General features: G+C 69.3%; 32 protein-coding genes. 17 read left to right on the top strand and 15 right to left on the bottom strand.

Annotated elements, in window-relative coordinates; translation table 11 throughout:
- Nucleotides 1–494 precede the first annotated feature (494 nt).
- Nucleotides 495–1,103, bottom strand: coding sequence for a hypothetical protein (locus tag ACIP94_RS37440; protein ID WP_402436310.1), 609 nt, complete (start codon nt 1,101–1,103; stop codon nt 495–497).
- A 32-nt stretch (nt 1,104–1,135) separates the two neighbouring features.
- Nucleotides 1,136–1,672, bottom strand: a complete 537-nt coding sequence (locus tag ACIP94_RS37435) for a hypothetical protein (protein WP_402436307.1) — start codon at nt 1,670–1,672, stop codon at nt 1,136–1,138.
- Between the two features lie 187 nt (nt 1,673–1,859).
- On the opposite strand from ACIP94_RS37435, the gene ACIP94_RS37430 reads away from it, so the two are divergent.
- The 3 genes from ACIP94_RS37430 (at nt 1,860) to ACIP94_RS37420 (ending at nt 3,893) form a co-directional block, all read left to right on the top strand.
- Nucleotides 1,860–2,183, top strand: coding sequence for a hypothetical protein (locus ACIP94_RS37430; protein WP_402436304.1), 324 nt, complete (start codon nt 1,860–1,862; stop codon nt 2,181–2,183).
- A 20-nt stretch (nt 2,184–2,203) separates the two neighbouring features.
- On the top strand, nt 2,204–3,346 hold the full coding sequence (locus ACIP94_RS37425) for a PE-PGRS family protein (RefSeq protein ID WP_402436301.1): 1,143 nt from the start codon (nt 2,204–2,206) through the stop codon (nt 3,344–3,346).
- Between the two features lie 154 nt (nt 3,347–3,500).
- Nucleotides 3,501–3,893: a hypothetical protein gene (locus tag ACIP94_RS37420; protein WP_402436298.1), complete on the top strand. Its 393-nt coding sequence runs from the start codon at nt 3,501–3,503 to the stop codon at nt 3,891–3,893.
- A 130-nt stretch (nt 3,894–4,023) separates the two neighbouring features.
- On the opposite strand, the gene ACIP94_RS37415 is transcribed toward ACIP94_RS37420, so the two are convergent.
- The 4 genes from ACIP94_RS37415 to ACIP94_RS37400 form a co-directional block, all read right to left on the bottom strand.
- Nucleotides 4,024–5,004, bottom strand: coding sequence for an alpha/beta fold hydrolase (locus ACIP94_RS37415; protein WP_402436295.1), 981 nt, complete (start codon nt 5,002–5,004; stop codon nt 4,024–4,026).
- Between the two features lie 166 nt (nt 5,005–5,170).
- A complete protein-coding gene (locus ACIP94_RS37410) occupies nt 5,171–5,827 on the bottom strand; it encodes a hypothetical protein (RefSeq protein ID WP_402436292.1) in 657 nt (218 codons plus the stop codon).
- A 376-nt stretch (nt 5,828–6,203) separates the two neighbouring features.
- Nucleotides 6,204–6,545, bottom strand: coding sequence for a hypothetical protein (locus ACIP94_RS37405; protein ID WP_402436289.1), 342 nt, complete (start codon nt 6,543–6,545; stop codon nt 6,204–6,206).
- A 311-nt stretch (nt 6,546–6,856) separates the two neighbouring features.
- Nucleotides 6,857–7,519: a hypothetical protein gene (locus ACIP94_RS37400; RefSeq protein ID WP_402436286.1), complete on the bottom strand. Its 663-nt coding sequence runs from the start codon at nt 7,517–7,519 to the stop codon at nt 6,857–6,859.
- 109 nt (nt 7,520–7,628) lie between these two features.
- On the opposite strand from ACIP94_RS37400, the gene ACIP94_RS37395 reads away from it, so the two are divergent.
- A complete protein-coding gene (locus tag ACIP94_RS37395; protein WP_402436283.1) occupies nt 7,629–8,057 on the top strand; it encodes a hypothetical protein in 429 nt (142 codons plus the stop codon).
- Between the two features lie 176 nt (nt 8,058–8,233).
- Here ACIP94_RS37395 and ACIP94_RS37390 read toward each other — a convergent pair whose 3' ends face one another.
- The 7 genes from ACIP94_RS37390 to eccCa all read right to left on the bottom strand — a co-directional run bounded on the left by ACIP94_RS37390 (nt 8,234) and on the right by eccCa (nt 25,041).
- Complete coding sequence (locus tag ACIP94_RS37390; RefSeq protein ID WP_402436280.1) at nt 8,234–9,562, bottom strand: SUKH-4 family immunity protein; 1,329 nt, start codon at nt 9,560–9,562, stop codon at nt 8,234–8,236.
- 88 nt (nt 9,563–9,650) lie between these two features.
- Nucleotides 9,651–11,627, bottom strand: a complete 1,977-nt coding sequence (locus ACIP94_RS37385) for an ATP-binding protein (RefSeq protein ID WP_402436277.1) — start codon at nt 11,625–11,627, stop codon at nt 9,651–9,653.
- Between the two features lie 192 nt (nt 11,628–11,819).
- Nucleotides 11,820–12,140, bottom strand: coding sequence for a hypothetical protein (locus ACIP94_RS37380; protein WP_402436274.1), 321 nt, complete (start codon nt 12,138–12,140; stop codon nt 11,820–11,822).
- Between the two features lie 256 nt (nt 12,141–12,396).
- On the bottom strand, nt 12,397–14,595 hold the full coding sequence (locus ACIP94_RS37375; RefSeq protein WP_402436271.1) for an SUKH-4 family immunity protein: 2,199 nt from the start codon (nt 14,593–14,595) through the stop codon (nt 12,397–12,399).
- A gap of 7 nt (nt 14,596–14,602) precedes the next feature.
- Complete coding sequence (locus ACIP94_RS37370) at nt 14,603–20,287, bottom strand: toxin glutamine deamidase domain-containing protein (protein WP_402436268.1); 5,685 nt, start codon at nt 20,285–20,287, stop codon at nt 14,603–14,605.
- Nucleotides 20,288–20,525: 238 nt separating this feature from the next.
- Nucleotides 20,526–20,924 carry a hypothetical protein gene (locus ACIP94_RS37365; protein ID WP_402436265.1) on the bottom strand — a complete coding sequence of 133 codons (399 nt, stop codon included), beginning with the start codon at nt 20,922–20,924 and terminating at the stop codon, nt 20,526–20,528.
- A 172-nt stretch (nt 20,925–21,096) separates the two neighbouring features.
- Nucleotides 21,097–25,041, bottom strand: coding sequence for a type VII secretion protein EccCa (gene eccCa, locus ACIP94_RS37360; RefSeq protein WP_402436262.1), 3,945 nt, complete (start codon nt 25,039–25,041; stop codon nt 21,097–21,099).
- A gap of 289 nt (nt 25,042–25,330) precedes the next feature.
- On the opposite strand from eccCa, the gene eccD reads away from it, so the two are divergent.
- From eccD to ACIP94_RS37310, 10 genes are all read left to right on the top strand, one after another.
- Nucleotides 25,331–26,788: a type VII secretion integral membrane protein EccD gene (eccD, locus tag ACIP94_RS37355; RefSeq protein WP_402436259.1), complete on the top strand. Its 1,458-nt coding sequence runs from the start codon at nt 25,331–25,333 to the stop codon at nt 26,786–26,788.
- A 422-nt stretch (nt 26,789–27,210) separates the two neighbouring features.
- A complete protein-coding gene (locus tag ACIP94_RS37350; RefSeq protein ID WP_402436256.1) occupies nt 27,211–27,543 on the top strand; it encodes a type VII secretion target in 333 nt (110 codons plus the stop codon).
- On the top strand, nt 27,540–28,673 hold the full coding sequence (locus ACIP94_RS37345) for a WXG100 family type VII secretion target (protein WP_402436253.1): 1,134 nt from the start codon (nt 27,540–27,542) through the stop codon (nt 28,671–28,673). The genes ACIP94_RS37350 and ACIP94_RS37345 overlap by 4 nt, the downstream gene beginning before the upstream one ends.
- Nucleotides 28,674–28,687: 14 nt before the next feature.
- A complete protein-coding gene (locus ACIP94_RS37340) occupies nt 28,688–28,918 on the top strand; it encodes a hypothetical protein (protein WP_402436251.1) in 231 nt (76 codons plus the stop codon).
- Nucleotides 28,919–29,019: 101 nt separating this feature from the next.
- Complete coding sequence (locus ACIP94_RS37335) at nt 29,020–29,382, top strand: hypothetical protein (protein WP_402436249.1); 363 nt, start codon at nt 29,020–29,022, stop codon at nt 29,380–29,382.
- 232 nt (nt 29,383–29,614) lie between these two features.
- Nucleotides 29,615–29,902, top strand: a complete 288-nt coding sequence (rpsO, locus tag ACIP94_RS37330; protein ID WP_031484852.1) for a 30S ribosomal protein S15 — start codon at nt 29,615–29,617, stop codon at nt 29,900–29,902.
- A 324-nt stretch (nt 29,903–30,226) separates the two neighbouring features.
- Nucleotides 30,227–32,452, top strand: coding sequence for a polyribonucleotide nucleotidyltransferase (locus ACIP94_RS37325; protein ID WP_402436244.1), 2,226 nt, complete (start codon nt 30,227–30,229; stop codon nt 32,450–32,452).
- Entirely contained in the window at nt 32,449–33,828 is a 1,380-nt protein-coding gene (locus tag ACIP94_RS37320) for a M16 family metallopeptidase (RefSeq protein ID WP_402436241.1), read from the top strand. The genes ACIP94_RS37325 and ACIP94_RS37320 overlap by 4 nt, the downstream gene beginning before the upstream one ends.
- A 26-nt stretch (nt 33,829–33,854) precedes the next feature.
- The gene (gene dapB, locus ACIP94_RS37315) at nt 33,855–34,607 is read left to right on the top strand and encodes a 4-hydroxy-tetrahydrodipicolinate reductase (protein ID WP_402436238.1); all 753 of its coding nucleotides are present in this window, start codon (nt 33,855–33,857) and stop codon (nt 34,605–34,607) included.
- A 12-nt stretch (nt 34,608–34,619) separates the two neighbouring features.
- The gene (locus ACIP94_RS37310; RefSeq protein WP_402436234.1) at nt 34,620–35,072 is read left to right on the top strand and encodes a hypothetical protein; all 453 of its coding nucleotides are present in this window, start codon (nt 34,620–34,622) and stop codon (nt 35,070–35,072) included.
- Nucleotides 35,073–35,254: 182 nt separating this feature from the next.
- On the opposite strand, the gene ACIP94_RS37305 is transcribed toward ACIP94_RS37310, so the two are convergent.
- Together ACIP94_RS37305 and ACIP94_RS37300 are read right to left on the bottom strand one after the other, a co-directional pair.
- A complete protein-coding gene (locus ACIP94_RS37305) occupies nt 35,255–35,812 on the bottom strand; it encodes a hypothetical protein (protein WP_402436231.1) in 558 nt (185 codons plus the stop codon).
- Between the two features lie 120 nt (nt 35,813–35,932).
- The gene (locus ACIP94_RS37300; RefSeq protein WP_402436228.1) at nt 35,933–36,169 is read right to left on the bottom strand and encodes a hypothetical protein; all 237 of its coding nucleotides are present in this window, start codon (nt 36,167–36,169) and stop codon (nt 35,933–35,935) included.
- A 246-nt stretch (nt 36,170–36,415) separates the two neighbouring features.
- On the opposite strand from ACIP94_RS37300, the gene thyX reads away from it, so the two are divergent.
- The 3 genes from thyX (at nt 36,416) to ACIP94_RS37285 (ending at nt 40,080) form a co-directional block, all read left to right on the top strand.
- On the top strand, nt 36,416–37,156 hold the full coding sequence (gene thyX, locus ACIP94_RS37295; RefSeq protein ID WP_402436225.1) for an FAD-dependent thymidylate synthase: 741 nt from the start codon (nt 36,416–36,418) through the stop codon (nt 37,154–37,156).
- 211 nt (nt 37,157–37,367) lie between these two features.
- A complete protein-coding gene (dapA, locus tag ACIP94_RS37290; protein WP_402436222.1) occupies nt 37,368–38,267 on the top strand; it encodes a 4-hydroxy-tetrahydrodipicolinate synthase in 900 nt (299 codons plus the stop codon).
- 127 nt (nt 38,268–38,394) lie between these two features.
- Nucleotides 38,395–40,080 carry a ribonuclease J gene (locus ACIP94_RS37285; protein ID WP_402436219.1) on the top strand — a complete coding sequence of 562 codons (1,686 nt, stop codon included), beginning with the start codon at nt 38,395–38,397 and terminating at the stop codon, nt 40,078–40,080.
- Nucleotides 40,081–40,449: the final 369 nt, after the last annotated feature.

Raw genomic sequence — 40,449 nt, 5'->3', positions numbered from 1 at the left:
TCCGAGTAGTCCTTCATCGCCATCGGCGGTGTTCTCGCTTCCTCCGGATCAAGCAGATCCAGTATCAGCGTGTCCACCACTCAGGGGGAGGTCCCCACCGTTCGACGATGGAGTCGGATCCAGGAGGCATCCACGACTGCGCTCTGCCCGCCCGCTGCGCCATAGTCGTTGACGTCGGGATTACGCGATCTACGTTGAAGCAGCAGGCACTCGTTCGTGACGTTGCGGCCAGAGCGGGCGAGTGTGGCGGGTATCTGATCGACGAAGATCAACTCGACCGGGCTTTCCCCTTCCACCGCTCGCTAGCGCTGACGTTCTGAGAGCTGCTGACGGCGCTAGGATGTCCATAATCGATTGGTCTCGGCTGGTCATGCAGGGAACCGCAGGTGCTGTTACTTGAGGCCGCCAACCTTGAACAAGGTCGACGGGAAACGAGCTGGCGAGCACGGCGGCCCCGGCGTCCCTCGTTTCCCGAGGGCGCGCTGGGGTGTCCGTCATGTGAAGACCACCACCAGCATGCTGACGGCGAAGCCGATCACGCCTACCGCGCCGAGTACGTAGACGGTGCGGAGCAGGCCCTGGCTCGCTGTCTGCCCGGCGCGGTGGACGTCGGAGGGGCCGCCGAAGGCGAAGCCGGTGGCGGTGAAGAAGAGGCCGAGGGCGAGGGGGATCAGGGCGGCGAACCACCACGCGCAGCCTTCGGCGATGGCGCCGACCCAGCCGTGGTCCGGTTCGTAGGAGGTGTCACCGGTCTTGCGGGCCTCGATGACGTGGCCGCGCTGGTACAGGGCATCACTCTTGAGGTCGGCGTTGAGGTCCTTGACGGTGCCGTCCTCGGAGGTGAAGGTGCCGTAGCACCATCTGGTCTTGATGCGCTTCCGGGAACTGCTCGTTGTGCCCCGGTACTTGTAGTCGACGCTGCAGGTCTGGACGGTGAGCTTGCCCGGTGTGGATGTGGCGTAGGTGTAGGGGCCGAGGTAGGCGCCGAGGGCCAGGAGGACGAGGCCTACGAGGCACAGGCCTGCGCCGATGAGGCGGCCGGGGCCCGTCCGCTCTCCGGGGGCGGCGGCGTTCGTCGCGACGTTCCCGTGTGCGTGCGTCATGGGGGTGACTCCTCAGAGTGCGGATGCGGGCATCACAGGGCGAGGGAACAGACGAGCGCTGCCAGCACGCCCACGGCGAAAATGCCGCCCAGGAGGGGGCCGGTGACGGTCGGGGCCGGCAGGCGCTGCCAGGAGGCCGCGAAACCGGGGCCGTTGCGGGTGCCGAAACCGGTGAAAAGGCAGTAGATGCCGAATGCCACCAGGGAGAGGCAGAGCGCGAGAATGGCGGCATCCTTCCCGGGGGCCCGGTCCTGCGGCTGCTCGAAGGTGTGGTCCGCCTGTACGACGGGGATTTCGGCCCCGGTTTCGAAACGCGATGAAGTCGCCACCGTCACGCCTTGGTAGGTGGCCCCACCGTGTTGCGCGGTCCAGGTTCCGGTGCAGCTGAACTTGAGTTCCGTGGTACGCCGGTGCGTGCCGTAATGGGTCTTCGTGTGCGTTTCGCATGAAGAAACAGTGAGGGTACCGTCGGTGCCCTCGTCGGCGAGTTCGCTGCGCAGTTCCGGAATGGTCGCGGCGGCGACGACCGCGGCCACGACAAGCAGCCCCAAACCGAGGAGCCTTCCCACCCACAGGCTCCCCGTGCTGCCGTAACGCGGCTGTACTGTCACCACTGTTGGTGCCCCCCTGAGTGACTTGACGATCTCTTGACCAGCGGGCTGGCTGGGTCGTGCGCGAGGAGTCTAAGGTATCGCTCTGTCGTTCAATATGACCTGCCAGCAGGCCTGCAGCAGGGGAGTACGGGGGAGATCGAGAGTGTCCGACGGCTTTAGCGTGGAGACGGCTGTACTCCGTCAGCAGGGGCTGAACTTCGTCGATCTCGGGGGTGATTTCGTGAATGCCTCCAAGCGGCTTCATGACACCCTCGAAGGGCTTGGAGAGCCATGGGCGGATGCGGATTTCGGGGAAGCCTTCGGGCAGATCTACACGCCGATTCGCGACGGAATCCTCACATCGGTGGGCAGCCTTGCGAAACGGGTCCAGCAGATCGGGAACAACCTGCAGGACATGGCGCGTAGCTACGACGGATCGGACGCATCGAACAGCGGCCTGATGAACGGGATGTCCGGCCGACTCTAATCAAATACGGGGCTATTGGCATGTCGCTCACACTGCCCGGCGAGCTTGTCTGGGTACTCGATCTCCTCGGCTACTCCTGGCCGGAGGTCGATGAAGAAGCACTGCACCAGGTCGCCGAGACCTGGCGGAGTTTCGGCGCGGAACTCGAAGAGATCCAGGCTCAGGGCGAAGGCTTCGCCCGCACCGTCGTCTCCAGCAACGTCGGCGAGGCCGTCGACGGCTTCAGCAAGGCCTGGGGCGCCTACACCGGCGCGAACGGCGAGGACAGGTACCTCCCGGACGCGACGACCGCGTGCGAGGTGATCGCTCTCGCCTTCGACGGGGCCGCGGTGGCGGTCCTGACGGCGAAGCTGGCCGTGATCGCGCAACTCGTCGCCTTGGCCGTGGAGATCATCGCGGCACAGGCGTCGGCTCCCTTCACCTTCGGACTGTCCGAGATCGGCGCGCTGGGCGCGACACAGGCCGCGCGGGTGATCGTCCGGGAGCTGCTGGAGAAACTCAAGAGGGAAGTCATGGAGGCGATCACCAAGGCCATGGAACACGCTTCCATGGACGCCCTCAAGAAGATCGCCAAGGAGCAGCTCGAGAAGATCACCAAGGAGAAGGTCAAGCAGTACGCCAGGGAGCAGATCAAGGAGCAGGCCAGGCAGTTCGTCCAGGAGAAGGTGGCTGACGCCGCCAAGGACAAGGCCAAAGAGGCCGCCATCGGAATGGCGCAGAACATCGGTCAGCAGAGCATCGAGACCTACTTCGACGCACGGTCCGGCATCGACCTCGGAGAGACGGCGGACGTGGCGAGGACGGCGGCCGGCGAGTACGTGGACGGCCTCAAGAACGAGGTCACCGGGGGCGAGGGATCGACCTTCGCCGACTACACGGACCTGAACTCGCATATGGACAACGCCGTGGACACCGCGACGGAGAAGGTCACCGGGGCGGTCGGGGGCCGCGTACAGCACGGTGTCGACACGCTGGCCGGACACGGTACCCGTACCACGCAGGCGTCCGATGCGGCTGAGGCCGACGCATCCCCGGAGGACTCCGGCTCCTCGGGGTCCACACAGGTGTCCAATCGAACCGCGGCCACCGCCTCCGCCGCACGCTCCGGGTCCTCCCGTGCCACGGGGAGCACGCACGCGTGGGCTCGAAGCGAGTTCGGATGACGCCGCCGCTGCTTCTCACCGCCTACACCTGCTTCACCGCCTTGGGCTCCTGCGCCGCCTTGGGCTCCTGCGCCGCCTTGGGCTCCTGCGCCGCCTTCGGCCCCTTCAGATTTGTTGCTGCCTTCGCCTCCGACAGGAAAGGACGTGCCGGCTTGTGAGCGCTGGCCGCGAGATCCAGGGCGGGGAACTCATGAGGATCGCTCAGGACCAAGAGCAGGCCCTGCGGCTGCACCGCTCCCTGCGCACCATCCGCGACACCGCATCGCTCGACCCGGACCTGCGCGACATGGCGCATGCGGTGCTGAGTGGGCGTGTCGACGTCAAGGACGCCTTCCAGGACCCGCGTTACACAGAGGCCGTCTACCAGCGCATCCATGAGATCCGCCGGGCGGCCGACGACCAGACGTACGCGGAAGGCCGGCAGACCAGGGCCCGGTTCGCGGACTGGGACGCGCGACGGCAGGCGGACCTGGACCGCGAACGCGCCGAGCGGGACGCGCCGGTGCACGGCTCTGGCCGGGGAGGGCAGCCGGCTGCTCGGCGCTGAGGCTCGGGGGTGACTGCGTGTTGCCTGCGTGCCGTCGGGGCGTCAGCGGTGAGGATGACTGCGGCGGGCTCTTGGGCGGCCCCGGCCTCGAAGGCGTGTTCGGCGGCCCTGGGCGGCGCGCGCGAGTGCGTCAGGTGGGCAGGGCGGCGAGCCAGCCGGTCAGGAGCCGGTTGACCTCGGCGGGGCGTTCTTGCTGGATCCAGTGGCCGCAGCCGTCGAGGAGGTGGGAGGAGACCAAGCCCGGCAGCGTGACCGGATACGCCTTGATCGCGTCGGCCAGCCAGGTCGTGGAAGCGTCCAGGCCGCCTCCGATGAACAGGGACGGCTGGGTGATGGGGGCACCGTCGGTCGCGGCGAGGTCCTCCCAGTCGCGGTCCATGTTCCGGTAGCGGTTGAGCGCGCCGGTCACGCCGGTCCGCTCGAACTCTCCGGCGTAGACGTCGAGGTCCCTCTCGCTGAGCCAGGCGGGCAGCCGGCCGATGGGCAACCGGTCACGCAGCCTCCCGCCCCTGCTGACGAAGTGCGGATCCGGAGCGCCGGGTGCGGGCATGGTGTCGGCGGACAAGGCCGCGTAGAAACCCGCGAGCCAGCCGCGTACATCGGGCTCGATCTCGGCCTCGGCGCGGCCCGGCTCCTGGAAGTAGGAGACGTAGAACTCCTCGTCTCCGGCCATCCGAGCGAAGACGTCGCTGGGGCGGGGCCCGCCGCGCGGGGTGTAGGGAACGCTCAGCAGTCCCACTGCTCGGAAGACCTCGGGCCTGAGGAGGGCGGAGTTCGCGGCGATGGGCGCGCCCCAGTCGTGGCCGACGACCACCGCCGACTCCTCGCCCAGGGCGTGCACCACCGAGACGTTGTCCTCCACCAGGTTGAGCATCCGGTACGCATCGATCGCGGCCGGTTTGGAGGAGCGGCCGTAGCCGCGGACGTCGATGGCGACCGCGCGGTATCCCGCCGCCGCGAGTACCGGCAGCTGGTGGCGCCAGGAGTACCAGGATTCCGGGAAGCCGTGTACGAGCAGCACCAGCGGCCCGGTTCCCTGTTCCACAAGGTGAATCCGGCCTCCCGGCGAGGAGACCAGCCGGTGGGTGATCACCACGGCGCGCTGCGACATCTGACTCTCCTCCAGGAACGTCGGTCCGCTGGGCGCCGGGACGGCTCTCTTCCGCCGTTCCGTCGCCCCACGCCGATCATGCGGAAGACCCCGCCGAGGGGACGAGCTCGTTTGCCGATTCGGCAAGTCCGGCCCTCGGCGGTGGCACCGACACGGTCACGGTTCGTCAGCGGGACGATCCGCGCGTACGCTCCCGGTGCCCCTTGCGATCCGGAACGCCCATATAGCCGGTCTCCCTCTCGGTCTCACCGAGCCACAGCTGGGGGACCTGCTGCTGGATCGCCCTGGCCACTGCCGCCTGGGAAAACTCGGAGACTGGCAGGCGATAGCGCAGCCGCGGAAGGGTGGCGTGCGGCGGTTCATCGTCGCGGACCAGGGGCCACAGGACCGGGTCGTCGCGGTCGATGGGAGCGTTGGGGCACAGCTCGATGGAGTACATCTTCACGCCGCGCTTGCCGGCCTTGCTCCAGTGCAACCCGACTCCGGCGAGGCTCTGCCAGGGGATGACGTTCCGCGCCTTGCCGTTGCTGAACCACAGCCCTGTGTGGTCGACGCTCACGCTGGAATGCCGAGCCGACCAGGCGGTGATCAGTCTGGTGACGCCGATGGAGCCCATGAACAGTCCGAGGACGATTCCCCCGAACCCCTTGGGGTTCGGTCCGCCATCCCCGAGCCCGGCGGCCACCACTATGCCGCCGAACAGAACGAGGGCACTGATCGCGGTGAGCACGATGCCGGGGGGAATCATCCGCCGCGAGGTTCGCCGACCGGTGGGCACGACAGTGGCGGTGGGGGAGGGGGAGAGCTCGCCGGAGAACGACATGAGGTGAAGTCTAGAGAAGCTGTCCGCGCCCCAGCGGGCCGGGCGCTGATCGCCAAGCTCGCGGCCGTGACGACAACGCATGGCGGTGAGGCGGCGAACAGTCCGGACACGACGGACGGGCAACTGCCGTCTTCCGGGGGCCACCACGGACTGGGTGCGGGCGCGGTTCCGGGCTCAGGGGAAGACCGCGCCGAAGGGACTACCGCTCGCGGTCGGCAGCTGCCGAAAGGGTGGTGCCTGGAACGGCGCCGGTGAACTCTGCCTGCCTCCGAGCCTCCGTCAACCGGGGAGCCTTCACCGACTCGATTCAGCTGTCGCGAGAACAGGCCGCCGCCCGCTCTGCGAACGGCGGCCGGAAGACGCGACGAGCCGAAGCTCAGACCTTGGTGAAGGACAACGTGTAGTTGAACTTCCGGCCATTGCGGTACTGAATGCCGTAGTCGTACTCGGATGGGCAGTGCATGCCCTTGCCGGGGAGCATCTCTCCCAACTTGTACTCCGCCTCGGGCGACCCACAGTCGACGACCGTCGGAAGCGGCTCGCCCTGGGGGTCCTTGACCTTGACACTGTCGCCGATGGCGGGGCCATGGGCTTTGGCGTACGCGGACGCCGAGGCCTCCGCCTTCGCCTTGCCACCGGTGGGGCTGGTGTTGTAGTCCCAGACGTAATAGGCCAGACCGCCGAAGATCGCTACTACGATGGCGACGGACTTCACCACCCGCAACGGACCTCCCGGCCGCGGGCGCTGAGGGCCTCGCCGAGGCTGCGGCGGAGGTTGCTGCGGGTCTCCATAAGGTGGTTGGGGCTGGCCGTAAGGCGGTTGGGGCTCCGTGAACGGCTGTTGGGGCCGTCCGTACGGCTGTTGAGGCGGCCCGTACGGCGGTTGGTTCGGGTGGTGCGGTGGAGGCGTCGACATGCCTGGAAAAGCCCGTAGTTGACTGCGGCGTCGGCTGAACGAACAGTGATCAACGAGAAGTCGACCGACGCAGGCTATCCCCTCGAAGTCGGCCGGCTCGCCACCGGGGCAGGTCAGACGAAGTAGCTGACCAGGAACGACGCCCCGGCGCCGACCAGCCCCACACCGATCATCCCGATCATGATCGGGCGCGTCACTCCCCGCCCCGCCGCACTCCATGCCGCGTCGTACGAGATGCGACTCTCGCCGAACGGCGCGTAACCGGTGGCGAGGCAGAACACGCCGAGGCCCGTGAGGACCCAGCCGCCGAAGAAGGCACTGAAGAAACGCCAGGCGCGGTCCATACCGCTCTGGACGTAGTCGCCGTCCGCGGCGGAGTCCGTCGTGGAGACGTCCGTCTGCTGCACCGACAGTTCGGTGCCCGGCGCATACCGCTGCCTGACCTGCACCGCGGCGCCCGCGTCCTTGCTCTTGCCGTCGTCGGACACGAAGCTGCCCTCACAGCGGATGGGGTGGCGGTTCTTGCGGTGGCTGCGGGAGGCGTTGTTCGGGTAGCTCACCTCGCACTGCTTCACGGTCAGGGTGCCGTGCGTGCCCACCCAACCCGCCAAGTACGCCCCCTCGTAGGCGCCCCATCCGCTCAGGGCGAGACCCGCGAGGAGGAAGACCACACCGCCCGCGCGCCCGAGGCGGCCGAAGGCCCTGCCGACGAGACCGGCGGGGGAACGGTCGATTCCGGCGCCTTTGCCTTTTCCTGTGCCCTGTGTCTGAGCCATGACGATGAGGTCCTTCTCCTCTTCGGCCGGTGGGGGGTCAGCATGGCATTGGTACGTGGCGGGAGATACTTCGGGTGTCCGAGAGACGAGGGCATTGAGGAGAGGCGACATGACCAGGCGACCGGAGAACTCACCCACCCCGCACGGCCCTTCGCAGGACCGCGGTGTGCTGGACGAGGCGCTCGAACCGGAGCAGATACGTTCTCTGAACTCGGCTCTGAGCTCGCTGTCCCAGAACAGTGACGTGAACAAGGACCTTCAGGACGCGGCGAAAAGAATGCTCTCCGGCCGGCTCGCCCTGCGTGACGTCCTGGACGATCCGGCGATGGCGCGCGCCCTGGGCGAGGGCATGTCGTCCCTGCGCGGCCAGTGGGAGTCGCTCTCCGAGGAGGAGCGCGAGCAGATCAGGCACCGGGAGGCGCTGACGAGCGGTGACTCCTCCTCGGGGCCCTCCGAGCCGCGGAGGGCGGAGGGGCAGTCCTCGCAGTCCGGGAAGAAGAACCAGGGGCGCCACAGTGGCGGATTCTCGCTCTACTGAGGCCTGAGGCCTGAGGCCTGAGGCCGAGGACTGGGGACTGAGGCCCGAGGCCTGGGGCTTGAGGCCTGGGGCTGAGGGCTGGTGCCTGAGGACGAGGTACAGGGCTACGGGGTTACGGAGGGCGTCTGCCCGTGCGTAGCTCCCGTGATCTCCACCGCCACCATGGTGCGGCGCGCTCAGAACAACCCGTGCCACATCTGCTCGACGATCAGCGACCACCACGTGTCCGGGTTCCCCAGCGAAGAGGGATCGATGGCGGCGAGCTCCTCCTGCAAGGCCGCCACCGCCGCCCCCGCCGAGGCCGGGTCCAGGCCCTGCATCCGCTGCCGCGTGGTGGAGAGCAGCGCCAGACAGCGGGCGAAGGCGGCGGCCGAGACGTTGATGTAGCGGGCGTCGGCGGTGACCGGTTCCACCGCCCACACCGCGCCGAGACCGTCCGGTTCCGTCGTACCGGGCAGGCACTGCACCGCGACCACCGCGACCCCGTCGAACCCGATCCGCACCAGGTGGGCCAGGGCGCCGATCTTCTCCTCGCCGGCCGGGCTGCGGCGCTCGCGCAGGTTGGTGGCGACATCGGTGAACAGGCCGCCGGCCGGCGGGGCGTCGGATCGGTCGGCGGTGAAGAAGAGGGGAAGGTCGGCGGGGAGCCCCGCCCGGGTGAGCGTCGACTTCGTGGTCTCGGGCAGCGGGCTGCCGGCGATGGCGTCGGCGTCGTGGCGACGTACGCCCTCCTGGCCGAAGACCTCCACGAGATGGCGGCCGAGGGCCACATCACGCATCGGCTCCACGAGCCTGACCTGCGCGGGCACGGGGAGGCGGTGGGGGCGGGGCGGCGGCTGCCGGCCCGCCATGCGGTGCATGATGTCGACCTGCTCGACCAGGGCGGCGATGCCCTCGGCGCGGTCCTCGGGACGGGTGCCGTAGTTCTGAGAGCAGGAGAGCGAGGCATTGCGGAACCGGTTGAGGAGCTCGGCGGTGTAGCCGCCGGGGAGCAGGGCCGGACGCAGGTCGGTGTGGATCGCGAGGACACTGCTCTCGGGGATGTTCATGCGCCGCAGTTCGGCCCACGCCTGGTACTCCGCGGGGGGCAGGCCCGGTCCCGAGGTGCGGTAGAGGGTGGTCTCCTCGCCGTTGGCCGGGTCGGTGTAGGTGAAGACGGCGGTGTTGCCGGGCCCGGTGACCGGACGGACACCCACTGTCGGCGCCCCGTCCTGCGTGCCGCCGCCGTGCTTCTGCTGGTACATCCGTACAACCTCCTCGACCGGCACCGACGGCCAGACCGTCAGCTCACCGGTACGGCGATCTACGACCCCGCGCGCGTCACCGACCTCGGCGGGCGGTCGGCGCTCCCCGGTCACCGGGTCGTGCTCGGGGGCTGCGGGTGCGGCCCACACCACCCAGCCCAGGTCGAACTCCCGCATCCTGACCTCGCGGCGCGGCGCGGCCGAGCCTTCCGGGTTGAGCCAACGGTCGGCGATGGCGAGCGCCTGCTCCTGGCTGGTCACGGGGAAGCTCCTTCAAGGTCCGTCGAGTTCGCGGTCTATCGGGGGTGGAGGGAGAAACGAGGAGGTGGAGGGGGACGTCTGCGTGTGCCTACGAGGCTATCGCCGAGGCCGCCGGGCGGATGTGGAGGGCCTTGGCCCCGCGCTCGGTGGCGACGAGGAGGACGCCGTCGGGGGACAGGTCGGCGGCGGTGAAGGGTGTGTCGGAGATCAGCGCGGCGACGACCTCCCCACTCGCCCGGTCCCAGACGCGCAGATAGTCGGCGCCCCGGCTGAGCCCCAGCGGGGCGACGGCCCGCTCGTCCTCCGACGGGCGCAGGATCCGCCCGGGATCGATGTCGCCGAGGGGGTGAGGCTGGACGAGGTCGTGAACGAGTACCGCGCAACGGCGCGTCGTCTCGTCCGCCTCGCGGGTCTCGCCACTCTCGTCCGCCGCCGCGTTCACTTCGGCCTCGCCCGTCGCTCCCACCGGACGCGCGCCAGGGGTGTCCGCGGGTACGACGAGGACGGCGACGGGCGTGGCGGGTCCTTCGGCGCGGGGGATGCTGCCGACGGTCACGGCGCTGACGCCGGCGACGGGCAGGCTCCACAGCGTCCGCCAGGGCAGCTCGAAGCCGAGCCGGTGCACGGCGTCGGCGTACTCGGGCAGGCCGTCCTCGACGAACGCGGTCTCCAGCAGGGCGGCGCGCAGTGCCGCGGGCACCTGGGTGCGCGTCAGCAGGGGGGCCGTACGCAGGTAGGTACAGGCCGGGGCGCCGAGCGCCCGCACCGGTACGGCTTCGATGGCGGCACGCAGCGGTACCGGGTCGGCATGTACGAACAGCCCCGGGTCCGTGAGGAGTTGGGGCAGCAGGCCTGCCTCCAGGGTGTGGCCGGCGATGTGGTCGCGTATGTAGGGGTCGGCCTTGCTCCAGTCCTGCTCCGGCACGGCCTCCAGCAGGGCCATCGCGATCCGTGTCTGAGTGGCACGGACGTTCGGCAGACCGGCGCGGATCTCGTCGCCGAGGGCGGGGTGCAGCAGCCGGAGCAGCGTACGCCCGCCGTCCTGCTGCCCCTCGGGCTGGACGAAGGGCCCGGCGAGCAGCATCCCACCCGCGATGGCCTGGCTCATGTCCTGTTCCGCGACCGCGCTCGCCAGCCGTGCCCACAGATGGACGGGCATGCCGTCGGCCTCGGCCAGGGCGAGCGGTGCCAGCATCAGCCGTAGCGTCTGCGGATCGGCGCCGAGCCGTGCGGCATGCAGATCGAGGGCCTCGCCGACGGAGGTCGGCAGCCATCTCTCGTCGGCAGGATCGAAGCCGTCGGGCGCCGTCAGGAGTCCCTGAACGGCGAGTTGAACGACCAGCGGACTCCCCGCCCGGCGACCGATGGCTGCGGCCAGGGCGAGACGGGCGGCGGGATCGACCGTGAACGGCAGCTCGGGCGCACCGAACTCCGGATTCAGCGCGGCCTGGGCGTGCAGCACCAGGCCATCCGGGTCGGCCCACTCCGGCTCGTCGAGATCGATGATCTGTACGGTGCCGGGCGCGAGACCCGCGGCCAGCTCGACGGCTGGTGGGCGCGGCACCTCGGCCAGGAGCCGTACGGTCCCGGTGGCGGCGAGGGGGGCGAGCACCTCCCGCACCAGCCGCGCGGGCTCACCCGCGGCCCGCACCGGACCGGCCCGGTCGACATCCGGCACGACGACGGTCACCGCCTCGTCGAGTGCCGCCAGCTCGGCGAACACGCCCTGTGTGCTCGTGGCGTCCAGCTCGTAGTGGTCGGCGAGCAGCCACAGCACCTGCGCGCCGGTCAGCCCGTCAGGGGCCGGCACCGCCGGCGGCGGCAGTTCCGGCGGCACGGTCGACGGATCCATCGCGTCCAACGGCAGTTGCTTGCGGAACTCCGGCTCGCACAGCATCAGGAACCCGGTGAGCAGCCGCGAACGCCCGCTGCCGGAGCTGCCGGTGACCAGGACCACGCGCGGCGCGCCGGGCCTGGCCCCGCGCCACGCGGCGAGCACGCGCAAGGCGGCGGTTCGGCCGCCTATGTGGGGGTGCGGTGCGTAGTTCTCGGTCGCGCCGGTCATGGTTCCCCGTCCTCCGCCTTCGCGGTCGCATGTGCGTACGACGTCGATCTGACGTCGATCTTAGGTGCCGGTCGCAGGAGGTCGAGGTCTGCGGCCTGGCACGGGGCACACCTTGCGTACGGCTGCAACCAGCGATGTCGAGGACGTTTGCCGACCACCCTGGTCGCCGGTTGATGTACGGGCCCGTGTGCGCTACGAGTTCGGCCGTTGCGCCTGGCGCTGACGGCGGTACAGGGCGATGGCGGCCTCGGTCGGGTAGTTGGGGACGGTCACGGTCTCACCGGTGTCCTTGGCAACCACGATCTTGCTGCCACCCGGCGACGAGGGCTGCGGCCGGCCTTCGGCGTCGGTGGTGGGCGGGAAGGTCGCGTACACCAGATAGCCGATGTCGAACTCGTGGACGTTCAGGGCAGCCGGGGTGCCGTCGGGCAGCTTCGGCTGGGCGTAGCGGCTGCGGACGATGGCCAGGGCTTCCTCGGGGGTGGCCGGGGGAGCCGGGTGGTCCGGGGTCATGGAGCTGGTCTCCTCGTCGTGGTGGTCTTATCGGGGCGTGCGGCGGAAGCCTTGTCGGGCGCGACGGCCGATCTCCGCCGCAGCCCTCCCGGCGAAGACAGCCTGCTGAGGAACCACTCCCGCAGGACCTGCCGTAGTCCCGTCGATCCTCCCTGCCCGGATGGAAAGCTTGCGGGGCTCGGCTCGCTCAGCGTCAGGATGACGGCTTGTCGAACCGGTCTCCGAGACCTTGACCTCCTCCGGTTCGGGCGATCGGTCATTCGTTGTACAGCGCGTACTTCCAGGCGCCGGCACCGGCGCCTTCGTCGTCGATCTCCCAGAGGGCATCGTCGATGTGCTGGCGCAGCAGGTGGGCCTCGTCCTGGTTGTCCAAGTTCTCCACGATGCGGAGACCGGTGATCCAGTGAACAAGCATTCTCAGGAAGCGGTCCAGGTCGTCAGCCAGAAGAGCGCCGTCGAGGCCGCCTTCATCAGCAGCATGGGGGACGCGCAGTACGTGCCCGCTGGGACCGTCGATGACCACGGCACCGCCCATCCACTGACCGATGCGGAAGAAAGGCCCGGTCTCCTCGGACGGCTCCACATCGCTGGGCCATGGCAACTCCTCCAGGAACCGCGCATCGCCTGACTGAAGTTCGATCCCTTGCTCTCTCATGGCGGGGATACCGATGTCCGCAAGAACTTGGCGTGCGGTTTCATCTGTGAGACCGGGCGGAACGCGCTCAACCCGGGTACGCAGAACCGGGGCGTGCGGAACCAGTTCGCCGAGATCGGAAGCAGTCGTCTCGGGCGCGTGCTTCGGCTTGGCGGGACCGGCCGCGGTGCGGGTGCCGAGCAGTGGCTTGTCTCCCAGTGGCGTGATCTCCGCAGGGGTTCCCGCACTGGTCGATATCACCGCACATACACCGCCCACTCCGGCGAGTACCGTGGTGTCGCCGAAATCGAGGGCGACGGGCAGGAAATCGTCATCCTCGCCTGGTCCTTCAGCGGTTCGTTCCTGGGCGCGGAGTTCGCGGAGACTTCTGGGGCCATGGTCCTGGGTTTGGGTATGATCCGCATCCCAGGCCAGATCGTCCGACTGCCCGATGGGAAATTCTTCGCTGCTCCACGGGCCTGCCACTGGTTCGGACGTCGAGACGTCCCAGACATGGACGGTGTTGTCGACTGAGCAGCCTGCCACAGCAGGCCGCCCCCGCCATCGTACGGAAAAAAGCTCGTAAACCGGGCCGGGCCGGAGATAGCGGGGATCATATCCGCCTGGTGGGCGCCAGTGTGTCCATAGCGCCTTCCAGGGGAGGCGTACTCCCGAGTTCTCGATGCCCCCGCACAGCGCGGCGTCATCCCTCGCTTTTGCCATGAGGTGAAGCCATGCAGCCCATTGCGCCTGGGAAGAAGGAGCCACACCGTACATCCGTAGGAAGACCGCATCGGCAGCAGCGTTCGACCCGAAGAGTGAACCGTCGTAGGCGCAGTGTGCCGCGTCCAGAAGCGCGGTTTGTGGCAGGTTGGCCAGTACTCTGCCGTCATCGAGCAACTCTTCGAACTCGCCCGCCTGTACTGCGTGCATGGCCAGCCCCTGCGCGGCGTACCGGCCGACGCCGCCGGACGCGGCCCAACCCTCGGGATGGCGGAATTGAGGGTGGGTTTCACGGAGGTACCGCGCCATGTGACGGTGGACCCGGGTGCTCAGTGTTTCAGGCGTGCGGCGGCGCAAAGCCTCGGGCACGGACTCATCAATGAAGAAGACGACTTGGTCGCTGACGAGGGTGACCAGGTCTGAAAAGTGTTCAGCAAGCCGGCGCAAGGAATCCTCATCGGAGTCCGGGATCCCAGCCGCCCGAGCCAGCTGACTCCATACCGGCAGGGGCACTCGTCTGGGTTCGGACAGGGCGAGTGCCTGGAGGTGTGGGGAGCTCATCGCTGTTGCGATCTGTGACTCGAACCGCTCGCTCCGGTCGCCGGCCGCCGAATCGCCCAGTTCGAGTGTGACAACCCCCCGTAGCTGCTCCGTCGGCCCCTGCCCGCGAGGACCGACGTCGACGATCACTCCGGCTCCCCGAAGGGCCAGCCGTCCCGCGGCGGAGTTCAGAACCGCGCTCGGCTGGGCGGATCGCCGGGTGGAACCCGCTCGCCACGCGTTGGTGACCAGGACGAGTTTGTCCTTGGCGAGCCGCCTCGCGGCGCGGTGCCATCTGTGGGGTGTCAGCTCGGAGTCCGGTACCCCGATGGAGGTGAGCATGCGCCGGAAGACGTCATCCGCGTCCGCACCCGTCGCATCGATGATGGCGCTCTCAGGGATCTGCTCGTGCACTTCCTCGAGCAGCGAAGCACTGCCGAACTCGCTGACGACGCGGACCTGGGACCCCCCGGGACGTCCTTCACGCCACCAATCCACCAGCAGTGCGGCCAGCCGAGCTGCTGAGAGGTGTTCGGACTCGGAGAAAGGGTCGGACATGCAGCTCCTAGTGAGGCGGGACGATGTGCAGCATAGTCTCGGCCCAGACCTCGCCGAGCACGGACAGATGATCGTCCATCTCTTCGGTCATGGCGCTCTCCCGGTCTGTGGCGATCTTGCCCACCTTGCGCGATATCTGCGAGTTGTGGAGGCCGAGTTTCTTAAGTCTTCTCTCTATTTCCTCCTTGGGTAGACCGTCCTCCATCTTGGCGAGCGCTTCGTTTTGCAGATCTTTCAGCCGTTCCCGGTCCGCTTGCCGCAGCTCCAAACCTTCGGGGTCGGTGCGGTAGGTGGTGCTGTAGTGGACAGGAACCTTTCCGTCCCTCATGTCCGGGTGAGTGCGTAGCCGCGTCGAACAGTCGGCATGCCCTTCTCCCACACCACATGGTTCACGTTCCGTATAAAGGCCCGCAAGGGTATACTTCTTACCTTCCGGAGCGGAGTTGGTGCGGTCGAACCAGTCGAGGAGATGCTTCTCCGAGTGACGCGGAGAGACTCCCGACTCATCCGCGGGAACGGATGAGTCGACGACATAGCTGCTGTTTCCCTTGGAGTCCACGACTTCAATGACGGCGTAGTTCTTGCCGGAGAAATCCGGCTTGTGTCCAGCGGCATCAATGATCGCGTTGATCTGTTGAATGGTGGGCCGCCTGGGCTTCCCGGTGAGTCGCTCGTGCAGCTCTTTGAGATTGTCCTTTGTCTCCTGGTCGGAACGGTACTGACTCGGGAACCTGTTGTTTGCCCTGTCACGCGCCTCCGCGCTCACCGCGCGTTCGGAGTCCGTGGCGCGGTCGGGATCTCCGTCCCCACGCGGCTCGGCGTCCATGTACGGGCGGCCATCCCGGTCATGTTCGGGGTTGTGACCGACTCCCTGGCTTTCGTGGTACGCGAGACTGAGCCTGGCCAGAGAAGCGATCACCGCATATCTCTGACCGTCATTCAACCGACGGAACTCGTCGCCGAGCGAGTCCTCCAGGAACTTTCTGGAGAAGGCGGTTGGCGGCAGATCCGTCTCGCCGGCCTCGCGGGCCTGCTTGACGGCATCCATCCTGTCGGCTGCTTCTCTGAGCACTGACGCCAGACGTCCGTCGCGTGCCCACCCTCTCAGGCACTCGTGGACGGGCTCGAGGCTGATTCGGTGGACGGGAAGACCCCGCAAGTCGGGGTTTTCGTAGTCGCGCACGGCTTGCTGCGCGTCATCCGGTGACAGGTCAAGTTGCTCGGCGTCGGGTCGCTCCGGCAGCGGAAGGGACGCGTTTCGCTCGGCCCGGGGCGGGTCGGCGTCGTGAGGCGCCGGCCCGTGTCCGGCGGGGTTCTCGGGCGCTCGGTGGCTTCGGTTGTCGGGGACGGCCGCCACATGGCGATCGAGGGACGTGGTGTCGGGCCGGCGGTCCGGCTGTTCGTCTGTCTGTGGTCTCCGTTGGGAGGGGTCTTGCTGGAGTGGATCGGTTGAGCGCGGGTCGGAGGTGTGCTGCTGATGCGACGTCCCGGCTGTGTGTGGCCCTGGGGTGGCGGTTCGCTGGTCGGCGGTCAGGTCACCTGGTGCGGCGTGCGTGGGCGCAGGGACCGTGTGGTCCGTGGCATTGCGGGCGTCGGTGTTGCCGGCGCGGTCGGTCCGTGAAGGGGGCTGGTGTTCAGGGGGTGGATCGCCGGCTTGGGCGTGGGTGTGGGTGTGGGTCTCGTCGGTTTGGGTGCCGGCGTGCGACGGCTGTACGGCGTCGTGTGCAGGCGGGGTGAGCCTGTCGCTTTCCGTCCGGTTCTTGCTCTCGTCGGTGGTGCGCGGGGACCCGGAGGCGCTCTCCTGCGTGGCGTCGGACGGATGGCGTGGTGATGGGCCGTCGGTCTTCGGTGTGTCCGCGTGGGTGGGGCCAGGCTCGGCGTGGGACGGGCTTTCCCTGTTGTGGTTGTCGGACTCGGTGAGGGGTGAGTTGTGCGGGCTGGTGGCTTCCGGACTGGGGGTCTGCTCGTCGGGGGCCTTTTTCGAGGGCTCGTCTGACGAGTTGTCCGGTCTGGGGGGCTTGTCCTCGTGGGCAGAGTTGTCGGACTCTTGGGCGGAGTTGTCGGACTCCTGATGGGAGCTGTCGGACTCCTGGTGGGGGGTGCCTGTTCCCTCTTCGGGGTTGTCCGATTCGTGGTGGGAGGTGCCGGTTTCCGGAGCGGCGGGGTGGATAGGGTTGCGGTTGGCGTCCAGGGGGATGTGCCAGACGTGTTCCGCGTTGGGGATGTGGAGGGGCTGGTGGCTGACCTCTCCGCTCTGGGTGTCGATCCAGATGATGTTGCCGTGGTGGTTGACGGCGTTGAAGGCGTGGCCGCCTCCGCCCGGCCAGTCGACCTGGACGATGGCCGCGGCGCCGTGGCCGGCTTGCTGGAGGTCTGACGCGATGCGGTTGGGGGTTTCGGGGTCGGCGCCGCTGCCGGCGTAGGTGTGCGCGGCGCCTGACCACCGGATCTGGTTCGCGTTCGCGTTGTGCTCGGGGGACCAGGGATCGAGGTTGCCGTGTTGGTCGACGTCGAGGGTGCGGGGGGCCGAGACCTGGGGATTGCCGTACCAGGTCTCCAGGAAAGAGCGGGAGCAGTCGGCGCAGTTGTTGCTGCGGCCGGGGACCTGGTTGCCGCCGTCGTTCTGGAGCTGGGACCAGTGGCCGAAGGGGTCCGGGAAACGCTGCGGGGTGCCGTCGGGGTCGTGCGGCACCGCGTTGACCAGCGCCTGCTGGTCGTGGGGGTGTGGTTCGGTCAGGCCGCCCGGATAGTGGTCCAGGTCGTTGCGGATCTCGTTCAGGCTGTCCTGGTGCGGGTGCTGCTGAGGGGACGTGCCCGGTTCGGCGTGCGGCGCGCCCGGTGGTTGCGGTGTGGCGTGGCCCGCGTGCGGTGGTGCGGAGGGGGCCGCGGCGAGGGCGACTGTGTGGATCGGAACGGGCGTCACATGGTCGTGCTGTCGGTCGTGGGGCTTGTCCGTCCCGGCTTCGGATGTCTGTGACGGGTGGTGTGGCGCGGCCGGCTGCTGCGGGGTGCCGGGTGCCGTGCCTGCGGACTGGTTCGGCCTGTTGGGGGTGGGGCGGGGGCCCGGCTGGTTCTGATTGCCCGGCGTGGCGGATGCACGGGGGGTCTGGGTGGGGCCGGGCTGCGTTGCGGAGTTCGGGGTCTGGGAGTTGCTGTTCGGGTTCGAGGTTCGTTCCGAACCGGTGCCGGTGCCGGTGCCGGTGCCGGTGCCGGTGCCGGTGCCAGTGCTGGTTGAGGTGGGGGGCGGGGTGGACGGACTTGGGCTCTGGGTCGTCGTTCGGTTCGGGGGCGGCGTCGAGTTGGGGTTCGAGGGTCGACTCGTGGGCGGATTCGAGGTCGCGTCCGCGTCCGCGTTCGGGTTTTGGCCTCGGGTGGGTGTGCGGGCGTCGGTCGCGTCCGTGGTGTTCCGGGGTGCGGTGTGGTCGCCTGGCCTGGCGCCGGCGGCGTTGCCGGGCGCGGACCGGTCTTCCGGGGTGCTGCGGGGGGTCGTCCGGTCGTCTGTGCGGGGGGTCGTCCGGTCGTCCGTCCTGGGTGTGGCGCGGTCCTCCGGCCGGGGCGTCGTACGGTCCTCCGGAAGACCGCGGGGCGTCGTACGGTCCTCCGGAAGACTGCGAGGCGTCGTGCGTCCGTTCGGCGTTTCCCGCGGCGTGGTCCGGCTCTCCGGGGCCGTGCCGCGGGTGCGCTGCGTCGGGATGCGGCCGTCTGCCGTACCGGGCGTGCGGCCCTCTGCTGCACGGGGCGTGCGTCCGTCGCTCGTGCCGGTTGCCCGTCCGTCCCCTGCGCCGGATAGCCGGCCGTCCCCTGCGCCGGTTGCCCGTCCGTCCCCTGCGCCGGATACCCGGCCGTCACCAGCGCCGGGTATCCGGCCGGTACCAGCGCCGGGTATCCGGCCGGTACCCGCGTTGGATATCCGGCCGTCACCCGTGCCGGGTATGCGGCTCTCCGGCATCGCGGTTCGCGGCGTCCGAGGTGCCGTCTGCGATGTGGGGCTCGGCGTGGACGCGGGGCCCGTTCCCGTTGCGGACGGGGTGGTGGGGGAAGGGCTCCTCGTCGGGCCGGGGGTCGTGGTGGGGCTGGTCGGGCCTGCCATGGAGGACGTGGTGCCGGGTGTGCTTGCCGTCGGGCGCGCGCCCGCGCCGCCGGCCGTGGTGGGCGGCGGCGCGGGGGACGTCGGCATGGCCGGGCCGCCCTCCGTGCGGCCGCCTGTCCCGCTGGGGGAGTGGTCGGTGGCCGTCGGCGTGGGGGAGGCGTGGGACTGGGTGGGGACGCCGGCGGCCAGGCTGTCGATCGACGTGCCGATGCCGCCACTTCTGCCACCGCCCGACGAGGGCGCCGTACTGTCGGACGACGCATGGCCGGATGCCACGTGCGGGGTCGGCGAGGAGAGGCCGGACACGGAGGAGTGGCCCGCGCCGGTGGGGCCGGATGTGCTCGGAGCACTGGACGAGACGTCGGTGTTCGGGGCGCTGTGCGAGGTCCCGCTGGAGGTGGGGTCGTCGAAGTCCGCCAGCGATGGAGGTTGCCGCAGGTCCGACGTGTCGGAGGGGGAAGGATGCTCCGACCCGGAAACCGGGTCGGAGCCGGAAACGGGGCCGGAGCCGGAATCGGAACCCGAGTCCGAGCCGGGGCCCACGCCCACGTCCGGCGTGTGCAGGCCGGCACCACCCGTGTCGACGGATATACCGCCGCCTATGTTCCTCCCCGTACCCGAATCCGTACCCGAATCCCTGCCCGTTCCCGTGCCCGAATCCGAGTCCGTGCGGTCCGAGTGCCCGCTCGTGTCCGAGCGGGGCGACGACGAGGAGTCGGACGAAGACCCCGAGTCCGTATTCGTGTTCGAGTCCGACGATGACCTCGACGAAGAGCCGGAGTCCCCTTCGCCGCCGCCTTCCCCGTGTCCGCCGTCCCCGCCCTCGCCGTGCTCCTCGCCCGACCCGTGATGGCCGTCGATGCGGCTGTCGATGGCGTGGTGGAAGCGGTGGCCGGCCTTCTGGCCCAGGCTGTCGCGCACACCCTCGGCCAGGGTCTGGGGGGTCTGCTTGATGGCCTGCCAGCCGGCGTCCTTGCCGGCCTTCACGGTCTGGCCGAGGTCGTAGCCCTGCTGGGCGCCGAAGCCGACGTTCACCGTCTGCCGGATGAGGTCGGTGATGATCGCCTCGATCGCCGAGATGGCGGGTTCCTTCATCGCCTCGACGATCGATTCCATGAGCGCCTCTTTGAGCTCGTCGAGGAGGCGGCGCACGATGAGCCGAGTGACCTGGGTGGCGCCCAGTGCGCCGGCCTCGGACAGGCCGAAGGTGAAGGGCGCGGCGGCCTGGGCGGCGGCGATCTCGAAGGCCAGGGCGATCAGTTGGGCGATCACCGCCCATTTGGCGAACTCGACGATGTAGGCACAGGCTTCCAGCACATTTGCGATGGTGTAGGCGGCCTGGGCCGCGTTCGCGAGGTAGCCGTCGGAGCCGTTGCCGCCGTCGAACTTGGCGTAGGCCTTGGTGAACGCGTCGATCGACTCGCCGGCGTTGTGAGCCACCACGGTCCGGGCACTGGCGTTCGCCGTGGTGTGCAGGTCGGTGACGTCGTCGCCGAACTTCCGCCACAGGGTGGCGCACTCTCTGAGCTTGTCCTCGTCCGCCGTCGGCCAGCGGTAGCCGAGCATCTCGAGAACCCACTCGAGCTCGTCCGGCAGCATCATCGACACAGCGCACACACCCCCGTCTGCGACCGGCGTCCAACTCCCCCATCCATCAGGGGAAATCGCGCATGGAACAGCCGTACGCACAGCTTACGTACTGGCCCGCAGGCAACTTCAGAGGATTGCTGTCACAAATCTGTTGCAGGCCGGGCTGCCTGACCACGCCGCGCGCGGCCTCTTGACGGCTACCGACCGAGCTGCCTCACGCCCACGGATCAAGCCGTCGTAGACCCACCGATCAGCCCTCCTGCCGACGACGCAGATGGTGCGGTCCCGTCGGCATGTCCACCTGTCCGTCGTACTCGGCCGTGATGCTCCGCCAGGCGGCGTCCTCGTCGCCCTCGTTGCGCTCGTGCCGTACGCCCATCTCGGTGAAGGCCAGCCCCATCCCCGCGAGGCGTTCCGCCAGGCTGCCCATCGACTGGTACATGCCGTCGCGCAGGCCCTCGTAGGCGACGCCGAACTTCTCGCCGATGTCGTCGTCGCCCCACGGCGGGGTGCCGTTGCCGCCCTCGAGTGCGTTCAGCCCCTTCTGCAGGCTTTCCACCGCCTTGCTGAAGTTCTGGCCCACCGTGAACATGTTGTAGCCCTCGGCCTTGAGGACCGAAGGATCGGCGCGCAGCCCGTCGTCGGCCACAAGTGCCCCCCGTGACTCGGCATTTGTTCGACTGTTTGACAGATCACCCTAGCGGGCGAGCCGGGGCGTCACCCCCCTCCGGCCCCTCTTCCCCTCCAACCCCACACTCGCCGGAGGGGCGGCACCACTCGGGTGCCGCCCCTCCGGTCGCCGTGCCGGGCTCGATGGGGGCTCAGAACCGCGCGGGAAGCCACCCGGTCTGAATCAGCTGCCCCCCGCGTCGCCGTGTGTGGAAGTATCCGCGCCCCGGCGGCAGTTGGGATGGGGTGATGTTGCCGAGGAGTGCGCCCTCCGTGCGATCGCCGGAGAGCACGATGCCCTGGGCGCCCAGTTCGCGCAGGCGCTGCATCACCGGCTCGTACAGCGAACGGCTGGCGCCGCCCGAGGAACGCGCGATGATGACACGCAGGCCGATGTCGCGGGCGAAGGGAAGGTACTCGAGCAACGGGGCCAGCGGGTTCATGCCCGTCGCCACCAGGTCGTAGTCGTCGACGATGACGAACGCGTCCGGGCTGCTGTACCAGCTGCGGTTGCGCAGCTGTTCGGGCGTGACGTCCGGGCCCGGCATGCGCCGGCTCATCGAACCGGCCAGGCCCTCCAGGGTCTCCGTCAGGGCGGGCGCCGACGCACAGTAGCGCGACAGGTGCGACTCCGGCACCCCCTCCAGGTGGGCGCGCCGGTAGTCACCCATGACGATCTTCGCCTGCTCCGGGGTGTAGCGCTCGGTGATCTGCTTGATGAGCAGCCGCAGCATCGCGGACTTCCCGGACTCGCTCTCCCCGAACACGATGAAGTGCGGGTCCGTCTCGAAGTCGACGAAGACCGGTGCGAGCGCCGACTCGTCGATGCCGATGGCGACACCGCGCTCCGGGTGCTCGTACCCCTTGGGCAGCCGTTCCGCCGGCAGCAGGGTGGGCAGCAGCCGTACGGACGGAGCATGGCTGCCCGCCCAGTTGTCGTTGACACCGCGCACGAGGATCGTCGTCGCCTCCGACAGGTCCTTCGTCTCGGAGGAGCCGTCGACCCGGGGAAGCGCCGTCATGAAGTGCAGCTTGTCCAGGCTGAGACCGCGGCCCGGCATGGTGCTGGGCACGTTCTGGGCGACCTTGCGATCGATCTCCGACTCGGTCGGGTCACCGAGGCGCAGCTCGATGCGGTTCTGCAGCATGTCCTTGAGCGCGGGCCGCACTTCGGTGTAGCGGCTGGCGGTCAGGATCACATGAACACCGAAGCCGAGACCGCGCGTCGCGATGTCGGTGACGGCGGCCTCCAGCAGCTCGTACTCCATCTTGAAGGTCGCCCAGCCGTCGATGAGGAGGAAGACGTCTCCCCAGGGCTGGTCGGGCAGCAGCCCCGCGGCCCTGCGCTGCCGGTAGGTCTGGATCGAGTCGATGCTGTTCGCGCGGAAGTACTCCTCGCGCGCGTTCAGGATGCCTTCGACCTCGCTGACCGTACGGCGTACCTTCTCCGCGTCGAGCCGGCCCGCGACCCCGCCGACGTGCGCCAGCTCCTCCATCGCGATCAGACCGCCACCGCCGAAGTCCAGGCAGTAGAACTGCACTTCGGAGGGTGTGTGGGTGAGGGCGAACGACGAGACGAGGGTGCGCAGCAGCGTCGACTTGCCGGACTGCGGGCCGCCGATGAACAGACCGTGGCCCGCACCGCCGGAGAAGTCCCGGTACAGCACGTCGCGGCGCTGTTCGAACGGCTTGTCCACCAGACCGACCGGCACATTGAGCCGGCCGAGTGCCGTGTACTCGGGCGCGGTCAGGCCACGCTCCGGGGTGACGGCCAGCTGCGGGAGCAGCTGCTCCAGCGAGGGCGCCTCCTCCAGCGGGGGCAGCCACACCTGGTGGGCGGGCGGTCCCTGGTTGACCATCCGGCCGACGATGACGTCCAGGACGGTGTCGGCGAGCGCGTCGTCCACCCCGCTGTCGGCCTCCGGCTCCTCGACCACCGGCTGCACGGGCAGCGCCACGTGTTCCGCCGTGAACAGCGCGGGCCGCAGCTGGGTGGAGCGGTTCACGCGGGACGGGCCCTCGCCGTGGTACGCCCCCGACACATACGCGGCCTTGAAGCGGACCATGGTGTCGGTGTCGTACCGCAGATAGCCGGATCCGGGGATCGAGGGCAGGTGGTAGGCGTCCGGGACACCGATCGCCGTACGGGACTCGGCGGCGGAGAAGGTGCGCAGACCGATCCGGTACGACAGATAGGTGTCCAGGCCGCGCAGTTTGCCCTCCTCCAGGCGCTGCGAGGCCAGCAGCAGATGGACACCCAGCGAACGGCCGATACGGCCGATCTGGATGAACATGTCGATGAAGTCGGGCTTGGCGGTGAGGAGTTCGGAGAACTCGTCGAGCACGATCACCAGGGAGGCCATCGGCTCGAGGGCGGCGCCCGCCGCCCGGGCCTTCTCGTAGTCGTGCAGATTGGCGTAGTTGCCGGCCGTGCGCAGCAGCTCCTGACGGCGCTGCATCTCACCTGTGATGGCGTCGCGCATACGGTCGACGAGGGTGAGGTCGTCCGCGAGGTTGGTGATGACGGCCGCGGTGTGCGGCATGTCCGCCATGCCCGCGAAGGTCGCACCGCCCTTGAAGTCCGCGAGGATGAAGTTCAGGGTCTCCGAGGAGTGCGTCACCGCGAGACCGAGCACCAGCGTCCGCAGCAGCTCCGACTTGCCGGAACCGGTGGCGCCGACGCACAGGCCGTGCGGGCCCATGCCCTCCTGCGAGGCCTCCTTGAGGTCGAGCATGACCGGCTCGCCGTTCTCGCCGACTCCGATCGGCACCCGCAGCCGTTCGTGCAGCGTGCGCGGGCGCCAGGTGCGCGAGACATCGACGGAACCCGCGTCGCCGATTCCCATGAGGTCGGTGAAGTCCAGGTTGGACAGGAGGGGTTCGCCCTCCTCCGCCGAGCCGACCCGGAAGGGGGCGAGCTGCCGGGCCAGGGACTCGGCCTGCGCGGCGCTCAGCACATCGGCCTTGCCGGTGTACGCGGACTCGTGGCCGACGAACAGCCGCATGCCCTTGGGCCTCGCGTAGACCGTCAGACCGGCGCGCAGCTCCTCCTCCAGCTCTCCCGGGGCGATCTCGAGGAAGGTGACGCCCTGAAGCCCCTCGACACTGGCGAGTTCGGAGTCCGGCGGCACCGTGCCGCCGTCGAGTACCACGACCAGGTGCGGCTGGTCGTAGACCGGGGGCGCGTCCCGGTTCCAGCGGGGCCTGTCCGCGAGCTGGTCCGCCAGCGCCTCCTCCAGCTCACCGAGGTCGTCGAAGAGGAGCCGGGCCGAGCCCGCCCCGTCCTTGGCCTTCGGGTGCTGGCTGTGCGGAAGCCACTTGATCCAGTCCCAGTCCGCCGCCGCGGAGGGGTGCGCCACCACGGCGACCAGCAGGTCCTCCGGCGAGTGCAGCGTCGTCAGCTGCGCCAGGGTCGCACGGGCGTTGCCGTAGACCGTGTCGGTGTCTCCGCACAAGGTCACATGGTAGAAGGCCCGCAGGGAGACGGAGACGGGCAGGTCGGACAGACTGCCGTGCGCGTCGAGGAAGGCCTTCATGGCCGCCGCCGTCAGCGGCTCCAGCTCCTCCTTGGGCGCGGTCTCCGGGGCGACGAGCGGAGTGTTGAGCTGCTGGGTGCCGCGGCCTATCCGTACGGAGGCGAAGTCCCCGTCGGTCGGGCGCCGCTCCCACAGCCGCCTGCCGTCGGCCGCCAGCGCCCACAGCTGGTCCGGTTCGGGATGCTGGAAGAGCTGGCTGCGCCGTTGCAGGTCGGCGGTCTTGTGTACGTCCTTGCGGACCTGCTCGAGATAGCGGAAGTAGTCACGCCGGTCCTGGGCCATGCCGGCGCCGCCGCCCTGACGGGACTTGGCGAACTGGGCGATCGCCATGGCCACGGTCGAGGCCAGCATCAGACCGCCGACCACCCGCATATAGGACGGGAGGCCCGGCATGAAGAAGAAGCCGACGGAACCCAGCATGCCCATCATGGGCAGCAGGGTCATCAGCATGCTCTCTTCGCCCTCTCGCGGAATCTCGGGGGGCGTCTCGAGTCTGATCTCGCCGTCCGGGACGACCGGGGGCGCTGTTCGCGGCGGCCGCTTGATGATGACGACGCTCACCGATGCACTCTTCCTTCGCGATTGACACGTCTTGGTACCGACGCCCCCGTGTACCGCGACCTGTTCTCGTTCGCGTAGGCGTCGTCCGCGCAGGCGTCGATCCTACTGATGCGCGCGGGGCGCCAAGGAGGCAGGACGATGGAGATGCCTGGCGGGTCCTGGGGGAAAAGAGGTAGGCAGGCCCCGTGCCCGAGGCGGCAACGGATAGGGTGGCGCTCCGTGTCGTACGCGCGGCGCGAAGACGTGAAAAAGACGTGAAGAAGCCTTGTCTAGCAGGGGGAACTACCAGGTGAGCACGGGGACTTCGACAGGTTTCTGCCGAATCACCATCGCAGCGCCGGACAGTCGTGTCGATGTGGCGCTGCCGGAGGACCTGCCGATCCAGGACCTCTTTCCCGAGATCGTCAGGCTCTCGGGCCTGGTCCAGCCGGATACCAGCCCCGCCGGCTACCACCTCGTGAGCCGCGAGGGGCAAGTGCTCGACGCCAGCCGGTCGTTGCTGGAGCACCGGGTCAAGGACGGCGAAGTGCTGCTGCTGCGCACCTTCGCCGATTCGCTGCCGCCGGCCGTGCACGACGACGTGGTGGACGCGATCGCCGCCGCGGTCAAGCAGGACCTCCGCAGCTGGAACGACAACCTGATGCGGGTCGCCGGGTTGGTCTCCGGTGCACTGCTGCTGATCATGCTCGGCTTCGTCTTCTGGTTCGCGGATCCGATACGGCACGACATGCACGGCCTCCAGGGCATCCTCGCCGGTGTGGTCGCCCTCGCCCTGACGGCGCTCGCCGGTGTGCGGGCCCGGGTGTACGACGACCGCGGTTCCGCCGTCGCGCTCGGTGTCTCGGCCCTGCCGCACGCGCTCATCGCTGGCTCCGGCGTCATCCCCCAGCACGCGGGTGAGGGCCCCGGAAGGATCCAGTTCCTCGTCGGCTGTGTGGCGGTGCTGCTCTTCTCCATCGTGCTGATCATGCTGCTGCCGCAGGGGGACGCCCCCTTCGTCGCCGCCGCGCTGGCCGCCGCGATCGGCACGCTGGCCGTGTTCTGCGGGGTGCTCACCGACGCGAAGCCCCGGGAGATCGCCGCGGGCACCGCGGTCGTCGCGCTGGCCGTCGTCGGCTTCCTGCCCGGCTGGTCGGCCCGCTTCGCCAAGCTGCCGATCGGTTTCCGCAATCCGGAGGACCTGGCCAGGGCCCGTCGCGAGGGCCGGGAGGGCGACCTGGAGGCGGTCGACGTCCAGCGCATCGTCGCCCAGACCAGCCGGGGCCACGAACTGCTGCTCGGCCTCGTCGGCGGCTGCGCCGCCGTCATCATCGGCGCGGGCGGCGCGGTGCTCGGCTTCAGCGACAGCGGCTGGGCCCAGCTCCTCGCCCTGTGCACCGGCCTCGCCGCGATGCTGCGGGCCCGTCTGTTCCGCTACACCGCCCAGGTGACGTGCCTGTTCGTGGCCGGTGTCGTCACACTCGGCCTGCTGGTGCTCGGCCTGGCGATCTCGCCCCCGACCGACATTCTCGTCGAGCTGGCGCAGGGCAACACCGGTCCCGTCGACGTACGGACCCTGTGGCTCGGTGCCTCGGTCGCGGCCGGCGTGCTGCTGCTGATCTCGATCGCCCTCATCGTGCCGCAGAAGGGGCTCTCCCCCTTCTGGGGCCGCATGCTGGACCTCGCGGACTCCCTGGTGCTGCTCTCCCTGGTCCCGGTCTGCCTGGCCGTTCTCGATGTCTACGGCAAGGTGCGCGGCGGGGTCTGACGACCGCTCGGCGGGCGGCGTTACCACCCGCCCGGGAGGGACAGCCGGCGCTTCCGTACGCCGGTCGGGCCTCTCGGCATCCGCCGCGGGTGCGGTGGATCCCGGGCATGAGGCCCTGAAGGGGGCGGTTCCCACTCCGGGGGGCCGTCCCCTTTGCCGTACGTACGGAGTGTCACTGGTTGCCGTACGTGCGGGGTGTCACTGGTTGCCGTACGTGCGGGGTGTCACTGGTTGCCGTACGTACGGAGTGTCAGTGGTCGCCGTACGTACGGAGTGTCACTTGTCGCCGTACGTGCGGAGTCTCCCCGGGGGACGGGCAAAAGTCGCGCCAGCGTGGCGTCGTGAACGCGTAAACGTCCTCCTTCGCACATCACCCTCGCGGGTACGTTCGTTGATCACGTACTCGACAACGGGGGAGTGGGATGAGCCAGTTCGGCGTCGATCCCGACACGCTGAGAGACCTTGCGGGCAAGTTCGACAGGGAAGCGAAAGGGCTGGCCGGCCCGATCGAGACCTTCGCGGCGACCGCGTCCGAGGTCGGGGAGGCCTTCGGTCTGCTCGGCGCCTGCGACGGCGCGGCGGAGAAGTACCAGAAGTTGCTGGCCGGCACCATCAAGGCGCTGGGGCAGCTCCCCGGAGTGCTCGGCAGCGACGGCGACCGGCTGCGCGTCAACGCCGCCAACTACCAACAGGCCGACCAGGCCGCCATCGGCCACCTCGACGCCGCGACCCGGCGGGCGGGTGGTCCGGCGTGAGCGTCAACGGCTGGATCGACGGCAAGGTGCTGGAGATCCTCGAGGCGTGCGGGGTGGAGCTGCCGGGCGGGGACGGCGAGACGCTCCGCTCGATCGCCCGTGCCTGGGACGCCATGGGTACCGAGCTGACCGATGTCGTACACGCCCTCGATGTCGCGATCGCGGGGGTCGATCGTCAGGGCTGGCATGGCGACGCCCGCGACGCCTTCGAGAAACACTGGCAGGAGCAGAGGCGGGTCATCACCGACGTCGCGCACAACTTCCACCAGGTGGCCGACGGGCTGCGGGCGTACGCCGACGAGATCGACAAGATCAACGAAGAGATCATCGACATCTGCGTCGAGATCGCCGAGATGGAGGTGGCCGGCGCTGCGCTGTCCTTCTTCACCGGCTTCCTCTCCGACCTGGTCGCGAACACCGCCGTGGCCGCCCGGATCGCCAGGATCGTCGACCTGGTGAAGCTCTTCACCTCGGCCGCCGAGAAGGTGGCGGCCCTGCTGGAGCGATTCGCCGCGCTCACCGAGGAAGGGGCGGCGACGCTGGCCAGGGTCCTCACCAAGGTGGCTCGGTTCAGCGCGAAGTTCCTCACCAAGGGCGGCGAGAGCCTGGTCACGAACTTCGTCGCCGACTCCGGCAGCATGATGCTCAACCAGGCCGTGCACGGTCAGCCCGTGACCGTCGGGGACGACCTCGCCGGCGGCGCTTGGGCCGCCGGCGGGACGGCCGCGTTCACCGGGGGCGGCGCGGCGCTGGCGGGCACGGCGGAGCTGACCGGCGTGGCGGGCAATATCCTCAGGGGCGACGGTCTGCTGGGCACCACGGTCAACGGTGCGGTGGGCAACGTCGCAGGTGGCCTCACGGCCGACATCGCCAACGACCAGGACGGCTCGACGATGGGCCAGGACGCGCTCACGAACGCTGCGACCGGTGCTTTCGGCAACGCCCAGAACCACGGCGTCAACCACGCCCTGGAGCAGCATGGAAGCCTTGGCGGCGAAAACCTCAGCGACCGGGGCAAGCTTGCCGACAACGCCTTCAGGAACACCGTGGGCACCACCCTGAACACGGGCGTCTACGCCGCCGGTTCGGGCATCGAGTCGGACATCCAGGACCTGGCCGAGGACGAGTGAGAGCTGTCGACGACATGAGACTTGCGGCGACCTGGACCCCGAACCCGGACCACCCGGCCACCTGGGGCGGCTTCTTCCTGGCGCTTCTCGGGATCGCCGGGTGCCTGATCGTCGTCGCCGGGGTCGCTGTGACCCTCGCCCTCTGGCGCGCTCAGGGCCGCAGGAAGTGGGGCAACTACGTCATCGGACCGGTGATCCTCGTCGTCGGCCTCGCCACCACGGGCTTCGCCTTCCGGCTGTGGTGACCCTCCGAGCCGGGCGGGTGGCCGAGCGCCGGCCAGGAGACCGCCGGCATGATCGCGGTTATTGTCGGCGCGACCCACGGCTCCGCTTCTACGCTGCCTCCATGACCTCGACCGACCACGAAGACGTCGACACCAGCGGCGAAGAAGCCGATGTCGACCAGACCGGGCTCACAGGGGAGACCGAGGAGCCCGATCAGCGGCGCCGGCCATGGAGCCCACGGCAGGCACGCCGTATACGCATCGCCGTGGCCGGGACGATCATGGCCGCGATCGCCGTCACCCTCGTCCTGGGGCTGCGCGAACAACCCTCGCTCCTGACCGTCGGTGTCTACGGCGCGGCCCTCGTCCTGTGCGGCGTGGTCGTCGAGCTCAGCCGCCGTGGCCGGACCCGCATCGGCACCTGGCTGCTGGGGACCGGGCTCGTCGCCTGTGCCGTCGCCGACCAGCTCCTGCGGGCGCTCTGAGGCCCGCCCGCCCCTCCCCACCCGCGCCGTACCTGGGCCGGGGCACCGATGCCAGGCTGGTACTGTGGTCACGACCGTGTGTGTACGCACCTTCGGCCCAGGCGAGAGCGGTTGTGCGCCCAGGGTCCGGAGGCCGCGCCCAGCGGATCCCCGCCTCCCGAGTCACGGAAGCTCCCCTGAGACGAAGACCAGGGGCACTCGGAGGCACTGATGAAGACTACGAGGAGTACGCGTGTCGCTCGACGCCGCTACGAAGAAGCAGATCATGGCCGAGTTCGGTACCAAGGAGGGCGACACCGGCTCCCCCGAGGTCCAGGTCGCGCTGCTGTCCCGCCGCATCTCGGACCTGACCGAGCACCTCAAGACCCACAAGCACGACCACCACTCCCGCCGTGGTCTGCTGATCCTGGTCGGCCAGCGCCGCCGTCTGCTGCAGTACCTGGCCAAGAAGGACATCCAGCGCTTCCGTGCGCTGGTCGACCGCCTCGGCATCCGCCGTGGTGCGGCGGGCGCCAAGTAAGACGCCGTGAAGGGAGCGGTTCCCAAACGAAGGGGACCGCTCCCTTTGCTGTACGTGCGGACTGTCACCGCCACTTTGTAGTGTGGTAGCAGAACGCACGACGTACGACACCGTGCGAGGAGCGTCCGGAGCCCCGGCCGCAGCCCCGCACACCGAACGAGGAGAAGCGCACCTCGCCGCCGCCGGTCCTCGGTAGTGGCCCCCGGGGGGAAGCGAGCCCCGGGTGCTTCGATCGAAGACCGGCCCGCACCGGATGGCGCGCTTCTCCGCCACCGTCCCCCTGCCACACGGGCAGCGAGGGACGAAGACGAGGAGAAAACGCTAGTGGAGAACGAGACCCACTACGCCGAGGCCGTCATCGACAACGGCTCCTTCGGCACCCGTACGATCCGCTTCGAGACGGGCCGCCTGGCCAAGCAGGCCGCCGGCTCCGCCGTGGCGTACCTGGACGACGACACGATGGTCCTGTCGGCCACCACCGCGTCCAAGAGCCCCAAGGACCAGCTCGACTTCTTCCCGCTGACGGTCGACGTCGAGGAGCGGATGTACGCGGCCGGGAAGATCCCCGGTTCCTTCTTCCGCCGTGAGGGCCGTCCCTCCGAGGACGCCATCCTCACCTGCCGGCTCATCGACCGCCCGCTGCGCCCGTCCTTCAAGAAGGGCCTGCGCAACGAGATCCAGGTCGTCGCCACCGTCATGGCCCTCAACCCCGACCACCTGTACGACGTCGTGGCGATCAACGCCGCGTCCGCGTCCACGCAGCTGGCCGGTCTGCCCTTCTCCGGCCCGATCGGCGGCGTCCGCGTCGCGCTGATCAACGGCCAGTGGGTCGCCTTCCCGACGCACACCGAGCTCGAGGACGCCGTCTTCGACATGGTCGTCGCGGGCCGCGTCCTGGAGGACGGCGACGTCGCGATCATGATGGTCGAGGCCGAGGCCACCGACAAGACCATCCAGCTGGTCAAGGGCGGGGCCGAGGCCCCGACCGAGGAGGTCGTCGCCGCCGGTCTGGAGGCCGCTAAGCCCTTCATCAAGGTGCTGTGCAAGGCCCAGGCGGACCTCGCCACGAAGGCCGCCAAGCCGACCGCCGAGTTCCCGATCTTCCTCGACTACCAGGACGACGTCCTGGAGGCGCTGACCGCCGCCGTCCGCCCCGAGCTGGCCCAGGCGCTCACCATCGCCGGCAAGCAGGAGCGCGAGAGCGAGCTGGACCGCGTCAAGCAGCTCGCCGCCGAGAAGCTCCTGCCGGAGTTCGAGGGCCGCGAGAAGGAGATCTCCGCGGCGTACCGCTCGCTGACCAAGACCCTGGTCCGCGAGCGCGTCATCAAGGAGAAGAAGCGCATCGACGGCCGCGGTGTCACCGACATCCGCACCCTGGCCGCCGAGGTCGAGGCCATCCCGCGGGTGCACGGCTCGGCCCTGTTCGAGCGCGGCGAGACCCAGATCCTGGGCGTCACCACGCTGAACATGCTGCGCATGGAGCAGCAGCTCGACACCCTCTCCCCGGTGACGCGCAAGCGCTACATGCACAACTACAACTTCCCGCCGTACTCCACCGGCGAGACCGGCCGAGTCGGCTCCCCCAAGCGCCGCGAGATCGGCCACGGTGCCCTCGCCGAGCGCGCCCTGGTCCCGGTCCTGCCCGCGCGCGAGGAGTTCCCCTACGCGATCCGTCAGGTGTCCGAGGCCCTCGGCTCCAACGGCTCGACGTCCATGGGCTCGGTGTGCGCCTCCACCATGTCGCTGCTGAACGCCGGTGTGCCGCTGAAGGCCCCGGTCGCCGGTATCGCCATGGGTCTGATCTCCCAGGAGATCGACGGCGAGACGCACTACGTGACGCTGACCGACATCCTCGGCGCCGAGGACGCCTTCGGCGACATGGACTTCAAGGTCGCCGGCACCAAGGAGTTCGTGACCGCCCTCCAGCTCGACACCAAGCTGGACGGCATCCCGGCCTCGGTCCTGGCCGCGGCCCTCAAGCAGGCCCGCGACGCCCGTCTCCACATCCTCGACGTGATGATGGAGGCCATCGACCGGCCCGACGAGATGTCCCCGCACGCCCCGCGGATCATCACCGTCAAGATCCCGGTCGACAAGATCGGTGAGGTCATCGGCCCCAAGGGCAAGATGATCAACCAGATCCAGGAGGACACCGGCGCCGAGATCACGATCGAGGACGACGGCACGATCTACATCGGTGCCGCCGACGGCCCGTCCGCCGAGGCCGCCCGCGCCACGATCAACAGCATCGCCAACCCGACCATGCCGGAGGTCGGCGAGCGCTACCTGGGCACGGTCGTGAAGACGACCACCTTCGGCGCGTTCGTCTCGCTGCTCCCGGGCAAGGACGGTCTGCTGCACATCTCGCAGGTCCGCAAGCTCGCCGGCGGCAAGCGCGTGGAGAACGTCGAGGACGTGGTGGCCGTGGGCCAGAAGGTCCAGGTCGAGATCGCCGAGATCGACTCCCGCGGCAAGCTCTCCCTCATCCCCGTGATCGAGGGCGAGGAAGCGGAAGCGGGCGACGACGCGAAGGACGACACCGACAAGTGACGTCCCGTAGCTTCAAGGCGACGGCCCGCACCTCCTCGGAGGCGCGGGCCGTCGCCCGTACCCAAACCCTGATCAAGGGGGTGAACGGCATCGGCACTGTCCGTAAGACCACCCTTCCGGGCGGACTGCGTGTCGTCACCGAGACCCTCCCCTCGGTGCGCTCCGCCACGTTCGGCATCTGGGCGCATGTCGGTTCGCGCGACGAGACGCCGGCCCTGAACGGCGCCACGCACTACCTCGAGCACCTGCTCTTCAAGGGCACGGAACGGCGCAGCGCGCTGGACATCTCGGCCGCGATCGACGCGGTCGGCGGCGAGATGAACGCGTTCACGGCGAAGGAGTACACGTGCTACTACGCGCGCGTGCTCGACACCGACCTGCCGCTGGCGATCGACGTGGTCTGCGACATGCTCACCGGCTCGCTGATCCGCGAGGAGGACGTCGACATCGAGCGCGGCGCGATCCTCGAGGAGATCGCGATGACGGAGGACGACCCGGGCGACTGTGTGCACGACCTCTTCGCGCACACGATGCTCGGCGACACCCCGCTCGGCCGCCCGGTCCTCGGCACGGTCGACACGGTCAACGCCCTGACCGCGGACCGGATCCGCCGCTTCTACCGCAAGCACTACGACCCCACCCACCTGGTGGTCGCGTGCGCCGGCAACGTCGACCACGCCAAGGTCGTACGCCAGGTGCGGGCCGCCTTCGAGAAGGCCGGCGCGCTCACCCGGTCCGACGCCGAGCCCCTCGGACCGCGTGACGGCCGCCGCGCCATCCGCACCACCGGCCGGGTCGAGCTGCTGTCCCGCAAGACCGAGCAGGCGCATGTCGTCCTCGGCATGCCGGGCCTGGCCCGCACCGACGAGCGTCGCTGGGCCCTCGGGGTGCTGAACACGGCGCTCGGCGGCGGGATGTCCTCCCGGCTGTTCCAGGAGGTCCGCGAGAAGCGGGGCCTCGCCTACAGCGTGTACTCGTACACCTCCGGCTTCGCCGACTGCGGCCTGTTCGGCGTCTACGCCGGCTGCCGCCCCAGCCAGGTGCACGACGTCCTCAAGATCTGCCGTGACGAGCTGGACCATGTGGCGGAGCACGGCCTGTCCGACGACGAGATCGCCCGTGCCATCGGTCAGCTGCGCGGTTCCACGGTCCTCGGGCTGGAGGACACGGGCGCGCTGATGAACCGTATCGGCAAGAGCGAGCTGTGCTGGGGCGACCAGATGTCCGTCGACGACATGCTGGGCCGGATAGCCGAGGTCACCCCGGACGACGTCCGGTCCGTGGCCCGGGACGTGCTCGGGCAGCGGCCCTCGCTGTCGGTCATCGGCCCGCTGAAGGACAAGCAGGCGTCCCGTCTGCACGATGCGGTCGCGTAATCCCCTCCGGTAAGGAAGCAAGAGAGATGAGCAAGCTGCGCGTGGCGGTCCTGGGCGCCAAGGGCCGGATCGGTGCTGAGGCGGTACGGGCCGTCGACGCCGCCGAGGACATGGAACTGGTGGCGGCACTCGGCCGGGGCGACCAGCTGGAGACCCTCGTCGACACGGGGGCCCAGGTGGCGGTGGAGCTGACCACGCCGGCCTCGGTGATGGACAATCTCGACTTCTGTGTACGGCACGGCATCCACGCCGTGGTGGGCACGACGGGCTGGACCGACGAGCGCCTCGCGCAGCTGAGGGACCGGCTCGCCCAGTCGCCGGAGACGGGCGTCCTCATCGCCCCGAACTTCTCCATCGGCGCCGTGCTGACCATGAAGTTCGCCGAGGTGGCCGCCCCGTACTTCGAGTCCGTCGAGGTCGTCGAGCTGCACCATCCGAACAAGGTGGACGCCCCCAGCGGCACCGCCACGCGCACCGCTCAGCTCATCGCCGCCGCCCGGGAGAAGGCGGGTAGCGCCCCGCAGCCGGACGCCACGGTGACGGCTCTGGACGGCGCCCGCGGGGCGAACGTGGACGGGGTGCCGGTGCACGCGGTCCGGCTGCGCGGTCTGCTCGCCCACCAGGAGGTGCTGCTCGGCGGCGAGGGCGAGACCCTCACCATCCGCCATGACTCGCTGCACCACAGCAGCTTCATGCCGGGCATCCTGCTCGGTGTCCGCCGCGTCGTGACCACTCCGGGCCTCACCTTCGGCCTGGAGCACTTCCTCGACCTGAAGTAGAAGCGGCCGTCCATGCGCGCGAAGCTCACCTACGCCGTCACGGCCGCCGTCCTGGTCGTCTACCTCGTCCTCGTCGGCAGCCGTGGAGTGCTGCTGATCCAGGCGGGCACCGCGGTCACCGTCCCCTTCGGCATCGCGGTGCTGATCCTGCCGGTCATCGGCGTGTGGTTCCTGTGGAAGAACACCCAGTTCGTCCGCAAGGCCAACCGGCTCGCCGCCGAGCTGGACGCCGAGGGCGGTCTGCCGGTCGACGAACTCAGGCGCACTCCCGGCGGCCGGATCGACCGCGACTCCGCCGACGAGGTCTTCGCCCGGCGCAGGGCGGAGACGGAGGCGGCCCCGGACGACTGGCGCAGCTGGTTCCGGCTGGCCGTCGCCTACCACGACGCCCGCGACACGCCCCGGGCCCGCAAGGCGATGCAGCGGGCGATCGCCCTGCACGAGGGCAGGCCGGTCACGCGCTGACGACCGCCGTCGCCGCCCGGCGACAGGCCGCGCCCGCCCCGGCCCGACGACCGGCCGTCGGGGAAGTGTGGCCGGCACGGACGACCAAGGGGCCGTCCCGCGTCAGCGGGCGGCCCCTCTTCGTCTTTGTCGTCGCACGGCAGGCCCTGCGTCGGGACGCCCACGGACGGGCTCCTGGCGGGTCAGACCCGGCCGTACTCCGCTGCCCACGCCTCGACCGTGTCCGCCGCCCGGTCGAAGGCCTGCGGGCGCGCCAGGAAGTCGGCGCCGTGCGTGGTCAGCAGCGGCGGCAGCTCGCCGGCCGGACGATCCTTGCGTACGAGGACCAGCGCCTGTCCCTGCACCGTGCGCGGAAGCCCGAGCCAGCGCACCGGCTGCTGGGCCGTCCGCACCGAGACGACCCGCTCCCAGGGTGTCGTACGCGTGGCGAAGAAGCCCACCCGGCGCAGCCCTCGAGCGCTCACCCAGACGCCCATGCGCAGCAGCCGCAGGGCCCCGGCGATGACGACCAGCGCGATGGCGAAGACCGTGACGGCGCCCGACAGTGTGCCCGTGAGCGCGATGACGACGGCCGCGAAGAGCACATACGAGGCCAGGAGCAGCAGAAGCGCGGCCACTCCCACCCGCCAGGGGCCGGGGCGGTAGGGGCGCCGCCAGCGGTCGCGGTCGTCATACGGCAGCGGGGTGTCGTCCGCTGCCTGCTCGAAAGCACGGTCGGCCGTCAGAAAGGGCAGGGGCACGGCTGATCCTCACTCGCTCATGGGGCTGTGCCCGGTGAGGCTATCGAGCCGTGTCCTGGCTCACCACCCTCGGGGGGCCGAGGGGGTGCACCTGTGCGCCAGTCGGACGGCAGAGGCGTCTCAGCGTCCGTCGGAGGCCTCGGAGTGCTGCGTAGCCGCGGGCGACTGGTGCGACATCGACGGCATGCCTATGACCAGGGCGCCCACGAGCCCGGCCACGATGGTGAGCCCCATCAGCCAGCGCCCGGCCATCTGGCCGACCGAGGCACGCTCACGGGGCGGGCGCGTGACATTGCTGCGGAAGGAGTCGGCCTCGGCGAGGAAGGCGAACGGTACGGGCTCGCGCCGACGGAACATGGGGAGCGCATCTCCTCTGGTGGCTCGAAGGGACCGGGATTCCCGGGGCTGGTGGAGGACCGGGTGACCCGAACGGGGCGACGTCACTCATATAGACGCGCGAAACCGGCGGAAGGTGCCCTGTTTCGCCGATTTCGCCGAACTTCGCCGGCGAATGTCGTGAACCCGCACCGAACGCCCCGTTGTCGGTGCCGGGCCGTAGAGTGGGCGCCGCCCGAGCCTGTGATGGGAAGGATCCTCTACGCCGTGACCGACACCCCCGCCGACGACCTCAAGCCCAGCTTCCGCAGCGACGTCACCGTCGAGCTGGTCAAGCACAGCGCGGCCGACTCCGACGTGCTGTGGGCCGCCCGTGTCTCCACCGCCGGCGAGCAGTCGCTCGAGGAGCTGAGGAAGGACCCGGAGCGCTCCAAGGGGCTGATCAACTACCTGATGCGGGACCGGCACGGCAGCCCCTTCGAGCACAACTCGATGACGTTCTTCATCAGCGCCCCGATCTTCGTCTTCCGCGAGTTCATGCGGCACCGCGTGGGCTGGTCGTACAACGAGGAGAGCGGGCGCTACCGCGAGCTCCAGCCGGTCTTCTACGTCCCCGACGAGTCCCGCAAGCTCGTCCAGGAGGGCCGTCCCGGGCAGTACCGGTTCGTGGAGGGCACCCGGGCGCAGCAGGAGCTGGTGGGCCGAGTCATGGAGGACACGTACGCGCAGGCGTACGAGGCGTACCAGGAGATGCTCGCCGCCGGTGTCGCCCGGGAGGTCGCCCGTTCGGTCCTTCCCGTCGGCCTGTTCTCGTCGATGTACGCGACCTGCAACGCTCGCTCGCTCATGCACTTCCTCGGCCTGCGCACCCAGCACGAACTGGCCAAGGTGCCCTCGTTCCCGCAGCGGGAGATCGAGATGGTCGGCGAGAGGATGGAGGCGGAGTGGGCCAAGCTCATGCCTCTCACCCACGGCGCCTTCAATGCCAATGGTCGCGTGGCGCCGTAACCCCGCGCGTGCTCATGGGCCCGGTACAGATGTGCGGTCAGTCGAGCGAAGTGTCCGTATTGCGGCATTTCGAGAAGTTCATCTAGCCTGATCAAACGGACCCGGCACTGCTTGAACCCCCGAGCAGGCAGTGCCGGGTTCCACCTTTGTCCGGACTTTCCCCGCACCCCGAGGGCAGACCTCGCCGTGAGCAGCGAGTAGCGTGTACGCCATGGCTCCGACCTCCACTCCGCAGATCCCCTTCGGGCGGATCCTCACCGCCATGGTCACGCCGTTCACGGCGGACGGCGCACTCGACCTCGACGGCGCGCAGCGGCTCGCCGCCCACCTGGTGGACGCAGGCAACGACGGCCTGATCATCAACGGCACCACCGGCGAGTCGCCCACCACCAGCGATGCGGAGAAATCGGACCTGGTGCGGGCCGTCCTGGAGGCGGTCGGCGACCGCGCCCACATCGTCGCCGGTGTCGGCACGAACGACACCCACCACAGCATCGAGCTGGCGCGCGCGGCGCAGAAGGCCGGCGCACACGGACTGCTCACCGTGACGCCGTACTACAACAAGCCCCCGCAGGAGGGCCTGTACCGGCACTTCAAGGCCATCGCCGACGCCACCGAGCTGCCGGTCATGCTCTACGACATCCCGGGCCGCAGCGGTGTCCCGATCACCACGGAGACCCTCGTCCGCCTCGCCGAGCACCCGCGGATCGTCGCCAACAAGGACGCCAAGGGCGACCTCGGCCGCGCCAGCTGGGCCATCGCCCAGTCCGGCCTCGCGTGGTACTCCGGCGACGACATGCTCAACCTGCCCCTGCTCTCGGTGGGCGCGGTGGGCTTCGTCTCGGTGGTCGGCCATGTCGTCACCCCGGAGCTGAGGGCGATGGCCGAGGCCTACGGCAGCGGTGACGTCCAGAAGGCACTGGAGATCCACCAGAAGCTGCTCCCGGTCTTCACCGGCATGTTCCGCACCCAGGGCGTGATGACCACCAAGGCGGCGCTCGCGCTTCAGGGCCTGCCCGCCGGACCGCTGCGCGCGCCCATGGTCGAGCTCTCGCCCGAGGAGACCGCCCAGCTCAAGATCGATCTTGCTGCCGGCGGGGTAGAGCTCTGACACGGACTTCACAACTGAATAGGCAGGACCCAGGAGCCTGCACCCCACACAACAACTGCTTTTGCACGAACGTCACGCGCGCCACGTGCCCCTACAGGTACGTGGCGTGCGTGGTGAGGAGAGTCTTTTGAGTCATCCGCATCCTGAACTCGGCCCTCCGCCGAAGCTCCCGGAAGGTGGCCTCCGGGTCACCCCGCTCGGTGGCCTCGGGGAAATCGGCCGGAACATGACCGTCTTCGAGTACGGCGGCCGCTTGCTGATCGTCGACTGCGGAGTGCTTTTCCCCGAGGAGGAGCAGCCCGGAATCGACCTGATCCTGCCGGACTTCTCGTCCATCCGCGATCGCCTCGATGACGTGGAGGGCATCGTCCTCACCCACGGGCACGAGGACCACATCGGCGGCGTCCCGTACCTGCTGCGCGAGAAGCCCGACATCCCGTTGATCGGCTCCAAGCTGACCCTCGCCCTGATCGAGGCGAAGCTCCAGGAGCACCGCATCCGCCCGTACACGCTCGAGGTGGCGGAGGGCCAGCGGGAGCGGGTCGGCCCCTTCGACTGCGAGTTCATCGCGGTCAACCACTCCATCCCGGACGCCCTCGCGGTCGCGATCCGGACCCCGGCCGGCATGGTCGTCCACACCGGCGACTTCAAGATGGACCAGCTGCCGCTGGACAACCGTCTGACCGACCTCCACGCGTTCGCGCGGCTGAGCGAGGAAGGCATCGACCTTCTCCTCGCCGACTCCACCAACGCCGAGGTTCCCGGGTTCACCCCGCACGAGCGCGACATCTCCAATGTCCTGCGCCAGGTCTTCGCGGGCGCCCGCAAGCGGATTATCGTGGCGAGTTTCGCCAGCCACGTCCATCGCATTCAGCAGATCCTGGACGCCGCGCACGAGTACGGCCGCCGGGTCGCCTTCGTGGGCCGCTCCATGGTCCGCAACATGGGCATCGCGCGGGACCTCGGCTACCTCAAGGTGCCGCCCGGCCTGGTGGTGGACGTCAAGACACTGGACGACCTGCCGGACGACGAGGTCGTGCTGGTGTGCACGGGCTCGCAGGGCGAGCCGATGGCCGCGCTGTCGCGTATGGCGAACCGCGACCATCAGATCCGCATCGTCCAGGGCGACACGGTGATCCTCGCCTCGTCGCTGATCCCCGGCAACGAGAACGCGGTGTACCGCGTGATCAACGGACTGACCCGCTGGGGCGCCAACGTCGTGCACAAGGGGAACGCGAAGGTGCACGTCTCGGGCCACGCGTCCGCGGGCGAGCTGCTGTACTTCTACAACATCTGCCGCCCGAAGAACCTGATGCCGGTCCACGGCGAGTGGCGCCATCTGCGGGCGAACGCCGAACTGGGCGCGCTCACGGGTGTCCCGCACGACCGGATCGTCATCGCCGAGGACGGCATCGCCGTCGACCTCGTCGAGGGCAAGGCGAGGATCTCGGGCAAGGTCCAGGCCGGATACGTGTACGTCGACGGCCTCTCGGTCGGCGACGTCGGGGAGCCGGCGCTCAAGGACCGCAAGATCCTCGGCGACGAGGGCATCATCTCGGTCTTCGTCGTCGTAGACGCCTCGACGGGCAAGATCACTGGTGGCCCCCATGTGCAGGCCCGCGGCTCGGGCATCGAGGACTCCGCCTTCGGCGATGTGCTTCCGAAGATCACGGAGGCGCTGGAGCGCTCCGCCCAGGACGGCGTCGTCGAGCCACACCAGCTCCAACAGCTGATCCGGCGGACCCTGGGCAAGTGGGTCTCGGACTCCTACCGGCGTCGGCCGATGATCCTGCCCGTGGTGGTTGAGGTCTGACGCCTGGTCAAGTCCTCATGCAGGTGAACCGGGAGCGGGGCCCCTCGATTTGCATCGAGGGGCCCCGCTCCAGTACGTTTACGGCTCCGCCAGCGGGGGAACCCGGCGCCACCGAGCGTCAGGGACCACCCCGGCAGGGTGGAAATTCCGACTCAGAGTCTCTGATAAAGTCGGAGCCGCCGGAAAGGGAAACGCGGGAGCGGGAACCTGGAAAGCGCCGAGGAAATCGGATCGAGAAAAGATCTGATAGAGTCGGAAACACCGAAGGGAAGCACCCGGAGGAAAGCCTGAGAGAGTCTCTCGGGTGAGTACGAAGGAAGCGTCCGTTCCTTGAGAACTCAACAGCGTGCCAAAAGTCAACGCCAGATA

The sequence above is a fragment of the Streptomyces sp. NPDC093261 genome (assembly GCF_044753645.1).
Classification (GTDB): domain Bacteria; phylum Actinomycetota; class Actinomycetes; order Streptomycetales; family Streptomycetaceae; genus Streptomyces.
Note: the sequence above shows the minus strand (reverse complement) of the source record. Positions and strands in the feature narration are given on the sequence as shown.

What these genes read in the sequence shown, in the direction of transcription:
- dapA (WP_402436222.1), top strand. Translation starts at nt 37,368, where the DNA reads ATGGCTCCGACCTCCACTCCGCAGATCCCCTTCGGGCGGATCCTCACC.
- dapB (WP_402436238.1), top strand. Translation starts at nt 33,855, where the DNA reads ATGAGCAAGCTGCGCGTGGCGGTCCTGGGCGCCAAGGGCCGGATCGGT.
- ACIP94_RS37425 (WP_402436301.1), top strand. Translation starts at nt 2,204, where the DNA reads ATGTCGCTCACACTGCCCGGCGAGCTTGTCTGGGTACTCGATCTCCTC.
- ACIP94_RS37385 (WP_402436277.1), bottom strand. Translation starts at nt 11,627, where the DNA reads ATGACCGGCGCGACCGAGAACTACGCACCGCACCCCCACATAGGCGGC.
- ACIP94_RS37375 (WP_402436271.1), bottom strand. Translation starts at nt 14,595, where the DNA reads ATGTCCGACCCTTTCTCCGAGTCCGAACACCTCTCAGCAGCTCGGCTG.
- ACIP94_RS37380 (WP_402436274.1), bottom strand. Translation starts at nt 12,140, where the DNA reads ATGACCCCGGACCACCCGGCTCCCCCGGCCACCCCCGAGGAAGCCCTG.
- ACIP94_RS37440 (WP_402436310.1), bottom strand. Translation starts at nt 1,103, where the DNA reads ATGACGCACGCACACGGGAACGTCGCGACGAACGCCGCCGCCCCCGGA.
- ACIP94_RS37350 (WP_402436256.1), top strand. Translation starts at nt 27,211, where the DNA reads ATGAGCCAGTTCGGCGTCGATCCCGACACGCTGAGAGACCTTGCGGGC.
- ACIP94_RS37415 (WP_402436295.1), bottom strand. Translation starts at nt 5,004, where the DNA reads ATGTCGCAGCGCGCCGTGGTGATCACCCACCGGCTGGTCTCCTCGCCG.
- ACIP94_RS37340 (WP_402436251.1), top strand. Translation starts at nt 28,688, where the DNA reads ATGAGACTTGCGGCGACCTGGACCCCGAACCCGGACCACCCGGCCACC.
- ACIP94_RS37310 (WP_402436234.1), top strand. Translation starts at nt 34,620, where the DNA reads ATGCGCGCGAAGCTCACCTACGCCGTCACGGCCGCCGTCCTGGTCGTC.
- ACIP94_RS37370 (WP_402436268.1), bottom strand. Translation starts at nt 20,287, where the DNA reads ATGATGCTGCCGGACGAGCTCGAGTGGGTTCTCGAGATGCTCGGCTAC.
- ACIP94_RS37335 (WP_402436249.1), top strand. Translation starts at nt 29,020, where the DNA reads ATGACCTCGACCGACCACGAAGACGTCGACACCAGCGGCGAAGAAGCC.
- ACIP94_RS37400 (WP_402436286.1), bottom strand. Translation starts at nt 7,519, where the DNA reads ATGGCTCAGACACAGGGCACAGGAAAAGGCAAAGGCGCCGGAATCGAC.
- ACIP94_RS37410 (WP_402436292.1), bottom strand. Translation starts at nt 5,827, where the DNA reads ATGTCGTTCTCCGGCGAGCTCTCCCCCTCCCCCACCGCCACTGTCGTG.
- ACIP94_RS37395 (WP_402436283.1), top strand. Translation starts at nt 7,629, where the DNA reads ATGACCAGGCGACCGGAGAACTCACCCACCCCGCACGGCCCTTCGCAG.
- ACIP94_RS37300 (WP_402436228.1), bottom strand. Translation starts at nt 36,169, where the DNA reads ATGTTCCGTCGGCGCGAGCCCGTACCGTTCGCCTTCCTCGCCGAGGCC.